This is a genomic window from Methylorubrum populi, from assembly GCF_002355515.1.
Lineage (GTDB): Bacteria > Pseudomonadota > Alphaproteobacteria > Rhizobiales > Beijerinckiaceae > Methylobacterium > Methylobacterium populi_A.
The window spans coordinates 1,793,307-1,850,318 of sequence record NZ_AP014809.1 but is presented as its reverse complement, the minus strand read 5'-3'; the positions used below and the strand labels follow the sequence as shown (position 1 = coordinate 1,850,318).

50 protein-coding genes and 1 tRNA gene (2 of these 51 running past the window's edge) are annotated in these 57,012 nt (G+C 69.8%); 31 read left to right on the top strand and 20 right to left on the bottom strand.

The window, feature by feature from the left end; genetic code table 11:
* Together pheT and MPPM_RS08500 are read left to right on the top strand one after the other, a co-directional pair.
* Window positions 1–960, top strand: partial view of a phenylalanine--tRNA ligase subunit beta gene (gene pheT / locus MPPM_RS08505; RefSeq protein ID WP_096484677.1) — the 3' end only. The gene continues 1,464 nt to the left of window position 1, outside the view; 960 of the gene's 2,424 nt are visible here — the last part of the coding sequence; the start codon falls outside the window, past its left edge; the stop codon is at window positions 958–960.
* A gap of 17 nt (window positions 961–977) precedes the next feature.
* Window positions 978–1,853 (top strand): DUF1186 domain-containing protein, encoded by an 876-nt coding sequence (locus MPPM_RS08500; RefSeq protein WP_096484676.1) that lies wholly within the window; start codon window positions 978–980, stop codon window positions 1,851–1,853.
* Here the strand turns inward: MPPM_RS08500 and MPPM_RS08495 are convergent.
* On the bottom strand, window positions 1,801–2,625 hold the full coding sequence (locus tag MPPM_RS08495) for a HesA/MoeB/ThiF family protein (protein ID WP_157914310.1): 825 nt from the start codon (window positions 2,623–2,625) through the stop codon (window positions 1,801–1,803). The genes MPPM_RS08500 and MPPM_RS08495 overlap by 53 nt on opposite strands.
* Before the next feature lie 284 nt (window positions 2,626–2,909).
* Here MPPM_RS08495 and dapE point away from each other — a divergent pair, with 284 nt between their 5' ends.
* The gene (gene dapE, locus MPPM_RS08490) at window positions 2,910–4,073 is read left to right on the top strand and encodes a succinyl-diaminopimelate desuccinylase (RefSeq protein ID WP_173807895.1); all 1,164 of its coding nucleotides are present in this window, start codon (window positions 2,910–2,912) and stop codon (window positions 4,071–4,073) included.
* On the opposite strand, the gene truA is transcribed toward dapE, so the two are convergent.
* The 7 genes from truA to recR all read right to left on the bottom strand — a co-directional run bounded on the left by truA (window position 4,058) and on the right by recR (window position 10,722).
* Complete coding sequence (truA, locus tag MPPM_RS08485; RefSeq protein WP_096484673.1) at window positions 4,058–4,816, bottom strand: tRNA pseudouridine(38-40) synthase TruA; 759 nt, start codon at window positions 4,814–4,816, stop codon at window positions 4,058–4,060. The two genes, dapE and truA, sit on opposite strands and share 16 nt — an antisense overlap.
* A gap of 160 nt (window positions 4,817–4,976) precedes the next feature.
* Window positions 4,977–5,906, bottom strand: coding sequence for a methionyl-tRNA formyltransferase (fmt, locus tag MPPM_RS08480; RefSeq protein ID WP_096484672.1), 930 nt, complete (start codon window positions 5,904–5,906; stop codon window positions 4,977–4,979).
* A gap of 10 nt (window positions 5,907–5,916) precedes the next feature.
* On the bottom strand, window positions 5,917–6,432 hold the full coding sequence (locus MPPM_RS08475) for a peptide deformylase (RefSeq protein ID WP_096484671.1): 516 nt from the start codon (window positions 6,430–6,432) through the stop codon (window positions 5,917–5,919).
* A gap of 114 nt (window positions 6,433–6,546) precedes the next feature.
* Window positions 6,547–7,284: an SDR family oxidoreductase gene (locus tag MPPM_RS08470; protein WP_096484670.1), complete on the bottom strand. Its 738-nt coding sequence runs from the start codon at window positions 7,282–7,284 to the stop codon at window positions 6,547–6,549.
* The gene (locus MPPM_RS08465; RefSeq protein ID WP_096484669.1) at window positions 7,284–8,657 is read right to left on the bottom strand and encodes an FAD-binding oxidoreductase; all 1,374 of its coding nucleotides are present in this window, start codon (window positions 8,655–8,657) and stop codon (window positions 7,284–7,286) included. The genes MPPM_RS08470 and MPPM_RS08465 overlap by 1 nt, the downstream gene beginning before the upstream one ends.
* 9 nt (window positions 8,658–8,666) lie before the next feature.
* Window positions 8,667–10,025: a glycosyltransferase family 87 protein gene (locus MPPM_RS08460; RefSeq protein ID WP_244573519.1), complete on the bottom strand. Its 1,359-nt coding sequence runs from the start codon at window positions 10,023–10,025 to the stop codon at window positions 8,667–8,669.
* A 91-nt stretch (window positions 10,026–10,116) separates the two neighbouring features.
* A complete protein-coding gene (gene recR, locus MPPM_RS08455) occupies window positions 10,117–10,722 on the bottom strand; it encodes a recombination mediator RecR (protein ID WP_017485069.1) in 606 nt (201 codons plus the stop codon).
* A gap of 312 nt (window positions 10,723–11,034) precedes the next feature.
* On the opposite strand from recR, the gene MPPM_RS08450 reads away from it, so the two are divergent.
* A complete protein-coding gene (locus MPPM_RS08450) occupies window positions 11,035–12,654 on the top strand; it encodes a phosphoenolpyruvate carboxykinase (RefSeq protein WP_096484668.1) in 1,620 nt (539 codons plus the stop codon).
* Window positions 12,655–12,699: 45 nt separating this feature from the next.
* Here the strand turns inward: MPPM_RS08450 and rlmN are convergent, their stop codons facing one another.
* Window positions 12,700–13,977 carry a dual-specificity RNA methyltransferase RlmN gene (rlmN, locus tag MPPM_RS08445; RefSeq protein ID WP_096484667.1) on the bottom strand — a complete coding sequence of 426 codons (1,278 nt, stop codon included), beginning with the start codon at window positions 13,975–13,977 and terminating at the stop codon, window positions 12,700–12,702.
* Between the two features lie 103 nt (window positions 13,978–14,080).
* Window positions 14,081–15,820, bottom strand: coding sequence for a 3-dehydroquinate synthase (gene aroB, locus MPPM_RS08440; protein WP_096484666.1), 1,740 nt, complete (start codon window positions 15,818–15,820; stop codon window positions 14,081–14,083).
* Window positions 15,821–16,083: 263 nt separating this feature from the next.
* On the opposite strand from aroB, the gene MPPM_RS08435 reads away from it, so the two are divergent.
* The 9 genes from MPPM_RS08435 to MPPM_RS08395 all read left to right on the top strand — a co-directional run bounded on the left by MPPM_RS08435 (window position 16,084) and on the right by MPPM_RS08395 (window position 29,501).
* Entirely contained in the window at window positions 16,084–16,815 is a 732-nt protein-coding gene (locus MPPM_RS08435) for a TetR family transcriptional regulator (protein ID WP_096484665.1), read from the top strand.
* A 352-nt stretch (window positions 16,816–17,167) separates the two neighbouring features.
* Window positions 17,168–18,130: a malate dehydrogenase gene (mdh, locus tag MPPM_RS08430; RefSeq protein WP_017485065.1), complete on the top strand. Its 963-nt coding sequence runs from the start codon at window positions 17,168–17,170 to the stop codon at window positions 18,128–18,130.
* 110 nt (window positions 18,131–18,240) lie between these two features.
* Window positions 18,241–19,437: an ADP-forming succinate--CoA ligase subunit beta gene (gene sucC, locus MPPM_RS08425; protein WP_096484664.1), complete on the top strand. Its 1,197-nt coding sequence runs from the start codon at window positions 18,241–18,243 to the stop codon at window positions 19,435–19,437.
* 8 nt (window positions 19,438–19,445) lie between these two features.
* Entirely contained in the window at window positions 19,446–20,330 is an 885-nt protein-coding gene (sucD, locus tag MPPM_RS08420; protein ID WP_096484663.1) for a succinate--CoA ligase subunit alpha, read from the top strand.
* Window positions 20,331–20,542: 212 nt separating this feature from the next.
* On the top strand, window positions 20,543–23,533 hold the full coding sequence (locus MPPM_RS08415; protein WP_096484662.1) for a 2-oxoglutarate dehydrogenase E1 component: 2,991 nt from the start codon (window positions 20,543–20,545) through the stop codon (window positions 23,531–23,533).
* 83 nt (window positions 23,534–23,616) lie between these two features.
* Entirely contained in the window at window positions 23,617–24,957 is a 1,341-nt protein-coding gene (gene odhB, locus MPPM_RS08410) for a 2-oxoglutarate dehydrogenase complex dihydrolipoyllysine-residue succinyltransferase (protein ID WP_096484661.1), read from the top strand.
* A 91-nt stretch (window positions 24,958–25,048) separates the two neighbouring features.
* Window positions 25,049–26,233, top strand: a complete 1,185-nt coding sequence (locus tag MPPM_RS08405) for a DUF4241 domain-containing protein (protein WP_244573518.1) — start codon at window positions 25,049–25,051, stop codon at window positions 26,231–26,233.
* On the top strand, window positions 26,230–27,633 hold the full coding sequence (gene lpdA / locus MPPM_RS08400; protein WP_096484659.1) for a dihydrolipoyl dehydrogenase: 1,404 nt from the start codon (window positions 26,230–26,232) through the stop codon (window positions 27,631–27,633). The genes MPPM_RS08405 and lpdA overlap by 4 nt, the downstream gene beginning before the upstream one ends.
* Before the next feature lie 233 nt (window positions 27,634–27,866).
* Complete coding sequence (locus MPPM_RS08395) at window positions 27,867–29,501, top strand: hybrid sensor histidine kinase/response regulator (protein WP_096484658.1); 1,635 nt, start codon at window positions 27,867–27,869, stop codon at window positions 29,499–29,501.
* Window positions 29,502–29,589: 88 nt separating this feature from the next.
* On the opposite strand, the gene MPPM_RS08390 is transcribed toward MPPM_RS08395, so the two are convergent.
* The 4 genes from MPPM_RS08390 to MPPM_RS08375 all read right to left on the bottom strand — a co-directional run bounded on the left by MPPM_RS08390 (window position 29,590) and on the right by MPPM_RS08375 (window position 34,879).
* The gene (locus MPPM_RS08390; RefSeq protein WP_096484657.1) at window positions 29,590–30,225 is read right to left on the bottom strand and encodes a sarcosine oxidase subunit gamma; all 636 of its coding nucleotides are present in this window, start codon (window positions 30,223–30,225) and stop codon (window positions 29,590–29,592) included.
* Window positions 30,218–33,247: a sarcosine oxidase subunit alpha family protein gene (locus MPPM_RS08385; RefSeq protein WP_096484656.1), complete on the bottom strand. Its 3,030-nt coding sequence runs from the start codon at window positions 33,245–33,247 to the stop codon at window positions 30,218–30,220. The genes MPPM_RS08390 and MPPM_RS08385 overlap by 8 nt, the downstream gene beginning before the upstream one ends.
* Window positions 33,244–33,531, bottom strand: a complete 288-nt coding sequence (locus MPPM_RS08380) for a sarcosine oxidase subunit delta (RefSeq protein WP_096484655.1) — start codon at window positions 33,529–33,531, stop codon at window positions 33,244–33,246. The genes MPPM_RS08385 and MPPM_RS08380 overlap by 4 nt, the downstream gene beginning before the upstream one ends.
* A 97-nt stretch (window positions 33,532–33,628) precedes the next feature.
* Window positions 33,629–34,879, bottom strand: a complete 1,251-nt coding sequence (locus MPPM_RS08375; RefSeq protein ID WP_096484654.1) for a sarcosine oxidase subunit beta family protein — start codon at window positions 34,877–34,879, stop codon at window positions 33,629–33,631.
* Window positions 34,880–34,988: 109 nt separating this feature from the next.
* Here MPPM_RS08375 and MPPM_RS08370 point away from each other — a divergent pair, with 109 nt between their 5' ends.
* The 9 genes from MPPM_RS08370 to MPPM_RS08325 all read left to right on the top strand — a co-directional run bounded on the left by MPPM_RS08370 (window position 34,989) and on the right by MPPM_RS08325 (window position 44,083).
* Window positions 34,989–35,981 (top strand): GlxA family transcriptional regulator, encoded by a 993-nt coding sequence (locus MPPM_RS08370; RefSeq protein WP_017485053.1) that lies wholly within the window; start codon window positions 34,989–34,991, stop codon window positions 35,979–35,981.
* A 221-nt stretch (window positions 35,982–36,202) separates the two neighbouring features.
* Window positions 36,203–37,123, top strand: coding sequence for a class II glutamine amidotransferase (locus MPPM_RS08365; RefSeq protein ID WP_096484653.1), 921 nt, complete (start codon window positions 36,203–36,205; stop codon window positions 37,121–37,123).
* Window positions 37,123–37,812 carry a GltB/FmdC/FwdC-like GXGXG domain-containing protein gene (locus tag MPPM_RS08360; protein ID WP_096484652.1) on the top strand — a complete coding sequence of 230 codons (690 nt, stop codon included), beginning with the start codon at window positions 37,123–37,125 and terminating at the stop codon, window positions 37,810–37,812. The genes MPPM_RS08365 and MPPM_RS08360 overlap by 1 nt, the downstream gene beginning before the upstream one ends.
* Window positions 37,812–39,146, top strand: a complete 1,335-nt coding sequence (locus MPPM_RS08355; RefSeq protein ID WP_096484651.1) for an FMN-binding glutamate synthase family protein — start codon at window positions 37,812–37,814, stop codon at window positions 39,144–39,146. Before MPPM_RS08360 ends, MPPM_RS08355 begins: the two co-directional genes overlap by 1 nt.
* Before the next feature lie 89 nt (window positions 39,147–39,235).
* Window positions 39,236–40,534 carry a type III glutamate--ammonia ligase gene (glnT, locus tag MPPM_RS08350; protein ID WP_096484650.1) on the top strand — a complete coding sequence of 433 codons (1,299 nt, stop codon included), beginning with the start codon at window positions 39,236–39,238 and terminating at the stop codon, window positions 40,532–40,534.
* A 102-nt stretch (window positions 40,535–40,636) separates the two neighbouring features.
* The gene (locus MPPM_RS08345; protein WP_096487782.1) at window positions 40,637–41,146 is read left to right on the top strand and encodes a hypothetical protein; all 510 of its coding nucleotides are present in this window, start codon (window positions 40,637–40,639) and stop codon (window positions 41,144–41,146) included.
* Window positions 41,147–41,257: 111 nt separating this feature from the next.
* Window positions 41,258–41,332 (top strand) — tRNA-Gly (locus MPPM_RS08340).
* A 461-nt stretch (window positions 41,333–41,793) separates the two neighbouring features.
* Complete coding sequence (locus tag MPPM_RS08335) at window positions 41,794–42,342, top strand: PAS domain-containing protein (RefSeq protein ID WP_096484649.1); 549 nt, start codon at window positions 41,794–41,796, stop codon at window positions 42,340–42,342.
* 799 nt (window positions 42,343–43,141) lie between these two features.
* Window positions 43,142–44,083, top strand: a complete 942-nt coding sequence (locus MPPM_RS08325; protein ID WP_244573517.1) for a LysR family transcriptional regulator — start codon at window positions 43,142–43,144, stop codon at window positions 44,081–44,083.
* 94 nt (window positions 44,084–44,177) lie between these two features.
* Here the strand turns inward: MPPM_RS08325 and MPPM_RS08320 are convergent, their stop codons facing one another.
* Window positions 44,178–44,465: a hypothetical protein gene (locus tag MPPM_RS08320; protein WP_244573516.1), complete on the bottom strand. Its 288-nt coding sequence runs from the start codon at window positions 44,463–44,465 to the stop codon at window positions 44,178–44,180.
* Window positions 44,466–44,501: 36 nt separating this feature from the next.
* Here MPPM_RS08320 and MPPM_RS08315 point away from each other — a divergent pair, with 36 nt between their 5' ends.
* From MPPM_RS08315 to MPPM_RS08305, 3 genes are all read left to right on the top strand, one after another.
* Window positions 44,502–44,732: a hypothetical protein gene (locus tag MPPM_RS08315; protein WP_096484646.1), complete on the top strand. Its 231-nt coding sequence runs from the start codon at window positions 44,502–44,504 to the stop codon at window positions 44,730–44,732.
* Window positions 44,733–45,069: 337 nt separating this feature from the next.
* On the top strand, window positions 45,070–45,555 hold the full coding sequence (locus tag MPPM_RS28860; RefSeq protein ID WP_244573515.1) for a hypothetical protein: 486 nt from the start codon (window positions 45,070–45,072) through the stop codon (window positions 45,553–45,555).
* A gap of 465 nt (window positions 45,556–46,020) precedes the next feature.
* Complete coding sequence (locus MPPM_RS08305) at window positions 46,021–47,421, top strand: nucleobase:cation symporter-2 family protein (RefSeq protein ID WP_096484645.1); 1,401 nt, start codon at window positions 46,021–46,023, stop codon at window positions 47,419–47,421.
* Window positions 47,422–47,479: 58 nt separating this feature from the next.
* Here the strand turns inward: MPPM_RS08305 and hpxZ are convergent, their stop codons facing one another.
* From hpxZ to MPPM_RS08285, 4 genes are all read right to left on the bottom strand, one after another.
* Window positions 47,480–47,875 (bottom strand): oxalurate catabolism protein HpxZ, encoded by a 396-nt coding sequence (hpxZ, locus tag MPPM_RS08300; protein ID WP_096484644.1) that lies wholly within the window; start codon window positions 47,873–47,875, stop codon window positions 47,480–47,482.
* An 11-nt stretch (window positions 47,876–47,886) separates the two neighbouring features.
* Window positions 47,887–49,332, bottom strand: a complete 1,446-nt coding sequence (locus tag MPPM_RS08295) for an AtzE family amidohydrolase (protein ID WP_096484643.1) — start codon at window positions 49,330–49,332, stop codon at window positions 47,887–47,889.
* Window positions 49,329–49,532 carry a DUF4089 domain-containing protein gene (locus tag MPPM_RS08290; RefSeq protein ID WP_017485033.1) on the bottom strand — a complete coding sequence of 68 codons (204 nt, stop codon included), beginning with the start codon at window positions 49,530–49,532 and terminating at the stop codon, window positions 49,329–49,331. Before MPPM_RS08290 ends, MPPM_RS08295 begins: the two co-directional genes overlap by 4 nt.
* Window positions 49,533–49,819: 287 nt before the next feature.
* A complete protein-coding gene (locus MPPM_RS08285) occupies window positions 49,820–50,101 on the bottom strand; it encodes a hypothetical protein (protein WP_096484642.1) in 282 nt (93 codons plus the stop codon).
* A gap of 20 nt (window positions 50,102–50,121) precedes the next feature.
* Here MPPM_RS08285 and MPPM_RS08280 point away from each other — a divergent pair, with 20 nt between their 5' ends.
* On the top strand, window positions 50,122–50,322 hold the full coding sequence (locus MPPM_RS08280) for an autotransporter outer membrane beta-barrel domain-containing protein (protein WP_157914146.1): 201 nt from the start codon (window positions 50,122–50,124) through the stop codon (window positions 50,320–50,322).
* A 30-nt stretch (window positions 50,323–50,352) separates the two neighbouring features.
* On the opposite strand, the gene MPPM_RS08275 is transcribed toward MPPM_RS08280, so the two are convergent.
* Window positions 50,353–51,033: a cysteine hydrolase family protein gene (locus MPPM_RS08275; protein ID WP_096484640.1), complete on the bottom strand. Its 681-nt coding sequence runs from the start codon at window positions 51,031–51,033 to the stop codon at window positions 50,353–50,355.
* A gap of 517 nt (window positions 51,034–51,550) precedes the next feature.
* Here MPPM_RS08275 and MPPM_RS08270 point away from each other — a divergent pair.
* From MPPM_RS08270 to MPPM_RS08250, 5 genes are all read left to right on the top strand, one after another.
* Window positions 51,551–52,546 carry a hypothetical protein gene (locus tag MPPM_RS08270; RefSeq protein ID WP_017485029.1) on the top strand — a complete coding sequence of 332 codons (996 nt, stop codon included), beginning with the start codon at window positions 51,551–51,553 and terminating at the stop codon, window positions 52,544–52,546.
* 24 nt (window positions 52,547–52,570) lie between these two features.
* The gene (locus MPPM_RS08265) at window positions 52,571–53,935 is read left to right on the top strand and encodes an 8-oxoguanine deaminase (protein WP_096484639.1); all 1,365 of its coding nucleotides are present in this window, start codon (window positions 52,571–52,573) and stop codon (window positions 53,933–53,935) included.
* Complete coding sequence (locus MPPM_RS08260) at window positions 53,935–55,539, top strand: ABC transporter ATP-binding protein (RefSeq protein WP_096487780.1); 1,605 nt, start codon at window positions 53,935–53,937, stop codon at window positions 55,537–55,539. Before MPPM_RS08265 ends, MPPM_RS08260 begins: the two co-directional genes overlap by 1 nt.
* Before the next feature lie 64 nt (window positions 55,540–55,603).
* Complete coding sequence (locus tag MPPM_RS08255) at window positions 55,604–56,695, top strand: ABC transporter permease (protein WP_096484638.1); 1,092 nt, start codon at window positions 55,604–55,606, stop codon at window positions 56,693–56,695.
* Window positions 56,692–57,012, top strand: the 5' end (the start) of a protein-coding gene (locus MPPM_RS08250; RefSeq protein ID WP_096484637.1) for an ABC transporter permease. The gene runs 621 nt beyond the window's last position; only the first 321 of its 942 coding nucleotides appear in the window; the start codon lies at window positions 56,692–56,694; the stop codon falls past the right edge of the window. Before MPPM_RS08255 ends, MPPM_RS08250 begins: the two co-directional genes overlap by 4 nt.

The window sequence follows — 57,012 nt, the reverse complement described above, 5'->3', positions numbered from 1 at the left end:
GTCGAGCCGATGCTGACCGTGCTGCAGCGGCGCGGGCGCCTCGCCAAGCGGGCGCTGGCGGGCCGCGGCATGCTGGAGGCGGTGACCTACTCCTTCATCCCGCACGAGGATGCGCGGCTGTTCGGCGGCGGCAAGCCGGATCTGGCGCTTGCCAACCCCATCGCCGCCGACCTCTCCGACATGCGCCCGAGCCTCGTGCCCGGCCTGCTGCGGGCGGCGCAGCGCAACGCCGACCGCGGCTTCCCCGACACCGCGCTGTTCGAGGTCGGCCAGTGCTTCGCCAGCGACGAGCCGGAGGGCCAGTCCCTGCGCGCCACCGGCCTGCGCCGCGGCACGGCGCGGCATGCCGGCGCCGGACGCCACTGGAGCGGCGCGGCGGAGACCGTCGATGCGTTCGAGGCCAAGGCCGACGCGCTGGCGCTGCTCGCGGCCCTCGGCGTGCCGACCGGCGGGCTCCAGATCGTGGCCGGCGGCCCCGACTGGCTGCATCCCGGCCGCTCGGGCACGCTGCAGTTCGGGCCGAAGAACGTGGTCGGGCATTTCGGCGAGCTGCATCCGCGGCTGCTGAAGGCGATGGACCTCAAGGGTACGCTGGTGGCCTTCGAGATCACCCTCGACGCCCTGCCGCTGCCGCGCCACCGGCCGACCAAGGCGAAGCCGGCGCTCGCGCTCTCCGACCTCCAGGCGATCTCCCGCGACTTCGCCTTCGTCGTCCCCCGCGACGTGCCCGCCGCCGACATCCTGAAGGCGGCCCAGGGCGCCGAGCGCAAGATGATCACCGGCATCGAGGTGTTCGACCTCTACGAGGGCGCCGGCATTCCGGAGGGCTCGAAGTCGGTCGCGGTCGCGGTGCGGCTGCAGCCCTCCGAGCGCACGCTCACCGATGCCGAAATCGAGGCGGTGAGCGCCAAGATCGTCGCCGAGGTGGGCAAGAAGACCGGGGCAACGCTCCGTTCGTGATCGCGGGAGGCAGGGCCATGGACGCGGATCTCGTCGCCGTTCTGAGGGAAGAGAATCATCTTCCGGCCGAGGCGCTGAGGCGCGCCGCCCGGGATCCCGAGGCGGTCGCCGAGCCGGTGCTCGCGCTTCTCGAGCGGGCGGCGGAGGATGCCGATGCGGTCGAGGACGAGGAGACCAACCTGCTGTTCTGGGGTCTGCACGCCCTGGCGGCGGCCCGCGACACCCGCATCTTCCCGCTCCTGATGCGCCTGATGCGCCAGGACGGCGAGGCGGTCGACGGCCTTCTCGGCGACGCGGCGACCGAGACCCTGCCGGCGGTGATCGCCTCGACCTTCGACGGCGACACCGCTTCGCTCGCCCGGCTGATCCTCGACAGCACCGCCGACGACTTCCTGCGCAATTCGGCCTTCAATGCGCTGGGGATCCTGACGCGCCAGGGGCGAATTCCGCTCGCCGAGGCAGAGGCGCTGCTGGTGCGCTTCGACGAGGCCCGCGCGGCGGTGGAGGAGGCGCCGGCCTGGATGGGCTGGGAGGAGGCGATCGCCTATCTCGGGCTGACCGGCCTCGCCCCGCGGGTGGAGGCGGCCCGGCGGGACGGGCGCATCACCGACGAGTTCAGCGACCTGCCGTGGTTCCGCAAGGCGCTCAGGCAGGCCAGCGCCGTGCCGCCGGATCTCGGCGCCTTCGACGCCCACCGCTACAGCTATCTCGACGACCCGGTGACCGCGCTGGCCTGGACCGCGGAATCCTACGGCCAGCCGATCACGAACCCGTTCAAGGATGTCGGCCGCAACGATCCCTGCCCCTGCGGCTCGGGCAAGAAGTACAAGAAGTGCTGCCTCAACGCAGCCGAGGCGGGAGCCCCGCCGGCACGGCTTCCGGGTCTGTCCTGACCCTGGCGCCGTTCAGCGGATTCTCCGGATCCCAGGCATAGGCCAGGGTCTCGAAGCGCATCGAGCGGGCATCGACCATCAGCAGGCGCCCGACCAGGGGCTCGCCGAAATCGGCCAGCGCCCGGATCACCTCCATCGCCATCAGCGAGCCCATGACGCCGGCCAGCGCCCCGAGCACCCCGGCCTCGGCGCAGGGGGCGACGCTGCCCGGCGGCGGCGGGCTCGGGAACAGGCAGCGATAGGTCGGGTTCGGCTCGCCCGTCGGGCCGGTCTCGTGGGCACGGATCGTCGTGAGCGAGCCGTCGAAGGCCCCGAGCGCGGCCGTCACCAGCGGCTTCTTCGCGTGGAAGCAGGCGTCCGAGACGGCGTAGCGGGTGGAGAAATTGTCGGAGCCGTCGGCGACGAGGTCGTAGCCCGCGAGGAGGGCCGGCGCGTTCTCCGGATTCAGCCGGAGGGCATGGGTCTCGACCCGCACATGCGGGTTGAGCCGACCGACGGCGTCCGCGGCGCTCTCGACCTTCGGCCGGCCGACATCCGGCGTGCCGTGGATGACCTGCCGCTGCAGGTTCGACAGCGAGACCGTGTCGTCGTCGACGATGCCGATCGTGCCGATGCCGGCGGCGGCGAGATACTGGATCAGCGGCGCTCCGAGCCCGCCCGCGCCGATGACAAGCACGCGCCCGGCCTTCAGCCGGGCCTGTCCCGGGCCGCCCACCTCGCGCAGGACGAGGTGGCGGGCGTAGCGTTCGATTTCTTCCGACGAGAGGGCCATGCCGGCCATGTAAGCGCCTCCGGCGGGCAGCGGAAGCGGTGACGGGTGTTGCTGCGCCGATGACGGGTGCGTGCTACGGCTCGCCCCTTCGACAATTGCGGCTGTTTCCAACCCTGCCCCTCATCCTGAGGGGCTGCGGAGCAGCCTCGAAGGATCCTCCAGAAGCCGCGCGGGCGCTGGAAGATCCTTCGAGGCCCGCTGACGCGGGCACCTCAGGATGAGGGTCAGGGTTGGGAGGAGCCGTCCTTTCCAGAGCCATCTTCCCCGGAGCTGTGGGACCACCCTTGTCCGATCATTCCCCCCTCGCCCTCGCCCAGGCCCTGATCCGCTGCCCCTCCGTCACCCCGGAGGAGGGCGGCGCCCTCGCATTTCTGGCGGATCGGCTGGCGCAGGCGGGCTTCTCCGTCGAGCGCCCGGTCTTTTCGGACGTCGGCACGCCGGACATCCAGAACCTCTATGCGCGGATCGGCACCGGTCATCCGGTCCTCGTCTTTGCCGGCCATACCGACGTGGTGCCGCCCGGCGAGGAAGCCGCCTGGACGCAGGGGCCGTTCTCCGGCGCGGTCGCCGACGGCTTCCTCTACGGCCGCGGCGCGGTGGACATGAAGGGCGGCATCGCCTGCATGCTCGCGGCGACGCTGGACTTCCTCGAAAGGCGTGGCCCGGATTTCGGCGGCTCGATCGCCTTCCTGATCACCGGCGACGAGGAGGGGCCGGCGGTCAACGGCACGGTCAAGCTGCTTCAATGGGCCAAGGATCGAGGCGAGCGCTTCGACCATTGCCTGCTCGGCGAGCCGACCAACCCCGACACGCTCGGCGAGATGATCAAGATCGGCCGGCGCGGCTCGCTCACGGGGCGCATCACCGTGCACGGGCGCCAGGGCCACGTCGCCTATCCGCACCGGGCCGAGAACCCGATCCCCGGCCTGCTGCGCCTCGCCTCCGCGCTGATCGCCGAACCGCTCGACGGCGGCACCGCGCATTTCGACGCCTCGAACCTCGAATTCACGACGATCGATGTCGGCAACCCCGCCACCAACGTGATCCCGGCCTCGGCCAAGGCCGTCTTCAACGTGCGCTTCAATGACGACTGGACCGCCGAGACGCTCGGCGCTGAAATTCAGAAGCGCCTGGCGGCGGCGGCCGGCAACGCCGTGCGCTTCAGCCTCGACCTCCAGCCCTCGAACTCGCCCGCCTTCCTGACGCAGCCCGACGCCTTCGTCGATCTCGTGGCGGAAGCGATTCAAGCCGAGACCGGGCGCCTCCCGGCGCTCTCCACCACGGGGGGCACCTCGGATGCCCGCTTCATCAAGGATGCCTGCCCGGTGATCGAGTTCGGCCTCGTCGGGCGGACCATGCACGAGACCGACGAGCGGGTGGCGGTGGCGGATCTCGACCGGCTCACCGCGATCTACGGGCGGGTGCTGGAGCGTTATTTCTCATCGTAATCGACGCCGACGAAGGTCAGCCCGCAGGCCGGCGCAAGCGGCCCGCAGCGGTGCTTGGCCCGTGTCGCCAGGATCTCCGCCACGTCATCGGCGGAGAGGCGCCCGCAGCCGGCGAGCATCAGCGTGCCGGCCATGGCCCGCACCTGATGGTGCAGGAAGGAGCGGGCCGAGGTCGCGATCACGATTTCTTCGAAGAGGCCCATCCGCTGGCGCGTCACGTCGAGCTGTTCCAGCGTCCGCACGGGACTGTTGGCCTGGCACTCGGCGGCGCGGAAGGCGGAAAAGTCGTGGCGGCCCAGCAGGCGCTGCGCGGCGGCGTGCATCAGATCGGCGTCGAGCGGCCAGGGCACGTGCCAGACATGGGCGCGGGTCAGCGCGGCGGGGCTGCGCCGGTTGAGGATGCGGTAGCGGTAGTGCCGCCGGATCGCCGAGTGCCGGGCGTCGAACTCCTGCCCGACGATCTCGGCCGAGAGGATCGAGACCGGTTGCGGGCGCAAATGCGCGTTCAGCGCGTCGCGCACGGTGTCGGTGCGCCAGTCCTTGGCGAGATCGAGATGGGCGACCTGATGGATCGCGTGCACGCCCGCATCCGTCCGGCCGGCGCAGGTCAGCCGCGCCGCCTCGCCGGAGAAGCGGGTGACGGCGGTCTCGATGGCCGCCTGCACGGTCGGGTCGTCGGCCTGCCGCTGCCAGCCGCAGAACGGTCCGCCGTCATACTCGATGACGAGCTTGTAGCGGGGCATCAGGATTCGGGGCCAGCAACCCTCACCCCTCGGCGGGGGAGGGTGCCTGCGGAGCAGGCGGGAGAGGGGGCGACGCTTCCGGAAAGGTCGCTCCCCTCACCCGACCCGGTTCGCGGGCCACCCTCTCCCGCAGAGGGGAGAGGGGGATACCGGAAGCCGGTCACGTGAACGAAGCCCCTGCCGCCAGCCGCGCCCCGCGCAGGAAATCTTCGCCCGAGGCAACCCCGCCCTTGCCGGCCCGGCGCAGTTCGAGCAGCCGCACCGCGCCGGTGCCGCAGGCCACGGTGCAGGCGGCGTCGAGCAGCGTGCCCGGCGCGCCGGAGCCGTCATGGGCAAGCGCCCGCAGCACCTTCACCCGCTCCGGTCCCTTGCCGAGATCGGCCTCGAAATAGGCGCCTGGAAACGGCGACAGCCCGTTGATGTGGCGCGCGACCGCCTCGGCCGGGCGCGACCAGTCGATCCGCGCCTCTTCGTTGGTGATCTTGTGGGCGTAGACCACGCCTTCCGCGGCCTGCGGCGTGAAGGTCAGGCCCTCCCGCTCCAGCGCACGGATCGCCCGCCCCATCAGGTCGGCCCCGAGCGGCATCAGCCTGTCGTGCAGCTCGCCCGCGGTCATCCCTTCGGGGATCGCGAGACGCGCCTCCATCGCCACCGGGCCGGTATCGAGCCCGGCCTCCATCCGCATCACGCCGACCCCGCTCTCGGCGTCGCCCGCCATCACCGCCCGCTGAATCGGCGCGGCGCCGCGCCAGCGCGGCAGCAGCGAGCCGTGCAGGTTGAGGCAGCCGAAGCGCGGCGTGTCGAGGATCCTTTGCGGGAGCAGCATGCCGTAGGCGACGACGACCGCGACGTCAGCCCCGTGCCCGGCGAAGGTCTCGGCCGCCTCCGGCGTCTTCAGGGTGGAGGGCGTCAGCACGGGGATGCCCAATGCCTCGGCGCGGGCATGAACCGGCGAGGGTTTCAGTGCCATGCCGCGGCCGGCCTTGGACGGGGCGCGGGTGTAGACGGCGGCGAGGCTGTGGCCGTCGGCGTGCAGACGGTCCAGGGTGGGCACCGCGAAATCCGGCGTGCCCATGAAGACGATGCGCATCGGACCTTCGTCAGGCGGCGTCGCGCTTGGCGGCCTTGGTGAACTTCTTCATCACCCGGTCGCGCTTGAGCTTCGACAGGTGGTCGATGAACAGCACGCCGTTGAGGTGGTCGATCTCGTGCTGGAGGCAGGTGGCGAGCAGGCCGTCGGCCTCCTGCTCCACCGTCTCGCCGTCGAGGGTCATGTAGCGCACCCGGACGCGGTCCGGCCGCTCGACCTCGCCGTAGAATTCAGGGATCGACAGGCAGCCCTCGTCGTAGACCCGCTTCTCTTCCGAAGACCAGACGATCTCCGGGTTGAGGTAGACGGTCGGGTTCTTCGCGTTCTCGTCCTTCGAGGTGTCGATGGTGACGACGCGCTTGGCCACCCCGATCTGGATCGCGGCGAGGCCGACGCCGGGGGCGTCGTACATGGTCTCGATCATGTCGCGGGCGAGCGTGCGGATCTCATCGGTGACCGTGCTCACCGGCTCGGAGATGAGGCGCAGCTGCGCATCGGGCAGGATGACGAGGGGGCGGACGGTCATGGCTTCCGGGCCGGAATGGGCGAGGGGGATACGAACGCGCGAAAACACGTTCCCTCATCCGGAGATAGGCGGCGGCGCGGGGGCGGTCAAATGCCCGGGCGGGGTGGCCCGCGGTCACAGACTCAGGCGCTTGAACACCGGTTCTGGGATCGCGCCGATCACCGTCATGACGAGGCGCCAGACCTTGCGCACGTAGACGACGTCGCCCCCGCTCCCTTCCGCAGCGGCGTAGACGGCCCGCCCGACCTCGGACGGCTCGGCGGTCAGGAGCGGGGGCAGGCGCATGCCGCGGGTCATCCGGGTGCGCACGAAGCCGGGCTTCACCGTCACCACCCGGACCCCGCGCTTAGTCAAACGGTTGCGCAGGCCGGAGAGGAAGGCGGTGAAGCCGGCCTTGCCGGCGCCGTAGACGTAGTTCGAGCCGCGCCCGCGGTCGCCCGCCACCGAACTGATGCCGACGATCGCGCCGCTGCCCCGGGCGGCGAAGCGCTCGGCGATGAGGCCGAGCAGCAGGGACGGCCCCAGGAAATTCGTCCGCATCACCCCCTCGGCATGGGCGAGGTCGCCCTCGGCCCGGCCCTGATCGCCGAGTTCGCCGACCGCGCAGACCACGGTGTCGGGCAGCGCCGGGAGCCCGTCGAGCCATCCGGCGAAGTCGTCCGTCGCCAGGATGTCGAGGCGCAGCAGCGCGACCTCCGCCCGGTAGCGGGCGGCGAGGTCGTCGACGTTGCGCTGCGCCCGCTCCGGGTCGCGCGCCGCCAGCAGGATGCGCCAGCCGGCCTCGGCGTAGCGCGCGGCCACGGCGTGGCCGATCTCGGAGGTGGCCCCGACGAGGAGCAGGGTTCCGGCCATCACATTCCCAGGCGCACGGAGAGGCGGGAGGCGAGCACTCCTTCGGCGCCGAGCTGCCGGCGGAGATCTCGGAAGGTGGGGAGGGCCGGGTAGCCCGCCTCGAAGGTCTCGCGGCTCTGCCGGGCATCCTTGGCGAGGTAGAGCCGTCCACCTGCGGCGACGACGCTCCGGTCGAGTTCGTCGAGCAGGGCGAAGGTCGCGGCGTTCGCCGGCAGGTCAAGGGCCAGGGTGTAGCCGTCGATCGGGAAGGACAGCCCGCCGCCGCCGGGACCGAGCCGCTTGAGCACCGCCAGCGGCGAGGCGGTGCCGAGCCGGGCGACCCGGTCGAGCATCCCGGACAGCACGGCTTCGACACCGCGCCGGGGCACGACGCACTGGTGCTGCACGAATCCGCGCGCCCCGTAGAGGCGGTTCCACGCCGCCAGCCCGTCGAGGGGGAAGAAGTAGCTGTGCCACGGCACGAGGCCCGAGGCGCCGGCCGCCGCCCCGCGCCGGAAGTACAGCGCGTTGAAGGCCGTGACCGAGGCGCGGTTCAGGGTCCAGGCCGGCAATCCCGGCGGCACCGTGAGCCGACCGTGGGCCGGGATCGGAAACGGATCGCGTCCGGCGGCGAGGCAGGCCTGCCGGCCGGCATGCTCGCCGCGATAGACGAGGCCGCGTCCGAGGGAGGCCCCGCGGGCGAGGCAGTCGATCCAGGCGACCGAGTAGGTCGCCGCGTCGTCCTCCTCCAGCGCCCGCAGCATCGCCGAAAGGTCGGCGGCGACGCGGGTCTGCTGGCAGATCCAGCCGCTCTCCACCGGCCGCAGGCGGAAGGTCGCGTCGAGGATCGTGCCGGTCAGCCCCATCCCGCCGAGCGTGAGGGCGAAGAGATCGGGGTTCTGGTCGCGCGAGCAGGGGCGCGGGACGCCGTCGGGCGTCAGCAGGGTCAGGGCCTCGACATGGGCGCCGAAGCCGCCCTCGCGGTGGTGGTTCTTGCCGTGGACGTCGGAGGCGATCATCCCGCCCAGCGTCACGAACTGCGTGCCGGGCACGACCGGCGGGAAGAAGCCCCGCGGCAGGAAGGTGCGGACGATGTCGGCCAGCGTCACCCCGGCCTCGGCCCGCAGCCGCCCGGTGGCGGGATCGAAGCCGCGCAGCCGGTCGAGGGCACCCGTCAGGACGGTGGTGCGCTGACCCACGGCCGCGTCGCCGTAGGCGCGCCCGGCGCCGCGGGCGATCACGCCGCGCCGGCCGCGCAGGAGTATAGGCAGGGTCCCGGGCGCGTCGGCCGCCAGGATCTCGCTGGCCGCGCGGGGATAGCGGCCCCAGCCGGAGAGCGTGCGCAGGCGTTGCGCCTCCGGGCCGGCTTCGGCGAGGGCAGGGGTCGCGAGCATGACCGACCCTCAGGCGGGGACCGGACCGGCCGGCCCGACCCCGGTCCCGATCGCAGCGGTCGCGGTCGTGGTCGCAGCCTGCTCCCGGCGCAGGATGCGCCAGATCAGCGCGAGCAGGAGAAGGAAGGGCGGGGCAGCCAGCGAGATTCCGACGGGGAATGTCAGGGCCGTTCCATCCAGCCCCCCATGCAGCGGCGTCGCCGCGAGGCCGTAGCCGCCCACGATCCAGCCGAGACCGAGCAGGACAAGCTCCTCCCCGCGGCGCGCCTGCCGGAGGAGGTCCGGCAGCAGCAGGGCGAGGGCGACGCCGTAGAGCGGCAGGTCGTAGTCGTAGGCGTAGGGGCTGACGAACAGGCTCGCCAGCACGGCGAGACCGACGACCTGCCGCCGCGGCATCCCCTTCCAGAGGGCGAACGGGATCAGGCCGAGAACCGCGACCGCGGTCGCGCCCTGTGCGGCGAGCGCCAGGGCGGCCGGCAGATCGAGGCTGCGCAGCCAGGCATAGACCGAGACCATCCGAAAGAGCGGGTAGGCGCCCGCGGCCAGAAACGCCTTGGCCTCGTCGACGCCGCCGAGGAAGGCCGGCCAGATCGCGGGGCCGAGCACGGCGGTGGAGAGGGCCAGGGCGAGCGCGGCCGTCGCGGCGGCCAGCGCGAGGCATCGCCAGCGGCGCAGCACGAGGGCGCCGACCGCGAGGCCGACCGCGAGATGCGGCTTGATCACCATCAGACCGAGCGGCAGGCCGGCCAGCGTCCGCCCGCCGAGGAGCCCCAGGCTGGCCAGCCCGATCAGCGTGCCCGTGAGAAAGCCGTTCTGGCCGCCGGCCACCGCGACGAACAGGGCCGGCGCCAGCGCGACGATGACCGTGGCGAAAAGCGGGCCGGCGATCCGGCGCAGGACGAGCAGGTAGGCCGCGAGGGTCGCGCCGGCGAAGACGAGGTAGGCGAGGCCGATCGGCAGGGGGGCGAGGGCCGCCACCACGAGGTTGAAGGGCGGCGGATAGGTCCAGGGCAGGAAGGCCTGATCGCCGGTGAGCGCCTGCTGCGCCTCCAGCAGGGCCGGGAGATGGTAGGCCTGGGCGATATCGCCCCGCCACACCATCCGGCCGGCGATGTGGAAGGCGTCGAAATCCGTCAGTTCCTGGGCGGGAAGAAGCCCGGCGTAGCGCAGCGCCTTGCTGAGCATGACCGCGGCGAGGCTCAGGAGGAGCATCCGCACCACGAAGGGCGTGGCCAGCCTCTCGTGAAGTCTCGGTGCGCGGCCCGGATCTTGTTCCGGTCGAAGATCCATCATGGTCGAGCCGAGGCGGTCGGTGCGGGAAAGACTGTCTTCGGCACAGCCGCGCCGGTCCGCGACCAGACTTGTCACGGCGCGATTTAAGAAGCCGTTACGGGTTCCTTCCGAGCCAAGAGCGCCCAGCCTTCAGGAAAGGCCGGCTTCGTTTGCGCGAAGACCGTCCTCAGAACGCCGTGCGGCTGCGGATCGCCGCCGTCAGCGTGCCCTCGTCGAGGTAATCGAGTTCGCCGCCGACCGGCACGCCGTGGGCGAGGCGCGTGATCGTCAATCCGAGAGGCTTGAGCGATTCGGTGACGTAGTGGGCCGTGGTCTGGCCATCGACGGTGGCGTTCAGCGCCAGGATGATCTCCTTCACTCCCGGCTCGCTCGCCCGCTCCACAAGACGGCCGATAGTGAGGTGCTCGGGCCGCACGCCGTCCAGCGCCGAGAGCACGCCGCCGAGCACATGGTAGCGCGCCTTGACCGCCCCTGAGCGCTCCAGCGCCCAGAGATCGGAGACGTCCTCGACCACGACGAGGGTGGTGGGATCGCGCGTCTCGTCCCGGCAGATCGTGCAGGGCTCGCTGGTATCGACGTTGCCGCAGGAGCGGCAGACGACGATGCGCTCGGCAGCGATCCGCATCGCGTCGGCCAGGGGGGCGAGCAGGGTCTCGCGCTTCTTGATGAGCTGGAGCGCGGCGCGGCGGGCGGAACGGGGCCCGAGGCCCGGCATCCGTCCCAGAAGCTGGATCAGGCGCTCGATCTCGGGGCCGGCGACGGCTTGGGGCATGCGGGGACGATACGGCTGTGGCTGAGGGAGGGCGGCGGGCGCACGCCCTCACATAAGCCTTCCGCCGGGATTTTGCCCGTTCAGGATCGCGACAGCTCGGCCGTCCCATGAAGAGCCGGCGTGCAAATTTTATTTGAACCCATACCAAGGATTAGTTGACGGCCAAGCCGGAGACCGATCCATTGAGGGCGGGGCGGTGAACCTGCGTGCGGCGGCCCTGACCGACCGCACGGACGCCCCGCCAGAACACGCGAAACAGCCGGACAGACCGGCGCGACGGCGCGATCAGGGGCCGTGAGGGAGGAAGTACCCGTGAAGACCATCGGCGAATTCAACGCGGCCCACGGTCCGGAGGCGATCGGCCTGACCGATCTCGCCGCCGTGCACTGGAACCTCGAAGCGCCCCGCCTCTTCGAGGAGGCCCTGCGCCGCGGCGAGGCGCAGCTCGCCCGCGGCGGTGCGCTGGTCGCGACCACCGGCAGCCATACCGGCCGCTCGCCCAAGGACAAGTACGTGGTGCGCGACGCCGGCACCGAGAACGAGATCTGGTGGGACAACAACGGCTCGATCACGCCGGAGCAGTTCGCGACCCTGCTCGAGGATTTCCGCGCTCATGCGCAGGGCAAGGAGCTGTTCGCCCAGGATCTCTACGGCGGCGCCGATCCGGCCCACCGGGTGCGGGCGCGGGTCTATACCGAGCTCGCCTGGCACTCCCTGTTCATCCGCAACCTGCTGATCCGCCCGGAGCGCGACGCGCTGAGCGGTTACGTGCCGGAACTGACGATCATCGACCTGCCGAGCTTCCAGGCCGACCCGGCCCGGCACGGCTGCCGCTCCAAGACCGTGATCGCCATCGATTTCTCGCAGAAGATCGTGCTGATCGGCGGCTCGGCCTATGCCGGCGAGATGAAGAAGTCGGTCTTCACTTACCTCAATTATGTGCTCCCCGGCGCGGGCGTGATGCCGATGCACTGCTCGGCCAATGCCAGCCTCGATGAGACCGGCGATTCGGCCCTGTTCTTCGGCCTGTCGGGCACCGGCAAGACCACGCTCTCCAACGATTCCTCGCGCCAGCTGATCGGCGACGACGAGCACGGCTGGAGCCGGGACGGCATCTTCAACTTCGAGGGCGGCTGCTACGCCAAGACCATCCGGCTCTCGCGCAACGCCGAGCCGGAGATCTACGCCACCACCGAGCGCTTCGGCACGGTGATGGAGAACGTCGTCATCGATCCGCTCACCCGCGTACCGGATTTCGACGACGCCTCGCTCACGGAAAACACCCGCTGCGCCTACCCGCTCGACTTCATCGCCAATGCCAGCGCCACCGGCCGGGCCGGGCATCCGAAGAACATCGTGATGCTGACCTGCGACGCCTTCGGCGTGATGCCGCCGATCGCCAAGCTGACGGGCGCCGAGGCGATGTACCACTTCCTCTCGGGCTACACCGCCAAGGTGGCCGGCACCGAGCGCGGCCTGACCGCGCCGGAGGCGACCTTCTCGACCTGCTTCGGCGCGCCGTTCATGCCGCGTCACCCGAGCGTCTACGGCAACCTGCTGCGGGAGCTGATGGCCGAGCACGGCGTCGATTGCTGGCTCGTCAATACCGGCTGGACCGGCGGCGGGGTCGGCACCGGCCGGCGCATGCCGATCCGCGTCACCCGCCGGCTGCTCTCGGCGGCACTCGATGGCTCGCTGGCGCAGACCGAATTCCGTCGTGACCCGTATTTCGGCTTCTCGGTGCCGGTCGAGGTGCCCGGCGTCGAGACGCAGGTGCTCGCGCCGGTCGAGACCTGGACCAACAAGGCGGCGTTCGCCGAGACCGCCACGCGCCTCGTCACGATGTTCCGCGAGAACTTCAAGCGCTTCGAGAACCACGTCGATGCCGACGTGCGCGCCGCCGAGCCGGTCACCGCGCCGATCGCGGCCTGAGCGATCACCGCCCCTCCCCGCGCGAGCGGGGAGGGAACGAGGGCTTCAATCGACCTGATCGGCGTAGACGGCCTCGGCGCCCATGCCCTCTTCGAGCATCATCCGGGCGCGGGCGCGCAGCTTCTCCGTCTCGCTCTTGAGCTGGCCGCAGGCCGCCAGGATGTCGCGCCCGCGCGGGGTGCGCACCGGCGAGGCGTAGCCGGCGTTGAACACGATCTCGGAGAACCGCTCGATCCGCTCCCAGTCCGAGCACTCGTATTTCGAGCCGGGCCAGGGGTTGAACGGGATCAGGTTGATCTTGGCCGGGATGCCCTTCAGGAGCCGCACCAGGGCGCGGGCATCGGCGTCCGAATCGTTGACGCCTTTCAGCATCACGTACTCGAAGGTGATGCGCCGGGCGTTGCTGAGGCCCGGATAGTTGCGGCAGGCGTCGAGCAGCTGCGCGATCGGATATTTGCGGTTCAGCGGCACCAGCTCGTCGCGCAGCTCGTCGCGCACCGCGTGCAGCGAGATCGCCAGCATGGCGTTGGCTTCGAGCCCCAGCCGCTCGATCTGCGGCACCACGCCGGAGGTCGAGACGGTGATGCGCCGCCGCGACAGGCCGAGGCCCTCCTGGTCCGACATCACCGCGATGGCGTCGATGACCGCGTCGAGATTGTAGAGCGGCTCGCCCATGCCCATGAACACGATGTTGGTGACGAGCCGGCCGGCCTCGCCGCCATCCTTGCCCGGCATCTGGCCCGTGAAGTCGCCGAGCGCGTCGCGGGCGACGACGAGCTGCGCGACGATCTCCGCGGTGGAGAGGTTGCGCACGAGACGCTGCGTTCCGGTGTGGCAGAACGAGCAGGTCAGCGTGCAGCCGACCTGGGACGAGACGCAGAGCGTGCCGCGGTCGTCGCCGGGGATGTAGACGCACTCGATCTCGGCGCCGCGATTGTGGTCGTGCGCGCCGGTGGGCGCCATGCGCAGCAGCCACTTGCGGGTGCCGTCGCGCGAGACCTGCTCGGTGACGACCTCCGGCCGCTCCAGGGTGAAGTGCTCCGCGAGCTGCGCCTTCAGCCCCTTGCCGACATTGGTCATCTCGGAGAAGTCGCGGGCACCGCGCACGTAGAGCCAGTGCCAGATCTGGCTCACCCGCATCCGCGTCTCGCGCTCGGGCACCCCGATGCCGATGAGCGCCTGCTTCAGACCCTCGCGGGTGAGGCCGACGAGGGAGGCCTTGCGGCCGGGCAGGGTCGAGAGGGCGGTGACCTCGGGGGCCTTCTCGATTGCGGGGAGGGCGCGCGATGCGCCCGGGGCGGAGTCGAACGACGCCGTCGCCATGGCTCAGGACCTTAGGAAGCTGGAACGGCTCCCATATAGGCGCATTCGGGCGGGAACGCGACTGCGCCCGCTCCAAACCTCCCGTGCATGGGGCTGGGGAGGTTCAGCCCCTCAGCTCCGCCTCCAGGAAGCCGCGCACCTCGGCCGCCTCGATCCCCGGCGCGATGAAGCTCTGGCCGATGCCGCGGGCGAGGATGAAGGTGAGTTGCCCGTCGCGGACCTTCTTGTCCTGGGCCATGGCGTCGAGGAGCGCGTCGGGGTCGCCGCAGCCGCCGGGCACCTGCTGCAGGCGCGTCGGCAGGCCGACCAGCGCGAGGTGGTTGGCGACCCGCCCCGCATCCTGGCCGGGGCAGAGGCCGAGGCGCGCCGAGAAGCGGAAGGCCAGCGCCAGCCCGATCGCGACGCCCTCGCCGTGGACGAGGCGGGCGGCGTCGTAGCCGGTCAGCCGCTCCAGGGCGTGGCCGAAGGTGTGGCCGAGATTGAGCAGGGCACGCTCGCCGTCCTCCCGCTCGTCGCGGGTCACGACCCCGGCCTTGGCGCGGCAGCAGGCGGCGACCGCCTCGTCGCGCTCCGGACCGCCGGAGAAGATGCCGGCCCAGTTCGCCTCGCACCACTCGAAGAACTCGGCATCGCCGATCAGGCCGTACTTGGCGACCTCGGCGTAGCCCGCCCGCATCTCGCGCTCCGAGAGCGTGTCGAGGGTCGCCGTATCGGCGAGAACGAGGCGCGGCTGGTGGAAGGCCCCGATCAGGTTCTTTCCGAGCGGCGAGTTGATTCCCGTCTTGCCGCCGACGGAAGAATCAACCTGAGCGAGCAGGGTCGTGGGCACTTGGACGAAGCGGACGCCGCGGCGCAGGGAGGCTGCCGCGAAGCCGGCGAGATCGCCGACCACGCCGCCGCCGAGCGCCACCACGAGGTCGCCGCGCTCGATCCTCGCGGCCAACAAACCGTCGCAGACGCGGGCAAACTCCGAATAACTCTTCGAGGCCTCCCCCGGCGGTACCGTGATGATCCCGCAGCGCAGACCGGCGGCCTCGAGGCTCGCCCGCACGCGCGCGCCGTAGAGCCCGGCGACCGTCTCGTCGGTGACGATGCCGGCGGCGCGGGCGCCGAGATCCCGCGCCTCCGCCCCCACCGCGTCGATGAGGCCGCGTCCGATGCGGATATCGTATTCGCGCCCGCCCGAGAGGGGAACGTTCACGCGCGAGGGTTGTTGTTTCATGGAAAATGTCAAATGTTGTTTTTGGGACACGCTAGACGGGTTGATGTGGATGTCGAGAGCTTCCATCACGTCCTCCACCACCCGGTCGTGGGACACCTCGCGCGACAGGACCGTGACATCGGCCTGGGCATAGACCGGATGCCGCACCTCCATCAGTGCGCGCATGGTCGCCTCGGGGTCCTCGGTCTGGAGCAGGGGGCGGGTGTTGCGCTTGCGGACGCGGCGCATCAGGACGTCGAGATCGGCCTTCAGCCAGACCGAGATGCCGCCCTCGGCGATCCGCGCCCGGGTCGCCTCGCGCATGAAGGCGCCGCCGCCGGTCGCCAACACCATCGGCCCCTCGCGCAGCAGGCGGGCGATCACGCGCTCCTCGCCCTCGCGAAAGCTCGCCTCCCCGTAGATCGCGAAGATGTCGGCGATGGTGAGCTTGGCCGCCGCCTCGATCTCGTGATCGGCATCCTTGAACATCAGCCCGAGACGGCTGGCGAGGCGGCGTCCGACGGTGCTCTTGCCCGCCCCCATCAAACCAACGAGCACGATCGACCGGGCTCCAAGGCCGCGGCGCAGGCGTGCTTCGATCGGTTCGCCGGGCGGCGGCGCCGGCGGCAGGGGTGCGGTCATCGGGCGGTCATAGACGGTTTTGCGGATGCGGCGAAGGGTCGGGTATCGCCGTCCACGCCCGGTCGGAAGCCCCTTGATCGCGTCCTGCGTGCATTCCGAACGGGATCCGCACAAAAACTCGGACCGGGAGGGGTTGCAAAGTGCCGCGTGGGCAGGAAGGCTCGTACGCGAGCGCGTGGGACGGCACCGCTCTCGACCCGGCATGCCTGACGGTTTGTCGGATCGAGTGCCCCCACGCTTGATGTCTCTGTGCCAGGAAAGTCATGTTGCCGTACGGATCCGTTTCCCTTCCCGTCACCCTGACCGACAGCGAGAGGGAGGCGAGCGATCCAGTCTCCGATCCGCGCATCGGCCCGCCCCGCTCCCAGCGCCTCAGCGGCCCGGCCGCCCGCGCCAGACCCACACCGGTCTCGACGGATGCGCGGCTTCTCGCCATCGCCACGGAGCACCTGACCCGGTTGGGCCCAAAACGGGTGACCGTGGTGGCGGTCGCGGCGGAGGCCGGCATGACCCATGCTAACGTCTACCGCTACTTCCCCTCGAAGGACGCCCTGCTCGACGCCGTGGCCGGGCGCTGGCTGCGCGACCTCGAGACCGAACTCGCCGGCATTGCCGACGCGCCCGATCCGGCCGACGACAAGATCGAGCGCTTCATCAGCGCGCTCGCCGGCGCCCAGAGCGAGATGCTGTCCAGCGAGCCGAACCTGTTCGCCGTGCATCTCGACGCCACCGTTGCCTCCCGCCCGATCGCCCGCCGCCACCGCGTGCGGCTCCGCGCCCTGGTCGAGCGCGTGGTGGAGGAAGGCATCGGCACAGGGGTCTTCGCCGCTCGCGATCGCGAGCGCGCCATCGCCGTCATCTTCGATGCCAGCTACCGCTTCACCCATCCGGTGGCGATCCAGCACGACGCGGACGTGCCCCGCGACCTGCTCGATGCCCGACTCAGCGCCGTCATCCAGTCGATCCAGCGTGCCCTGCGGACCGGGACTTTCTGAATACCGAATATGCCTCCGGCGCTGCATCGCGGCGTGGCCGGACCCGCGCGCAATGACAGATTGGGAATCCTGTCACCAAGCCCTTGCCGACTGTCCTTCTTCCTTCGCCGTGAGCGCAAACATCTGAATTTTAAAGATATTCCTGAAAGATCCGCGCGCCGAAACACTCGTTGGCCCCGATCCAGCCCCGCCCACCCGGACCTTCGTCGGGTTGAAGCCCTGTGGCTTTTCCGCCAAACACCGCCCCCATCAGAATCGATCTGCGAAGGTTCGGCCGCAGCGCACCATCCGCGACATCGCCGACATGTTTTTTTCGAACCGTCGCGAATTCCGACCGGAGGCTAGACCATCCATGGCACGCAGCAAGATCGCGCTCATCGGAGCCGGGCAGATCGGCGGCACGCTCGCCCACCTCGCAGGTCTCAAGGAACTCGGTGACGTGGTGCTGTTCGACATCGTCGACGGCGTGCCGCAGGGCAAGGCGCTCGACATCGCCGAATCCGCCCCGGTCGACGGCTTCGATGCCAAGTATTCGGGCGCCAGCGACTATTCGGCGATCGCCGGCGCCGACGTGGTGATCGTCACCGCGGGCGTACCGCGCAAGCCCGGCATGAGCCGCGACGATTTGATCGGTATCAACCTGAAGGTGATGGAGGCGGTCGGCGCCGGCATCAAGGAGCACGCTCCGAACGCCTTCGTGATCTGCATCACCAACCCGCTCGACGCGATGGTGTGGGCGCTGCAGAAGTTCTCCGGGCTTCCGACCAACAAGGTCGTCGGCATGGCCGGCGTGCTCGATTCCGCCCGCTTCCGCCACTTCCTCGCCGAGGAGTTCGGGGTGTCGGTCGAGGACGTCACCGCCTTCGTGCTCGGCGGCCACGGCGACGACATGGTGCCGCTGACCCGCTACTCGACGGTGGCCGGCGTGCCGCTGACCGATCTGGTCAAGCTCGGCTGGACGACCCAGGAGCGGCTCGACGCCATGGTCGAGCGGACCCGCAAGGGCGGCGGCGAGATCGTCAACCTGCTCAAGACCGGCTCGGCCTTCTACGCGCCGGCGGCCTCCGCCATCGCCATGGCCGAGAGCTATCTGCGCGACAAGAAGCGGGTGCTGCCCTGCGCCGCCTATCTCGACGGCCAGTACGGCATCGACGGCCTCTATGTCGGCGTGCCGGTGGTGATCGGCGAGAACGGCGTCGAGCGGGTCCTCGAAGTGACGTTCGACGAAGCCGAGAAGGCGATGTTCGAGAAGTCGGTCAACTCCGTGAAGGGCTTGATCGCGGCCTGCCAAGGCATCAACGACAAGCTCGCCTGATCAGAGCGGATGGCGCATGACCGGGAGCGAAGGGGAGGCCGCGGCGGCCTCTGCCCGCTCCGCGGATCCATTCGCCAGGCGCCACTCACTACTCGCTTCGAGGGGTTTCGATGAACATCCACGAATACCAGGCCAAGGCTGTCCTCAAGGAGTTCGGCCTGCCGGTCTCCCGCGGTGTGGCGATCTTCAAGCCGGAGGAGGCGGCCGCCGCGGCCGACGAGCTCGGCGGCCCGGTCTGGGTGGTGAAGTCGCAGATCCACGCGGGCGGGCGCGGCAAGGGCACCTTCAAGGGCGCGCCCGCGGGCGCCAAGGGCGGCGTGCGCGTCACCAAGTCCAAGGATGAGGTGGTGCAGTTCGCGTCCGAGATGCTCGGTGCGACCCTGGTGACGGTGCAGACCGGCGAGGCCGGCAAGCAGGTCAACCGCCTCTACATCGAGGAAGGCGCCTCGATCGCCGCCGAATTCTACCTGTCGATGCTGGTGGACCGCGAGACCGGCCGCGTCGCCTTCGTCGTCTCGACGGAAGGCGGCATGGATATCGAGCAGGTCGCCCACGACACCCCTGAGAAGATCGTCACCTTCTCGGTCGATCCGGCCACCGGCATCATGCCCCATCACGGCCGCGCGGTCGCCAAGGCGCTCGGTCTCTCCGGTCCCCAGGCCAAGGAAGCGGGCGCGCTCACCGAGAAGCTCTACGCCGCCTTCACGGCCAAGGACATGAGCATGCTGGAGATCAACCCGCTGGTGCTCACCGGCGACGGTGGTCTCAAGTGCCTCGACGCCAAGATCTCCTTCGACTCGAATGCCCTCTACCGGCATCCGGACATCGTGGCCCTGCGCGACGAGACCGAGGAGGACGCCAAGGAGATTGAGGCCTCGAAATACGACCTCGCCTACATCGCGTTGGACGGCACGATCGGCTGCATGGTCAACGGCGCGGGGCTCGCCATGGCGACGCTCGACATCATCAAGCTCTACGGTGAAGAGCCGGCAAACTTCCTCGATGTCGGCGGCGGCGCCTCCGAGGAGAAGGTCACCGCGGCCTTCAAGATCATCACCGCCGACCCGCAGGTGAAGGGCATCCTCGTCAACATCTTCGGCGGGATCATGAAGTGCGACGTCATCGCCCGCGGCGTGATCGCGGCGGTGAAGGCGGTCGGCCTCGAAGTGCCGCTCGTCGTGCGCCTGGAGGGTACCAATGTCGAGGAGGGCAAGGAGATCATCCGGAACTCCGGCCTCAACGTCATCCCCGCGGACGATCTCGACGACGCCGCGCAGAAGATCGTCGCCGCGGTGAAGAAGGGCTGAGCTGACCGATGTCCATCCTGATCGACCAGAACACGAAGGTCATCTGCCAGGGCTTCACCGGCAAGAACGGCACCTTCCACTCCGAGCAGGCCATCGCCTACGGCACCAAGATGGTCGGCGGCACGAGCCCAGGTAAGGGCGGCTCGACCCATCTCGGCCTGCCGGTGTTCGACACCGTGGCCGAGGCCCGCGAGGCCACCGGCGCCGACGCCTCGGTTGTCTACGTGCCGCCGCCCGGCGCCGCGGACGCGATCTGCGAGGCGATCCAGGCCGAGATCCCGCTGATCGTCTGCATCACCGAGGGCATTCCGGTGCTCGACATGGTGCGGGTGAAGCGCGCGCTGGAGGGCTCGAAGTCGCGCCTGATCGGGCCGAACTGCCCCGGCGTCGTCACCGCGGGCGCCTCGAAGATCGGCATCATGCCGGCCAACATCTTCAAGCCGGGCTCGGTCGGCATCGTCTCGCGCTCCGGCACGCTGACCTACGAGGCGGTGTTCCAGACCTCGAATGCCGGGCTCGGGCAGACGACCGCCGTCGGCATCGGCGGCGACCCGGTCAAGGGCACCGAGTTCATCGACATGCTGGAGCTGTTCCTCGCCGACCCGAAGACCGAGTCGATCGTGATGATCGGCGAGATCGGCGGCTCGGCCGAGGAAGAGGCGGCGCAGTTCCTGGCCGACGAGGCCAAGCGCGGGCGCAAGAAGCCGATGGTCGGTTTCATTGCCGGCCGCACGGCGCCTCCCGGTCGCCGCATGGGCCATGCCGGTGCCATCATCTCCGGCGGCAAGGGCGGCGCCGAGGACAAGATCGCGGCGATGGAGGCGGCGGGCATCCGCGTGTCGCCCTCGCCGGCCCGTCTCGGCTCCACCCTCGTGGAAGTGCTGAAGGGTTGATGGGGTCTGTAACCGGGTCCTGCGCGGTTGTGTTGCACCGCACGCAAGCGCCTGCGACCCATATGAAAGACGATGTCGGGGCGCGCCCGCGCCCCGGCCGGATCCGGAGGCGCGACGCGGGGCGGTAGCCCCCCGCTCAGCCCTGCCACCGGATCGGACACGACGCGGCGGCCCGCTGGAACAGCGCCGCCCGAGCGGTAGGACAGGCAGCGATGGCACGCCAGGACGCGAACGAAGCCCTTCTCCAGACCTCCTTCCTCTACGGCGCCAACGCCGCCTGGATCGAGGAGCTGCAGGCGGCCTATGCCCGCGACCCGAACTCGGTCGATCCCGAGTGGCAGCAATTCTTCAGGGAGCTGGGCGAGGACGACGCCCTGGTGAAGAAGAACGCCGAGGGCGCGTCCTGGGCCAAGCCCAACTGGCCGGTGCCGCTCAACGGCGAGATCGTCTCGGCGCTGGACGGCAACTGGGGCGCCCTGGAAAAGGCGCTCGGCGAGAAGATCCAGGCCAAGGCCCAGCCCGGCAAGCCCGGCGACTCCGCCAAGGGCGCGGCGATCGTCGCCGCCACCGGCGTTTCGGTCGAGCAGGCCACCAAGGATTCCGTGCGCGCGATCATGCTGATCCGCGCCTACCGCATGCGCGGCCACCTGCACGCCAAGCTCGACCCGATCGGGCTCGCCCCGCGCGGCGACCACGAGGAACTGCACCCGCAGCATTACGGGTTCCAGGAGAGCGACTGGGACCGCAAGATCTTCCTCGACAACGTGCTCGGCATGGAATTCTCGACGATCCGCGAGATCGTCGCCATCCTGGAGCGCACCTACTGCCAGACGCTCGGCGTCGAGTTCATGCACATCTCCGATCCCGAGGAGAAGGCGTGGATCCAGGAGCGCATCGAGGGCAAGGACAAGGAGATCTCCTTCACTCCCGAAGGCCGTAGGGCGATCCTGAACAAATTGATCGAGGCCGAAGGTTTCGAAAAATTCCTCGATCTCAAGTATACCGGCACCAAGCGTTTCGGCCTCGACGGCAGCGAGTCGATGGTCCCGGCGCTGGAGCAGATCATCAAGCGCGGCGGCGCGCTCGGCGTCGAGGAGATCGTGCTCGGCATGGCCCATCGCGGCCGGCTGAACGTGCTCACCAACGTGATGGCCAAGCCCTTCCGCGCAGTGTTCCACGAGTTCAAGGGCGGCTCGGCCTCTCCCGCCGAGGTCGAGGGCTCGGGCGACGTGAAATACCATCTCGGCGCCTCCTCCGACCGCGCCTTCGACGACAACACCGTCCACCTCTCGCTCACCGCCAACCCGTCCCACCTCGAGATCGTCGATCCGGTGGTGCTCGGAAAGGTGCGGGCCAAGCAGGACCAGAAGGCCAAGCCGAACGTCGAGCGCCGCAAGGTGCTGCCGCTGCTGATCCACGGCGACGCGGCCTTCGCCGGCCAGGGCGTGGTGGCGGAATGCTTCGGCCTGTCGGGCCTGAAGGGCCACCGCACCGGCGGCTCGATCCACTTCATCATCAACAACCAGATCGGTTTCACCACCGACCCGCGTTTTTCGCGATCATCGCCCTACCCCTCGGACGTGGCGAAGATGGTGGAAGCCCCAATCTTCCACTGCAACGGCGACGACCCCGAGGCCGTGACCTTCGCCGCCAAGGTCGCGACCGAGTACCGCCAGAAGTTCGGCAAGCCGGTCGTGATCGACATGCTGTGCTACCGCCGCTTCGGCCATAACGAGGGCGACGAGCCGGCCTTTACCCAGCCGAAGATGTACCAGCGGATCCGCAAGCATCCGACCGCGCTGGAGACCTACGGCAAGAAGCTCGTCGAACAGGGCGACCTGACCCAGGAGCAGCTCGACGCCCGGAAGGCCGAGTTCCGCTCGATGCTGGAGAGCGAGCTCGACATCGCCGGCGGCTACAAGCCCAACAAGGCCGACTGGCTCGACGGGCGCTGGTCCGGCTTCAAGGCCGTGCGCGAAGACGTGGACGATCCGCGCCGCGGCCGCACCGGCGTGCCGACCGAGACCCTGCGCGACATCGCCACCCGGATCACCACGTCGCCGCCGGGCTTCCACCTGCACCGCACGATCCAGCGCTTCTTCGACAACCGCGCCAAGGCGGTCGAGACCGGCGTCGGCATCGACTGGGCGACCGCCGAGGCTCTGGCCTTCGGCTCGCTGCTGATCGAGGGCCATCGCGTCCGCCTCTCGGGCCAGGACGTCGAGCGCGGCACCTTCTCCCAGCGCCACGCCGTGGTGATCGATCAGGAGAACGAGCAGCGCTACACGCCGCTGAACTCCGTGCGCGAGGGGCAGGCGAGCCTGGAGGTCATCAACTCGATGCTCTCCGAGGAGGCGGTGCTCGGCTTCGAGTACGGCTACTCGCTCGCCGAGCCGAACTCCCTGGTGCTGTGGGAGGCGCAGTTCGGCGACTTCGCCAACGGCGCGCAGGTCGTCATCGACCAGTTCATCTCATCGGGCGAGCGCAAGTGGCTGCGCATGTCCGGCCTCGTGATGCTGCTGCCGCACGGCTACGAGGGCCAGGGACCGGAGCACTCCTCCGCCCGTCTGGAGCGCTATCTCCAGATGTGCGCCGAGGACAACATGCAGGTCGCCAACTGCTCGACGCCGTCGAACTACTTCCACATCCTGCGCCGTCAGCTGAAGCGCGACTTCCGCAAGCCGCTGATCCTGATGACGCCGAAATCGCTGCTGCGCCACAAGCGGGCGGTCTCGAAGATCGAGGACATCGCGGAGGGCTCGACCTTCCACCGCATCCTGTGGGACGACGCCGAGCACGACGAGAACGGCGTGAAGCTCGTGCGCGACGACAAGATCCGCCGCGTCGTGCTGTGCTCGGGCAAGGTCTATTACGACCTCTTCGAGGAGCGCGAGAAGCGCGGCGTCAACGACGTCTACCTGATGCGCGTCGAGCAGCTCTACCCGTTCCCGCTCAAGGCGCTGGCCAACGAGATGAGCCGCTTCCGCAACGCGGAGGTGGTGTGGTGCCAGGAAGAGCCCAAGAACATGGGCTCGTGGACCTTCGTCGAGCCCTATCTCGACTGGGTGCTGGGCCAGGCCGGCTCCGCCTCGAAGCGGCCGCGCTACGTCGGCCGCCCGGCCTCGGCCTCGACCGCGGTCGGCCTGATGTCGAAGCACCTCGCCCAGCTCCAGGCCTTCCTCAACGAGGCGCTGGCGGTCTGAGGCCGCCGGCCCCCTCTCGATTGATCCACCAACCGGGGCCGCGCCGCCCGAGGCGCGCCCCGAAACTCCGGTGAACACAGATTATGGCGACCGACATCCTCGTCCCCACGCTCGGCGAATCCGTCAGTGAGGCCACGATCGGCCGCTGGTTCAAGAAGCCCGGCGACACCGTGGCCGCCGACGAGCCCCTGGTGGAGCTCGAGACCGACAAGGTCACCCTCGAGGTGAACGCGCCGGCCGCGGGCCAGCTCGGCGAGATCCTGGTCAAGGACGGCGAGACGGTGGAGCCCGGCGCGGTGCTCGGCTCGATCGTCGAGGGCGGCAAAGGGGCTGACAAGGGGCCCGACAAGGGCGCGGGCAAGTCGGAGGTGAAGCCGGCCGCGAAGAGCGCCGAGCCGGCCGAGACCAAGACGGAGGCCCGCGCGGAGAAGGGCGACGGCAAGCCGGCCAAGGACGAGCCGGCCAAGGAATCCTCCGCCTCCTACGGCAGCCACGGCGATGCCCCGCCGGCCGGGGGCCGCGGCGCCGACGAGAGCGGCCCGGCGGTGGCCAAGCTCGCCCGCGAATCCGGCATCGATCCGGCCAGCCTCAACGGCAGCGGCAAGGACGGCCGCGTGACCAAGGGCGACATGCTCGCCGCGATCGACAAGGGCGTCGCGAAGGCGCCGGCTCAGGAGGCCAAGGCTCCGGCCCCGCCGCGGGCGCCCTCCGCACCGGACGACGCCGCGCGCGAGGAGCGCGTGCGGATGACGAAGCTCCGTCAGACCATCGCGAAGCGCCTCAAGAGCGCCCAGGACACGGCGGCGATGCTGACCACGTTCAACGACGTGGACATGGGCGCGGTGATGGCGCTCCGCTCGCAGTACAAGGACATCTTCGAGAAGAAGCACGGCACGAAGCTCGGCTTCATGGGCTTCTTCACCAAGGCGGTGATCGGCGCCCTCAAGGACGTGCCGGCGGTCAATGCCGAGATCGACGGGCAGGACCTCGTCTACAAGAACTACTACCACATCGGTATCGCCGTCGGCACCGATAAGGGCCTCGTCGTACCGGTGGTGCGCGACGCCGACGACCTGTCGATCGCCGGCATCGAGAAGAAGATCGCCGGCTTCGGCAAGAAGGCGCGCGAGGGCAAGCTCTCCATCGACGAGATGCAGGGCGGGACCTTCACCATCACCAATGGCGGCATCTACGGCTCGCTGATGTCGACCCCGATCCTCAACGCACCGCAATCGGGCATCCTCGGCATGCACCGCATCGAGGAGCGGCCGGTGGTGCGGAACGGTAAGATCGAGGCGCGGCCGATGATGTATCTGGCCCTCTCCTACGATCACCGCATCGTCGACGGGAAGGAGGCCGTGACCTTCCTCGTCCGCGTCAAGGAGGCCCTGGAGGATCCGGCGCGCCTCGTCCTCGACCTCTGATCCGAAGCGGCCGCATCGCTCCCCCTGCTGCCCCGCCGGTCCCGGCCGGAAGCAGGGGTTAAGCGCGGCCGACCGTGTGACCATGCCTCGATTGTCCGACCTGAGCCGGCGCACCGTCCTCGGTCTCGCCGCGGCGGCGGTCGGGGCGGGACTCGCGGCCTCGCTCGCCAAGCTCTTCCCGTGGCAGCGGGCGGGCCGCGATGGAGACCAGCCGGTGGCGGACGCGCCCTACGACGCCCGAGCGAACGACGCCAACCTGTCTGTGACCGGACTGACGGACGATGCGCTGCTGGCGCGCGGCATCACGCGCATGGCCCTCGGCGCGCTGCCCCTGCCGGGCGGGGCGGTGATCGCCGCCGATCCGCTGGTACAGCCCGACCGCCAGCCCTTCACCCGCAGGGTCGCGCCGGGCGACTATCCCGTCACGCTCTACCGCGCGCAGCACCGCGTCGCCCTGGCCGAGCTTCGCTTCGCCGACGGCACGCCGGCGCGCTGGGAACTCGCCCTCGTGCCGGGCCAGGACGTCGCCACCCTGAAGGCGGGCGAGATCTTCGGCTATCCCGTCGATGCCGGTCTCGGCTGCTTCATGGACCCGGCCGCGCGCGCCGCGATGGAGCGCCGCGACGCGCAGGAGCAGAAGCGGAGCGGCTACAGCAACTACTACGACGACGTGCTCGCGGACGACTTGAAGGACTCGAACCTGAATTGGGTCATGCACCGGCCGCTGCCGGATGATCCGGCGCGGATCGCGGTCTTCTCCAGCGGCTGGGGCGACGGCGTCTACGCCTCGTACTGGGGTCTCGACGTGGCCGGGCGGCCGCTGCGGCTCGTCACGGATTTCGGCATCATCGAGAACGGCGATGGGCGCGATCCGCGGCACATCGCGGTCGCCGCGGCCCTGGCCGCGCTGAGCCCGGAGCAGCGCCGCGACAGCGAGCGGGGCTACGCGGCGCTGAAGGCCGACGATCTCGCCACCGTCTCGGCGCTGCTCGACGCGGGCCGGATCGTCCCCGAGACGCCGATCGAAGAGGCGGAAGGCACCTTCACCTTCGAGGCGATCCGCCTCGACAAGCCGGAGGCGCTCGAACGCCTCGTCCGGCACGGCGCACCGACCCTGATGCCGCCCTACCTGCAGATCGGCGACGAGCGGAAGACCTATCCCGCCTACGCCCGCGACCTCACCGCACCCCGGTCGCCGCAACTCCTCGCCGTCATCGCGGCCTGGGAGCGCACCGGCTCACCCGACACGCCATCACGAGGACAGACCCAACCATGAGCTACGATCTCATCGTCATCGGCACCGGCCCCGGCGGCTATGTCTGCGCCATCCGGGCGGCCCAGCTCGGGCTGAAGACCGCCGTGGTCGAGAAGCGGGCGACCCACGGCGGCACCTGCCTCAATGTCGGCTGCATCCCCTCGAAAGCGCTGCTGCACGCCTCGGAAGCCTTCGAAGAGGCCAACAAGCACTTTTCGGAATTGGGCATCGACGTCGGCACGCCCAAGCTCGACCTGAAGAAGATGCAGGCGTTCAAGCAGGGCGGCGTTGACGGCAACACCAAGGGCGTCGAGTTCCTGCTCAAGAAGAACAAGGTCGATACCTATCACGGCCGCGGCCGCATCGCGGGCGCCGGCCGCGTCGAGGTGATCTCGGACGACGGCGGCAACCAGATGCTGGAGACCAAGAACATCGTCATCGCCACCGGCTCCGACGTCACGCGGCTGCCCGGCGTCGAGATCGACGAGAAGACGGTGGTCTCCTCCACCGGCGCCCTCGAACTCGCTGAGGTGCCGAAGCGGCTCGTGGTGATCGGCGCGGGCGTGATCGGGCTCGAACTCGGCTCGGTCTGGCGCCGGCTCGGCGCCGAGGTGACGGTGATCGAGTATCTCGACCGGGTGCTGCCGGGCATGGACGGCGAGGTCGGCAAGCAGTTCCAGCGCATCCTGGCCAAGCAGGGCATGGTCTTCAAGCTCTCGACCAAGGTCACCGGCGTCGAGGTCAACAAGAAGGGCGGCGCGACCGTCACCGTCGAGCCGGCCCAGGGCGGCGAGCCGGAAAAGATCGAGGCCGACGTCGTGCTCGTGGCCATCGGCCGGGTGCCCTACACGGAGGGGCTCGGGCTGGAGACGGTGGGCATCGCCACCGACAACAAGGGTCGCATCGAGACCGACAGCCACTACGCCACCAACGTCACCGGCATCTACGCCATCGGCGACGTGATCGCCGGGCCGATGCTGGCCCACAAGGCGGAGGACGAGGGCGTGGCCGTCGCCGAGATCCTGGCCGGGCAGGCGGGTCACGTGAATTACGGCGTGATCCCGAACGTCGTCTACACCTTCCCGGAGGTCGCCTCGGTCGGCAAGACCGAGGAGGAGCTGAAGAAGGACGGCATCGCCTACAATGTCGGCAAGTTCCCCTTCACCGCCAACGGCCGGGCCAAGGCCAACGGCACCACCGACGGCTTCGTGAAGATCCTGGCGGATGCGCAGACGGATCGGGTGCTCGGCGTGCACATCGTCGGCGCGGATGCCGGCAACCTCATCGCCGAGGTCGCCGTGGCGATGGAGTTCGCGGCGTCTTCCGAGGACATCGCCCGCACCTGCCACGCCCACCCGACGCTGACGGAGGCGGTCAAGGAAGCCGCGCTCGCCGTCGACAAGCGCGCGATCCACGTCTGAACCTGCCTTGCGGGCCCGGCGCTGCCGGGTCCGCCTCGGCCTCGGGCGCGTCCGACCGCCTCGCAAGACGGCATGGCAGGACCGAATGGCAAGACAGAATTGACCGCCGATCTGCGACCTTGTGTCGTTCACGAAGTGTTCAACCCGCCGCGTCCGCTATGGAACGGTGACGCATAACATCGGATTGTTAGGCGCAATCCGGCCCAGTGGGTCGTACCCGCTGGGAAGTTTTGATGCCCTCGTCACCCGAGAAGCCGAGCGCTCCCGGCTCGAATACCCCTGTCAGCGGCAGCGGTGCTGCGGGCGTCATCGATCAACACCACGACATCTTCTTTGCGGCCGTCGAGCGGACCCGCATGCCGATGATCGTTACTGATCCGCGCCAGCCGGACAACCCGATCATCTTCGCCAACCGCGCCTTCATCCGTATGACCGGCTACTCGGTCGATGAACTGATCGGGAACAATTGCCGCTTCCTGCAGGGACCGGAGACCGACTGCGACACCATCGCCGAGGTGCGCGACGCGATCCGGGAACACCGGGAATTCGCCACCGAGGTGCTGAACTACCGCAAGGACGGCTCCTCGTTCTGGAACGCGCTGTTCGTCAGCCCGGTCTTCAACCGCTCCGGTGACCTCGTCTACTTCTTCGGCTCGCAGCTCGACGTGTCGCGCCGCCGCGACGCCGAGGAATCACTGCACCAAGCCCAGAAGATGGAGAGCCTCGGGCAGCTCACCGGCGGCATCGCCCACGACTTCAACAACCTGCTGCAGGTCGTCTCGGGCCATAACGAGGTGATGCTGGCGCTGCTCGACCACCCCACCCTCGACGTGTCGCGGATGCGCCGGGCCGGCGAGGCGGTGCGGGCGGCGACCGACCGGGCCGCCAAGCTCACCCACCAGCTCCTCGCCTTCTCGCGCAAGCAGCGGCTGGAGGGCCGGATCCTCAACCTCAACGGCCTCGTCGAGAGCATGGGCGAGATGGCCGGGCGGACGCTCGGCGACGACATCGTCCTGAAATCCGTCCTCGCGCCGGATCTCCGGACCACCCGCATCGACCCGACCCAAGCCGAAGTCGCCCTGCTCAACGTCCTGATCAACGCCCGCGACGCGATGCCGGCGGGCGGCTCGGTGACGGTGCGGACCGAGAATCTGCTGATCGAGGACGAGGACACCGCCCTCTACAAGACGGTGCCGCCTGGCGCCTACGTCGTGATCTCGGTCACCGATACCGGCCTCGGCATGCCGCCGGAGATCCTGGCCCGCGTCATGGAGCCGTTCTTTACCACCAAGGAAGAGGGCAAGGGCACGGGGCTCGGGCTCGCCATGGTCTACGGCTTCGCCAAGCAATCCGGCGGCTCGGTAAAGATCTATTCCGAAGTCGGGCACGGCACGACGGTCCGGCTCCTGTTCCCCGCCTCCGATCAGAAGGCCGAAAAGTCCGAGGACGAGCAGAAGCCGTCGATCCGCGCCGCCGACCGGCACGGCACCGAGACGGTGCTCGTGGTGGACGACCGGCCCGACGTCGCGGCCACCGCCGGCATCATCCTGGAGGATTTCGGCTACAAGGTCACCGTGGTCGACGGCTCCAAGGCGGCGCTCGACATCCTCGACGGCGAGGGGCGCATCGACCTGCTGTTCACCGACCTGATCATGCCCGGCGGCATGAACGGCGTGATGCTGGCCCGCGCCGCGCGGGAGCGGCAGCCCAAGATCAAGGTGCTGCTGACGACCGGCTACGCCGAAGCCTCGCTGGAGCGCACCGACGCGGGCGGCACCGAGTTCGAGATCATCAACAAGCCCTACAAGCGCATGGAGCTGGCCCGCCGGGTGCGGCGGGTGATCGACGGGCCGACGGGGGTGGGGTAGGGCGCCGCGTCCGGTTTGCCCGCCCCGCGGGAAGCGGGGTCCGATCGACCGGGCGGCACCGCGTCGTGCCGGCTTCGGTCCGCGCCGATCAGTGTCCCGACACGCCCTCGACCTCGGTGCCGAACTCGGCCGCGGCGTGCTCCAGCCAGTGCCAGAAACTGCCGGCGAAGCTGCGGGCTACGGCAATGTCGTAGGTCGGGCCCGCGTCGCGCTGCCAGAGCTGCACGCCGATATGGGCGATGCTCGTCACCGCCGCCCGGCACGGCCCGAAGGCGCGGGGATGGAGATCGACGGCGACGCCCTTGGCGAGCATGGCGCGCGCCTGCGGCCCGGAGACCCGCACCAGGGCGCGGCTGTCGCTTTGGTCGGTGACGGCGGCGATGCCGCGCAGGGCGTCCGGCAGCTCCCGAAGGTCGTGCGGCGACGGCGCCACCGCGAGCCACTGGCCGGGGGCGGACCAGATCAGGCCGCGCTCGCCCTCGAGATGCGCCGCGCCGGCCTCCGGCAGGGATAGGCCGAGGCACTTGGTCAGAGCCGCTTGTAAGTCGGCTTCCTTTCCTTCCGCCGCGATGAGGGTGGCGAGGCCGAAGCCATTGCGGGGCGTCAGACGGATGCCCGCCGGCCCCTGCGCCGTGCCGTGCCGTCCGGCGCGCACCGCGCCGCCCCAAGCACTACGCGGCTGCCACGGAGAGGCGGTCGCTCGGTTCGTTGCCGGCTCAGACACGCAGCTTCTCCTCCTTGGGATCGACGAAGACGGGCGAGCAGATCTCGACCTCGATATCGGCGCCGCGCACCGGATCGTAGGCGCGCACCCGCTCGCCGTGGCGCTCCGTCCCGCGCCGGATCAGGCCGATGCCGATCCAGCTCCGCAGGCTCGGCGAGTAGGCCACCGAGGTCATCACGCCCTCGTCGGCCTCCAGGCTCGGCTCCGCGTCGAGCGCCAGGAAATGCGCGCCCGCCCGCAACCGGTCGCTGGGATCGACCGGGCGAAAACCGGCCAGGATCGGCCGGTCCGGATCGGTGAGCGCGGGGCGCTCCTTCATCAGGCGGCCGATATAGTCCTTCTTCTTGGCGAGCATGCCGCCGAGGCCGAGGTCACGCGCCGTGGTCTGGCCGTTGATCTCGGCACCGGCCGCGTGGCCCTTCTCGATGCGCATCACCGAGAGCGCTTCCGAGCCGTAGGCGGTGATGCCGTAGGGCAGGCCCGCCTGCATGACCGCCCGCCACGCGGCGTCGCCATAGGCCGCCGGCACCGCCAGTTCGTAGGCGAGTTCGCCGGAGAACGAGATGCGGAACAGCCGGGCCGGGATGCCGCCGCCGACGGTGATCTCGGCGCTGGCCAGGAACGGGAAGGCTTCGTTTCCGATGTCGAAGCCGGGATCGACGATGCGGCGGAGCGTATCGCGGGCACGGGGGCCGGCGATGGCATATTGCGCCCATTGCTCGCTCACCGAGGCGAGCTGCACGTCGAGCTCCGGCCATAACCATTGCCGGCAAAATTCGAGATGCTGCATCACCCGCGCAGCGTTCGCCGTCGAGGCGGTCATGACGTAGTGCGTCTCGGCGAGCCGCGCGACGGTGCCGTCATCCATGACGAAGCCGTCCTCGCGCAGGAGCACGGCGTAGCGCGCCTTGCCGACGGGGAGCGTCGCGAAGGGGTTGGCGCAGACCCGCTCGATGAAGGCCAGCGCGTCGCGGCCCTGGATGTCGATCTTGCCGAGCGTGGTGACGTCGCAGATCCCGACGCGGGCGCGCACGGTCTCGACCTCGCGCACCACCGTGTCGAGCCAGTCGGTCTCGCCGGCGCGCGGGAAGTAGGCCGGGCGCAGCCACAGCCCGGTCTCGACGAAGACGCAGCCATTCTCCTCGGCCCAGGCATGGGACGGGACGTGGCGGGTGGCGCGGAACTCCTTGCCGCGGTGATGGTCGGCGAACGCACCGATGGCCACCGGCGTGAAGGGCGGGCGGAACACCGTGGTGCCGACGCTCGGGATGTCCTTGCCAGTGAGTTCGGCCATGATCGAGAGGCCGGCGAGGTTCGAGGTCTTGCCCTGGTCGGTCGCCATGCCGAGGGTGGTGTAGCGCTTCAGCAGCTCGACGGCGCGAAACCCCTCGCGGTGGGCGAGTTCCACGTCGGAGGCGGCCACGTCGTTCTGGAAATCGACGAAGGCTTTTCCACGGGGCTTCGGAGCGCGCCACAGCGGCGTGTGGGCCACGCTCTCCGGATCGGTGGTCGGGGCGGACTCGGCCGTGGCGCTGAAGCCGCAGGCGGTCGCGGCCTCGGCACCGGCCCGGGCGCCGGTCTCCAGGCATTCGGCCAGGGTGAAGCGCCCGGCGGCGGCGCCGGCGGCCTGCATGCCGGAGGGGAGGGCGCCCGGCACGAAGGCGTGGATCGCCTCGTCCCAGACCGGCCGGCGCGACAGGTGCGAGTCGAGGTGGACGACCGGATTCCAGCCATTGGCCATGGCGAGACCGTCGCAGGCGATCGTCTCCGTGCTGTGGTAGCCGTCCACGACCTGGATCGCGCTCAAGCCGAGATGGCCCTTGGTACCGGCGACGTACCCGCCGGTTACCACCCGCGCCCCGGCCGCCTCCGCCATCCGGCGCAGATGCGGCGGGACGGAGGTGCGGGTGTCGATCACCGCCGCGAGCCCGCCGCCGGCGGCGATCACGTCGGCGGCGGTGCGCCAGCCGTCGTCGCTCGACGTGAACACGGCGAGGCGCCGGCCCGGCAGCACGCCGTAGCGGTTGAGATAGGTCCGCACCGCGCCGGCCAGCATCACGCCGGGCCGGTCGTTGCCGCCGAACACGTGCGGGCGCTCGATGGCGCCGGCCGCGAGCACCGCCCGCCGGGCCACGATCCGCCACAGCCGCTGGCGCGGCGCGTGGGGAGCCGGCACCGCGAGATGGTCGGAGACGCGCTCCACCGCGCCGTAGGCACCGTGATCGTAGACGCCGAACAGGGTGGTGCGCGTCAGGATGCGCACCTCGGGCAGGCTCTCCAGTTCGGCGACCGCGCGGGCGGCCCACTCGGCCCCGCTCACGCCGCCGATCTCGCGCCGCTCGGCGAGCAGGCGCCCGCCTGTGGCGAAATCCTCGTCCACCAGGATCACCCGCGCCCCGGAGCGGCCGGCGGCGAGCGCCGCCGACAGGCCGGTCGGGCCGCCGCCGATGACGAGCACGTCGCAATGGGCGTGGGCGTGGTCGTAGGTGTCGGGATCGGGCGCGTCGGCGGCCCGGCCGAGGCCCGCCGCGCGCCGGATCATCGGCTCGTAGAGCTTCTCCCAGAAGGCCGCCGGCCACATGAAGGTCTTGTAGTAGAAGCCGGCCGCGAAGACCGGCGAGAGCAGCGCGTTGACCGAGAGCGCATCGACGGCCAGCGACGGCCAGCGGTTCTGGCTCGTCGCCTCCAGCCCCTCATAGAGTTCCGCCATGGTGGCGCGGGTGTTGGGCTCGCGTCGCGCCCCGGAGCGCAGCTCCACCAGGGCGTTCGGCTCCTCCGAGCCGGCCGAGAGGATGCCGCGGGGCCGGTGATACTTGAACGAGCGGCCGACGAGGCGCACGCCGTTGGCCAGCAGCGCCGAGGCCAGCGTGTCGCCGTGGAAGCCGGTGAGGCGCCGCCCGTCGAAGGTGAAGTCGCGCGGCCGGTTCCGGTCGATCAGGCCGCCGGTGGCGGTGCGGAACGGCTGATCGGCCGAGGTCGCGGAAACGGGCGCCTCCGCGCGCTGAAGGGCGAGCGTGGTCATGCGGCCTCTCCCGAGCGGCGGGCCCGCGCGACGTCGCGCGCCGGTTCGACCGCCTCGATGGCGTGGGTGCGGGTGTCGCGGGTCACGACCAGCCAGGAGCGGCATCCGGCGGCGTGGTACCAGAGTTCGCGGAGCGTCCCGGCGGGGTTGTCGCGCAGGTAGACGTAGTCGTGCATGGCTTGCGCCGAGGCCTCCATCCCGTCGGGGCGCCGGGGCGCGGCGTCGCCGAGATAGCTGAACTCCCCGTTGTCGCGCTCGCCGCAATAGGGGCACCGGATGCGCATGGCGTATCGTCCTCATTAAAGATCGGTGCCCGCTGGAGCAGGCGTCGCCGCCCGTGCGGCGGGTGGCGTCGGCGCAGCCGGCGCCACCAGGAGAGCCTCAATGCAGGTTGGGCTGGGCGCCCATGCCCTTCTCGTCGATGAGGTGGCCGGTGGCGAAGCGGTCGAGGCGGTAGGCGCTGGCATCCGCGTGCGGTTCGTCGCGGGCGATCAGGTGGGCGAAGCAGAAGCCGGCGGCCGGCGTCGCCTTGAAGCCGCCGTAGCACCAGCCGGCATTGAGGTAGAGGCCGCCGATGTCGGTGCGGTCGATGATGGGCGAGCCATCCATCGACATGTCCATGATGCCGCCCCAGTGGCGCAGCAGCCGCAGCCGCCCGAGCCCCGGCCAGAGCGCCATGCCGCCTTCCATCACGTCCTCGATGGTGTGGAGGTTGCCGCGGCTCGCATAGGAATTGTAGCCGTCGATGTCGCCGCCGAAGACGAGGCCGCCCTTGTCCGACTGGCTGACGTAGAAATGGCCGGCCCCAAAAGTCATGACGCAGTCGATCAGGGGCTTCACGCCCTCGCTGACGAAGGCCTGCAAGACGTGGCTCTCGATCGGCAGGCGCATGTCGACCATGCCGGCGAGCAGCGACGACGAGCCGGCCACCGACAGCGCCACCTTCCCCGCGCGGATGAAGCCGCGGCTGGTCTCGACCCCGGTGACGCGCCCGTTCTCGCGGCGGATGCCGGTGACGGCGCAGTTCTGGACGATGTCGACGCCGCGGTCACTCGCCGCGCGGGCATAGCCCCAGGCCACCGCGTCGTGGCGCACGGTGCCGCCGCGGTGCTGGATGAGGCCGCCCTTCACGGGGAAGCGCGCATTGTCGAAGTCGATGAACGGGACCATCGCCCGCACGCCCTCGCGGTCGAGCAGTTCGGCATCGATGCCGGCGAGCCGCATGGCGTTGCCGCGCCGCGCATAGGCGTCGCGCTGGGCGTCGGAATGGTACAGGTTCAGCACGCCGCGCTGACTGACCATGGCGTTGTAGTTGATGTCCTGCTCCAGCCCCTCCCAGAGCTTCATCGACCGCTCGTAGAACGGGATGTTGCCGGGCAGGCCGTAGTTGGAGCGCACGATGGTGGTGTTGCGCCCGACATTGCCGGAGCCGACGTGGCTCTTCTCCAGCACGGCGACGCGGGTGATCCCGTGTTCCTTGGCGAGGTAGTAGGCGGTGGCGAGCCCGTGCCCGCCGCCGCCGACGATCACCACGTCGTAGGCCTCCTGCGGGGCCGCGTCGCGCCATTGCGGCGTCCAATCGCGCTGGCCGCGCAAGGCCTGTCCGAGCACGCTGAAGAGGGAGTAGCGCATGCGGGAATCCGCTCATCGCCGGAGGATGTTCCGTATGTCCCAGGGTTAACCGAGATCGCGGGCACGCGGACTTGCGTTTTGCGACATGATTCCGGCAAATCGCGCAGAAATGCGAACCGAGCCCGAAGCCCGCGCCCGGCCGGGGCCGAAGCCGCCGCGGGTGGAACACCCCGCGACCCTGACGGTCGGCTTCGTGCTGGTGCCGGACTTTCCGCTGATGGCCTACACGGCGGCGGTCGAGCCGCTGCGGGCGGCCAACACCCTGTCGGGCTGCGAACTGTATCGCTGGTGGCACGCCGCGCCCGGCGGCGGCGTGGTGCAGGCCTCGAACGGGCTCGGCATCCTCACCGACGTCGCGGTCGGCTCAAGCGACATCGCCGCCGACCGCGTCTTCGTCTGCGCCGGCGGCAATCCGGCCGAGTTCGACGATCCCGCCCTCTTCGCGTGGCTGCGCGGGCTCGCCCGGCGCGGGGTGACGCTGGGGGGCATTTCCGGCGGCCCCTATCTGCTGGCCCGCGCCGGCCTGCTCTCGGGCCGGCGCTGCACGCTGCACTGGGAGCACGTGCCGGCCTTCGAGGAGCGCTATCCCGACATCGAGGTGGTCCGCTCGCTGTTCGAGATCCAGGGCGAGCGGATCACCTGCTCCGGCGGCATCGCCGCCCTCGACCTGATGCTCGACCTGATCGGCCGCGACCACGGCGCCGGGCTCGCGGCGGGGGTCAGCGACTGGTTCCTGCACAATCAGATCCGCGAGGGGTTGAGCCCGCAGCGGATGGACCTGCGCCAGCGCTTCGGCGTGCGCGACCCGCGCCTGCTGCGGGTGCTCGCGGCGATGGAGGCCAACCTCGAAGCGCCGCTCGCCCGCGAGGTCCTGGCCGGTCTCGCGCGCGTCTCGGTGCGGCAGCTGGAGCGGCTGTTTCGCGAAGGGCTCGGGCAGGGTCTCCACCGCCACTACCTCGACCTGCGCCTGGACCGGGCGCACCAGCTCGGCCGCGAGAGCGCGCTGAGCCGCGCCGAAATCGCCGCGGCGACGGGTTTCGCGAGCGCGGACGAGCTATCGCGGGCCGAGCGTCGGCGCCGGCGGCAGGGAGCGGAAATCTGAGAGGCCCGCCGGCCGATACCGTCCCTCCGTCATCGCGAGCGGCCGCGAAGCGATCCAGCGCCGCTCCCTCTCCGGATCGGGCGGCACACCGGATCGCCTCGAATCGCCTCGCATCGACGGGAAAGCGTTTCATGAGAGGAAATTTTCGTGCTTGAAAGTTGACGTAGCCGGCACACCGTGCGATCCCTTTCACCAGTGAACGAACGGACGGGGCGACGCCGATGTGCGGTATTGTCGGACTATTCCTCAAGAATCCGAAGCTTGAACCGCAGCTCGGCGCGATGCTGTCCAAGATGCTCGAGACGATGACCGATCGCGGCCCCGACAGCGCCGGCTTCGCGGTCTACGGCTCGGATGGCGTCTCGGATGCGGGCAGCGTCAAGCTGACCCTGCGCGGCCCCGGCCCGGAGGCGCTGCGCGGCGCGGTCACGGGGCTGGAGCAGGCACTGTCCCTCTCCGCCGAGGCGACCGAGCGCGACACCCACACCGTCCTCGCCGTCCCCGCCGAGCGCGAGGACGAGATCCGGGCCTGGCTCAAGGCCAACGCCCCCGGCATCGACGTGGTGAGCGCGGGCCGGCGCATGGAGATCTACAAGGAGGTCGGGCTGCCGGCCGCCGTGGCCGAGCGCTTCGCCCTGGAGAACATGTCCGGCACCCACGGCATCGGCCACACCCGCATGGCGACCGAGAGCGCGGTGACGACCAACGGCGCCCACCCGTTCTCCACCGGCACCGACGAGTGCCTCGTCCATAACGGCTCGCTGTCGAACCACAACGACCTGCGCCGCCGCCTCCGCCATGAGGGCCTGAGCTTCGCCACGCAGAACGACACCGAGGTCGCCGCCGGCTATCTCAGCTGGCGCATGCGCGAGGGCGCCTCGCTCAAGGAAGCGCTCGAATCGAGCCTGACCGATCTCGATGGCTTCTTCACCTTCGTGGTCGGCACCGAGACGGGCTTCGCCGTGGTGCGCGACCCCATCGCCTGCAAGCCCGCCGTGATGGCCGAGACCGACGACTATGTCGCCTTCGGCTCCGAGTACCGGGCGCTGGTCGGCCTGCCCGGCATCGATAAGGCCCGGGTGTTCGAGCCCGAGCCGGCCAAGGTCTACGCGTGGGAACGCGAATCCGGGGAGCGCCACTGATGCCGAGCTTCGACCTGCGGACCGCGCCGCTGCGCGAGCTGAACCGAACCCTGCACGCCCTGCGGCCCGACACCAACGAGACCCACTGGACCGTCACCGGTCCGGATGGACGCCACGCCATCGCCGCCGGGCTCGACGCGCCGATCAGCGTCGAGATCGAGGGCAATGTCGGCTATTACTGCGCCGGCATGAACAAGCTCGCCACCGTTCTCGTCAACGGCAATGCGGGCGTCGGTGTCGCCGAGAACATGATCTCCGGCCTCGTCCACGTGCGCGGCGATGCCAGCCAGTCGGCCGGCGCGACGGCGCATGGCGGCATGCTCATCATCGACGGCAATGCAGGCGCCCGCTGCGGCATCTCGATGAAGGGCGTCGACATCGTCGTGAAGGGCTCGATCGGCCACATGTCGGCCTTCATGGCCCAGGCCGGGACGCTGACCGTGCTGGGTGACGCCGGCGAGGCGCTGGGCGACTCGCTCTACGAGGCGAAGCTCTACGTACGCGGCTCGGTCAAGAGCCTGGGCGCCGACTGCATCGAGAAGCCCATGCGCGACGAGCACCTGCGGGAACTCGCCGACAAGCTCGCCGCCGCCGGGCTGGCCGGGGAAGTGAGCCCGAGCGAGTTCCGCCGCTACGGCTCGGCCCGCACCCTCTACCACTTCCACGTCGACAACGCCGGAGCCTACTGATGACCGATCATCGCCAGCCTCCGCGCACCAAGCCGCGCCTGTCGGCGACCTTCACCCCCGACGTGATGTCCGAGATCCGCCGCGCGGCGGCGACCGGCATCTACGACATCCGCGGCGCCGGGGCGAAGCGGGCGCTGCCCCATTTCGACGACCTGCTGTTCCTCGGCGCCTCGATCAGCCGTTACCCGCTCGAGGGCTACCGCGAGCGCTGCGGCACCGAGGTGGTGCTGGGCGCGCGCTTCGCCTCCAAGCCCATCCACCTGAAGACGCCGGTCACCATCGCCGGCATGAGCTTCGGCTCGCTCTCGGCCAACGCCAAGGAGGCGCTCGGGCGCGGCGCCACCATCGCCGGCACCTCGACCACCACCGGCGACGGCGGCATGACGCCGGAGGAGCGCGGACATTCCAAGACCCTGGTCTACCAGTACCTGCCGTCGCGCTACGGCATGAACCCGGACGACCTGCGCAAGGCCGACGCCATCGAGGTCGTGATCGGCCAGGGCGCCAAGCCCGGCGGCGGCGGCATGCTGCTCGGCCAGAAGATCACCGAGCGCGTCGCCGGCATGCGCTGCCTGCCGCCGGGCGTCGACCAGCGCTCCGCCTGCCGCCATCCGGACTGGACCGGGCCGGACGACCTCGCGATCAAGATCGAGGAACTGCGCGAGATCACCGACTGGGAGAAGCCGATCTACGTCAAGGTCGGCGCGAGCCGCCCCTATTACGATACGGCGCTGGCGGCCAAGTCCGGCGCCGACGTGGTGGTGCTCGACGGCATGCAGGGCGGCACCGCCGCGACGCAGGACGTGTTCATCGAGCATGTCGGCATTCCGACGCTCGCCGCGATCCGCCCCGCCGTGCAGGCGCTGCAGGATCTCGGCCTGCATCGCAAGGTGCAGCTCGTTGTCTCCGGCGGCATCCGCTCCGGCGCGGATGTGGCGAAGGTGCTGGCGCTCGGCGCCGATGCGGTCGCCATCGGCACCGCCGCCCTGATCGCGCTGGGCGACAACGATCCCCGCTGGCAGGCGGAGTACGAGGCGCTCGGCACCACGGCCGGCGCCTACGACGACTGGCACGAGGGGCGCGACCCCGCCGGCATCACCACGCAGGATCCGGAACTCGCCAAGCGCCTCGATCCGGAACTCGCCGGCCGCCGGCTCGCCAACTACCTCGCGGTGATGACGCTGGAGGCCCAGACCATCGCCCGCGCCTGCGGCAAGAGCCACCTGCACAACCTCGAACCCGAGGATCTGGTGGCGCTCACCATCGAGGCCGCGGCGATGGCGCAGGTGCCGCTCGCCGGCACCGGCTGGATTCCCGGCAAGACCGGCATGTGATCTGCGAGGGCCGCTCCCGAGGCTTCGAGGGCGGCCCTCTTTCTTTTGTGGCGATGGGGCCGAACCACCAAGCCGGGAGGATTCTTGCAATGACGCACGAACTCGAAGCCGCCGCCCGGGAACGCGGCATCAAGTACTTCCTCGTTTCCTATACCGATCTGTTCGGCACCCAGCGCGCCAAGCTGGTGCCGGCCGCCGCGATCGCCAGCACCTGCCGCAACGGCGCGGGGTTTGCCGGCTTCGCCACCTGGCTCGACATGAGCCCGGCCGATGCCGACCTGCTGGCCATGCCCGACCCCGAGGGGCTGATCCAGCTGCCGTGGAAGCCGGAAGTCGGCTGGCTGCCCGCCGACCTCGTGATGGACGGCAAGGCGGTGGAGCAGGGCCCGCGCAACATCCTCAAGCGCCTGATCAAGGAAGCGGCCCGCGAGGGGCTGCAGATGAAGAGCGGCGTCGAGTGCGAGTTCTTCCTGATCACGCCCTGTGGCTCGGAGCCCGCCGACACCGCCGACAAGCAGACCAAGCCCTGCTACGACCAGTCGGCCCTGATGCGCCGCTACGAGGTGATCACCGAGATCTGCGACGCGATGCTGAGCCTCGGCTGGAAGCCCTACCAGAACGACCACGAGGATGCGAACGGCCAGTTCGAGATGAACTGGGACTACGACGACGCGCTGATCACCGCCGACCGGCACGCCTTCTTCAAGTACATGACCCGCTCGATCGCCGAGAAGCACGGCTTCCGCGCGACCTTCATGCCCAAACCCTTCATGGACCTGACGGGCTCCGGCTGCCACGCCCACGTCTCGCTCTGGCGCGACGGCCAGAACGTCTTCTCCGACCGCTCGGACGAGATCGGCCTGTCGCAGCTCGGCTACCACTTCATCGGCGGCCTGATCCACTCCGCCGACGCGCTGGCCGCGCTCACCAATCCCTGCGTGAATTCCTACAAGCGCATCAACGCGCCCCGCACGACCTCCGGCGCGACCTGGGCGCCCAACACCGTGACCTACACGGGCAACAACCGCACCCACATGATCCGCATTCCCGATGGCGGGCGCTTCGAGTTCCGCCTCGCGGACGGGGCGGCCAACCCCTACCTGCTCCAGGCCGGCATCCTCGCCGCCGGCCTCGACGGCATCCGTCAGCAGCGCGATCCGGGCCAGCGCCTCGACATCAACATGTACACCGACGGGCACACGGTCGAGGGCGTGAAGCGCCTGCCGCTCAACCTGCTCGACGCGCTGCGCGCCCTCGAGGCGAGCCCGGTCCTCAACGAGGCGCTCGGCGCCTTCGTGCCGAGCTACCTCAAGCTCAAGCGCCAGGAATGGGACGATTACTGCCGCCATCTGACGCAATGGGAGCGCGACACCACGCTCGATTGCTGAGCCGCCCCGGCGCCGATCCGTGAGGCCGGTTGCCCGTCCTCGCCCCAAGAGCTTATCGGTTTTTCGGCCGTCCCCGACGGAGCGCGAGGAGCTGATATGCCGATGATGGGGCTGGGACGCGTCCTCCTGGCCGTCTTCGCCCTGATCCTGGCGATCCCGGCCGGCGCCCTGGCGCTCACGGCCGGGGTGCTGCTCGATCCGACCTTCCGCGAGACACTGGGCGAGCTCGGCCTCGTCGGTCTCTTCGCCGGCCTGTCGGATCTCGCGCAGGGCGTTCCGCCGGATGTCGCCGTGATGGCCGTCATCCTCTTCGCCCAGGCGCTCGGCCTGCTGCTGATCCTGCCACCGACGCTGGTCGCGCTTCTCGGCGAGACGCTCGGGCTGCGCTCCCCGTTCTGGTACGGCGGCGCGACGGGAGCGCTCACGGCGCTCCTGCCCTGGCTCGCCCGCGGCGGCCCGCCTCCCGCCGCCGGCTCGGCGGCGGCGGGCGCGGAAGCACGGCTCGCCGCGATCCTGCTGATGGCCGGCAGCGTGTCCGGGCTGGTCTACTGGCTGATCGCCGGCCGCAGCGTCGGCGCACGGACGTCGCGACGGGGCGCGGACGCATTTTAGGGGTGGACAGGCGCCCGCCATCGCTTATGAAAATGAGGTGCTTCCCAGGCCTTGCCGCCCGGAAGCACCCTCCGGCTCAAGGCAGCCACAGCGCTCCATGAGCGGCCGGATGCGGGCGTAGTTCAGTGGTAGAACGTCAGCTTCCCAAGCTGAATGTCGTCGGTTCGATCCCGATCGCCCGCTCCACCTAAATCGCTGAAGCGTTGACTTATCCAACGATCTGCCGCCGACCTCGCGTTCCGGCAGGCCTGCAGACCCGATTCCTCACGCCTCGATGGGCGATGCGCGGCCTCGCCGCGCGTGGCGCGCCGTCGTCGAAGCGTGTGTGCGGGCCGCCGCAACCTTGACATCGTCGAGGCGGTGGCCGGCACCATCCGTGTCATGCGCCCGTCGTCGCCCAGGTGAAACACGATCCGGCCTGCGGGCGCCCGCAGCCTTCACACCGACCTTTTGGCGCAGCCGAAGCGGATCACCGCCGAGAGCGGCAGCCGGTGCCCCGGGTAGAAGAACCGATGCTCGCACCGGATCGGCATGGCAGGGTATCTTAGGCTAATGGCTACGCTTCCGCGGAGGTGTCGAATGGAACATTGTCATGCGGGGGCAGTCTACTCTGGCGAACGATCAGTCCTGACGTACAAGACCGCTTCATGATCTGGGTTGCCGACCACAGGGGAAATCTTGCCTATATCTGCCAGGAGTGGCACCCACTCACGGGGCAGGAGGCAACGGCAGCACTCGGGATGGGCTGGGTCGATGCTCTCCATCCGGATGACAGAGCCCCCGTCGTTGCAGGCTTCGCCGAAGCCTGTCGGCGCCAAGTCGAGTTCATGCTGCGCTTCCGCCTGCGGCGCGCAGACGGCGGCAGCATCTGGGTGCTCGGCGCCGCCTCGCCCTCGTTCACGCCGCTAACCCACGACTTCGTTGGTTTCCTCGGGATCGTCAGCCGGTACGAGGACAACGTGCAGGGTCTGACCGCCAAGATCGAGATCGGCACGTTCAAGCCCGGTCGAGCCACGGGCGAGTTCGCTGCTCTCTCCAAGCTCGATATCGCTGCCGATCACCTGATCGCGGCGCGAGCGTTGACCGTGGAGTATGGCGGTGAGGTCGCGGGGGCGATCGACCACGCGCTCTACGCACTCAACCTGGCGCTCAGGCGCGAGCAGCTGGGAACGGGATCACCGAGCAAGGCCCATTGACCGACATGGCCTCGGACTCCTGACACCACGCCGCATAGGCACGCTCACGCACCTCGAAGGCCGTGCGAAGAAGCGTGTCCGGTTCACCGCGAGCCTCAGGCAGCAAGATGAGTCCGAGGTCGTTCGGCTCGCGATTGAGAACCTTTGCAGCTTCGCACCGCCACGTGGCATCGGCTGCGACGAAGAGGAGTTCGGACCCGGACATGTACATTTGGCTCAACAAACCTTGTATAGGGTAGTGGCACTTGCCACCTGCGCTTTACGATTGTGCGCAACGTCTGGGGACTTCAGCACATCCCGTGACAGCCGCATCTTGTCGAGTGCTTGGCGGCACATCACTCTGCATTCACAAAATTTTGTCTTCTAGATTTCCACTCTGATGAGTGATGAAGCATCATGACAAGCTGCGGCCTGGCCCAGCCGAGCGGTGCGTTCGTGATGGTTGGCACGCCGAGATTCCGCCGTTAACCGTCTTGTTTCAAAAAAAGTTTTGTTAGCCTCAAGCAGCCGATTAGATCTTCCGGCGCAAAACTTTTTTCCTTCAGCCCTGCGAAAATATCTCCTGATCGCATGGCGCAATGACTTTCTTCGATGTTCTTTCCTAGTTATTCGGGAGATCGAACCAGCGATCGTATCGTGATTGTCTCAGCCAACGATGCGTGCGCTGACAGCTGCGGAGACACGGCACTCCCCACCGCAGTGCGTGCAAAAGTTGCCATGCTTGGCTTATGGGAGAGCGCGGAGCAGACGGTCAGGAGTGCGCGACGGACATATGCCCAATGCACAGATGTTACGTGACATGGCCCTCTTCGTCGAAGTGGCCAAACAGAAAAGCTTCAGCAAAGCCGCAACTGCTTTGGGGATGCCGATCTCGTCGCTCTCACGGCGGATTTCTCACTTCGAACAGGTGGTGGGCCTGCGGCTGCTCGACCGTACCACTCGGCGGCTTGTCCTGACCCCCTACGGTGAAGCCTACCTTGCTCAGGCAGGCCGCCTCGTCGATGAAGCGCAGCAGGCCCTCGACAATCTCGTGGCCGCGGCCAAGGGGCCGAGCGGCTTGCTCAAGATCGCCGCGCCGCCAGACTTCTGGGTGCTGCATCACCTCTCGCGGATCATCACGGAATTCTCCGCTGCGTACGAGCACATCCGCGTGCATGTCGATCTGAAGCCCAGCGCCATCGATCTCGTGGGCGACAACTACGATCTGGCCGTGACCATCGAGGAGCCGCGCGAGACCTCGCTGATCATGCGCAAGGTCGCCGAAATCGGAAACGGCCTCTTTGCTGCGCCGGCATACCTCAACGATCGCGGCTGGCCCAAAGACCCTCACGATCTCAAAAATCACAGTGCCATCGTCTCCAGCCATGGCATGAGCACGACGTGGTCGCTCAACCGCGGTGACGAAACTGTTCCGGTCCCGGTGAACGGGCCGCTCTCCTGCAACTCACCGAACCTTGCTCGCAAGTTCGCGCTGGCAGGCCAGGGCATCATCAGCACGCACCGCCTCAGCGTCGAGCGCGATGTGGCCAATGGCCGACTGGAGCAGGTGCTGCCGGAGTGGGACCTGCCGCCGACGCCGGTCTACATCGTCACGACCTCACGCTTGCTGCCGGCGAAGACACGTAGCTTCATCGAGCTCGCCATGAAGAAGCTCCCGGTCATGCTGGCTGCGGGAACCGGTGGTGAGGCATGGAGCAAGTTGAGGACGGACCATACGGGTGTCAGGCTCATTTCACCCTGAGAGGTGAGCGAAACAATTCCGAAAGGCAGAAGGGGTTAGGCTCCCCAATTGTCTTCGATTGGCCTGCTGCCGGTTTGGTGGACACCGTCCTAAGCTAATTGGGCACGGTTTTCGAACTCGACAGGGCTGAGATGTAGAAGCGGTCTCCCGTCGCCGCCAAGCCGAAGAAGGATCCGGCGATGATGAGGCCGGAGAAGCCGATGGCGATCCGTGGCAGCACGGCGGCGCTCATCCCGGTCGCGATCAGGCCCGCACAGCTGGCGGCGATCAGCAGGCGCCCGTCCGGATCGGCTCCGACGAACAGCATGACCGGGATCGAGGCGAGCAGACCGCCATAGGCATAGGCGGCCAGGACGGCACGACGGATGAACGAGACGGCCACTTCGCGCGGCTTGGGGCGCGAACGCCAGAGCCAGCATTGCCGGAGGACAGCGACCGCCAGCGGCAGGATGGACGCCTCAAGCAGGCCCAAATCGGCGCGATTGGCAGGACTCTAAAAGAGATAGACGATGACTCGGACGACACTGAGACTGACGAGTACAGTGAAAGGAACCAGACGGAGAGCAACGTCGAACGGCTCTACACGGATGCGAGCGCTCAGGTTGGCGTCGAGAGGTTCGTTTCCACGATGAGCGCCGGCTGGGAATGAAATCAGCACCTCAGGTGACACACACACTTTATGGAGAGCTATTCGATGCAGATATCAATTTTCTAATATTTGAAAATACGCTCGGATCCGCCTCTGCATCACAGAAGGGGTCATTGGGCTTAGATTGCTGTAAACGTGACGTTTCGCATTTGATGCGATTGGATTGCTTAAATTGCAATCTTCGCGCCTCGTTTCGGACATGAATGGGCTGGTCGATCGGGGTGATCTTGCGACAGCAGCGATCCGGACGTCCGCTGGTGCGCCGCTGCGGAGGCGATTCCCGCCCGCGAGGCCGCCTCACGGCCGCGGGTCTGCATCGAGGTCTGCCGCCGGCGGGGTGGCGCCGGCCCCTGGAACGGCCGACCGGATCGACGCGATCCACCGGCAGGGGCTTGAACGGCGGGTCGACGACGACGTGCCAAACGGCACGTCGTTTCAAAGTGCCAGAACCCAATTCAGGGACACGCAACAAGTCACGGCCAGCCGCCTTTCGACGGAGACCGCGCAAGCCTTAGTGGGTTGTGCCATGAACACTCGTATCAAGACCACTCGTATCAATTCGACCATCGCCGCTGTCGTGCTGGGCATCGGTGCGATCTCTTCGCCTGCTCTTGCTCAGAACTTCTCGACGATCCGAGGGGAGAAGCCTTCGAGCTTCTTCACTGATCGCGCCGCTCCGAACGCCTACGACGACGTGACGACGGGTTCGATCGGCACGGTTCGGGGCCGCAGCATCGACCGCTCCGCCAAGGACGGCAACGCGGAACTCAACGACCGCTCCGTGCCGAACTACGGTGCGACCTCCGGCGGCCCGGCGGAATAACGGGGACATGACACGCCCGACGCGCGCGTATGCGGGTCGGGCGCTCCTCCATGGACGGTCGGCCCCAGCGCCCCCGTCTCAGGGAGATGCCGATCGCGATCCCGTCGCCTGAGCGGATGCGGCCACGAGGCAGGGACGGAGGTGACGCCGGATGTACGCGCACCTTCGCTCCGGCCGGCGTGGCCGCTCTCTGTTCGGCGCTTGCCTCGAAGGGAGCCGGCATCCGCGTCGGCGAAGACTGTTCCCGATCGGCGGCCGACCGCTGGGATCGCCTCGCATCGGTGCCGAGCGCGCGAGCGTGGAGGCCATCAAACCAGGACAGTCCCGATCGCGACAGCCCCGACGGCAGGCCGCGCCGCGCCCCCTCGATGGGAGGCCTTCGGCTCGTCGAGGGAAGCACGGGCCGTGATCGCTTCATTGGCATAACACCTGCGAGCGTGGCCGGACGTTCGGAGGATGTCTCCCATGGTGTCGATGGCGTCTTCCTCGCCGGCTTCCGCGGCCGAGATCGAGCGTCGGAATCCCCGTAAGCCCGAGGAACGGGTCCCCCGCGCGGCCCTCGGGCTTCTCGGCCTGCAGCACGTCCTCGTGATGTATGCGGGCGCCGTGGCAATCCCGCTCATCATCGGCCGGGCGCTGAAGCTGCCGCCCGAGCAGGTGGCCATGCTGGTCAGCGCCGACCTGTTCGCCTGCGGCATCGTCACGCTGATCCAGAGCTGGGGCCTACCCGGCATCGGCATCCGGATGCCGGTGATGATGGGCGTCACCTTCGCCGCCGTCGGCCCGATGCTCTCCATGGGGACGAACCCGGCGATAGGGCTGACCGGCATCTACGGCGCCGTCATCGCCTCCGGCCTGTTCGGCCTCGTCGCCGCCCCGCTGGTCGGGCGCCTCCTGCCGCTGTTCCCGCCGGTCGTGACCGGCACCATCATCCTGGTCATCGGCATCTCGCTGATGCGCGTCGGCGTGAACTGGGCGGCCGGGGGCGTCGGCAACCCGAATTACGGCGCACCGCTCTATCTCGGCATCGCGGCCTTCGTGCTCTGCGCGATCCTCGCCATCACCCGCTACGCCACGGGCTTCGTCGCCTCGGCCTCGGTGCTGATCGGGATCGCGCTCGGGATGATCCTGGCCGGCTTCGCCGGTCTGGTGGAGCTCGACCGCGTCGCCGCGGCGCCCTGGTTCGACGTGGTGCGCCCCTTCGCCTTCGGCTGGCCGAGCTTCGATCCGGTCTCGATCGTCACCCTGTGCCTCGTGATGATCGTCGTGATGATCGAGTCGACCGGCATGTTCCTGGCGCTGTCGCAGATCACCGCCGATCCGGTCGACGGGCGGCGGCTGACCCGGGGCCTGCGCGCGGACGGGCTCGGCACCGTCATCGGCGGCATCTTCAATACGTTTCCCTACACCTCGTTCTCGCAGAATATCGGGCTCGTCGGCGTCACCGGTATCCGCTCACGCTGGGTGACGGTGGCCGCGGGCTTCATCATGCTCGGCCTCGGACTGGTCCCGAAGCTCGCCGCCCTGGTCGAGGCCGTGCCGCAATGCGTGCTCGGCGGGGCCGGCCTCGTGATGTTCGGCATGGTCGGCGCCACCGGCACGCGCATCCTCGGCGGCGTCGATTTCGCGCGCAACCGCAACAACCTGTTCGTCGTCGCGGTCTCGGTCGGTTTCGGCATGATCCCGCTCGTCGCGCCGAACTTCTTCAAGCAGATGCCGCATGCACTGCATCCGCTGCTGGAATCGGGCATCCTGCTCGCCGCGATCTCGGCGGTGGGGCTGAACCTGTTCTTCAACGGATTCGGCGACAGGGCGGAATCCCGTGAGGCGGCGATCCGTCAGGCCGAGGTCGCGCAGGCCCACTGACGTCGCCCGCGGGCCCGTCGCCATCGATCACGCCCCCGGCCATCGCGTCAGGGGGCGCTCACGCCCCATCGGCCGCGTCGTCGATGACGCTGACATGGGCCGCCACCACCTTCCAGCCGTCGGGAAAGCGCAGCCAGGTCTGGCTCTGGCGCCCGACCCGGCCGGGTGCGGACCCGCGCCGGAACAGCGTCATCGCCACGGCGCAGTCGCGGCCGTAGGTGGTGATGACGGTGTCCGCGAGGTCGCGGGCGAGCCCTTGCGGGGGCCGCGCCCGGCGGAAGGCGCGGATCGCGTCCATGCCGTAGAGATTTTCCGCCGCGCCGTAGCGGATCGTGCGGGGATCGTCGTGGAACAGCCGTTCGAGCGTCGCGACGTCGTTGCTCACGAGCGCCGCCTCGTAGGCCGCGAAGACCCGCTCGACCTCGGCCTTCACCGCGGGATCGTCGATGATCACGGCGTGTCCTCCTAAGGCTTGGCCTCCGAAGGCTTGGTCTCCGGGGGCACCCCATCCAGGGCCGCGACCGGCGCCCGGACCGCGCCCGCGCGTTCGAGATGACGCGCCACCCGTAGGCAGAGCGCCTCGTTCCAGGGCGCGGCGATGATCTGCACGCCGAGGGGCAGCCCGCCGTCGAGCCAGACCGGCACCGCGACCACGGGCAGGCCGATGAAGGAGATCGGCTGTGTGAACACCCCGATATTGGGCCGCACCGGCACTTCGATGCCGCCGAGGACGAAGGTGGTCTGGCCGGAGCGCGGGGCGCGGCAGGGCGTGCTCGGCGCGAGAATCACGTCGACATCGCGGAACAGGTCCAGCACGGCGTCGCGATACCAGCGGCGGAACCGCTGCGCCCGCTCGAGGAAGGGCGCGGGCAGCATTGCCCCGGCGATCAGCCGGTCGCGCACCGCCGGATCGAAGTCGCCGGCCCGGCCGCGCAGCCGGTCGAGATGCAGCGCGGCGCCCTCGGCCGCGGTGATCAGGTAGGCCGCCGCCCGTGCGCGGGCCGCCTCCGGGATCGCGACGCCGCGGTTCGCGTCCAGCGCGCGGGCGACCTGCTCGACGGCGGCAAACGCCTCCGGGTCGCCCCCTTGCGCGAAATAGCCTCCGGCCACCGCGATGCGGAGGTCCGCGACGCCCCGGTCGAGATCCGGGGCCGCGGGCTCGGGCGGCCGGGACGCGGCGGCGGGATCCTCGGGATCGGGCCCCTGCAGGGCGTCGTAGGCCAGGGCGAGATCCCCGGTCGAGCGCGCCATCGGGCCGAGATGGTCGAGGCTGCCCACGAAGGGGAAGCTCCCGGCCCGGCTGAGCCGCCCGTAGGTGGGCTTGAGCCCGAAGCAGCCGCAGAAGGCGGAGGGCACGCGGATCGAGCCGTTGGTGTCGGAGGCCAGCGCGACCGGCACCAGGCCGGCGGCGACCGCCGCGCCCGATCCCCCCGAGGAGCCGCCGGACATGTGGTCGAGGGCGTGCGGGTTGCGTGTATTGCCGTCGTGGATGTTCTCGCCGGTGAAGTCGTAGGCGTATTCGCCCATGCCGAGGGTCCCGACCAGCACGGCGCCCGCCGCCTCCAGCCGCCGGATCAGGGCGGCGTCGCGGGGAGCCGGCGCCCGCTCGCGGTTGATCCGCGAGCCCGCCCGCGTCGGCAGACCGGCGACGTCGAAGAGGTTCTTGACCGCGAAGGGCACCCCGGCCAGGGGGCCGAGTCTGTCGCCCCTGGCCCGCGCGGCGTCGAGGGAAGCGGCGCGGGCGGTGGCGCGCTCGGACAGGCGGTCGGTGAAGCTGTTCACCGCCGGGTCGATGCGGGCGATGCGCGCGAGGGCGGCGGCGACCACGTCGCGGGCGCCGACCATCCCCGCCGACACCGCACGGGCGATGTCGCAGGCCGGGGCGAGGCTCCAATCCGTCGTCGCGCTCACGCCGTGTAGACCGGGGCCGCCTCGGCGGTGTCGGGCAACGGAAACAGGGCGACGAGCGCCGCGGCGGCGTGCAGCACCCGCAGGTTGGCGACGACCGCTTCGTGCCAGGCCGGATCGAGGGCGAGGCCCAGCACGGGCGCGGCGGCGGCGGCGTAGGCGTCGAGATCGGGCGGCGGCGGGGCCGCGGCGTGATCGGACATCGGTTTCCTCGAGGATCGGGCGCTTCGCGGCCGGTCCGGTGCAATGGCCGCGCCACGGCCACCGCGCCCGCATCGCAGATCGTGGCACGCTGCCCCCGATGTCCGCCGGTCCGCCGGTCCGCCGGGGTCGAGCCGCGGCCGGTCATCCGGGCGCCGGCTCATGCGCGAGCATGCCGGCCCGACCTGACGCAGAGGTCGGTGACCGATCTCGCCGGCATGCTGCAGCGTGGCGAGACCACATCACGCGAGATCGTGCTGCCGTACATGTCCAAGATCCGGAAGCCCGATCACGCGGGCTCGGCCCTGTGTTCGATGCAGCAGATCAATCCCGATTTCCCGGCGATCGCCGGGCGGATGGATGCCCAGAGGGTGCAGGCCCGGGCGAGCGGCCAGGCGCTTCCGACGCTGTTCGGCATCCCGATCCTGGTGAAGGACAACGTCGGCACCGGCGACGGCTTGCGCACCCTGGCTTCGTCGGCGACGCTGATCGGCTCGCTGGTCGGCGACAGCGCCGCGGCGCCCCTCGGCAATGGCCGCCTCACCGTCAACGCCGACGACAGCTCCACCACCTATGCCGGCCGCATCGTCGATGGCGCCACGCCCACCGGTTGGAGACGGGGCGAGCTTCATCGGGACCGGCCTGCCGATCGACCGGCACGCCCTGGTGGCCGAGGCCGGCCTGTCGGCGGAGGTGGCGCCGAACACGACCCTGGGCGTGTCCTATACCGGGCAGGTCGGCCCCCGCGCCCAGGATCACGCCGCCAGGGGCAGCCTCACCCTGCGCTTCTGACGACGGGCCTGCAGGCCGCCGACGTGCGCCTCACCCCCGGCCGAGGGCGGCGATCACCGCGGCGGATCGCGAGACCCAGCCGAAGATGCCGCCCTGGGCCTTGATCATGGCAAGGCCCGCCTCGTGGAAGGCCGGGATGTACGAGCCGCAGGCATCGGCGACGACGACGCAGCGGTAGCCGCGGTCGTTGGCCTCGCGCACGGTGGTGTGCACGCAGACTTCCGTCGTCACGCCGCAGACGATCAAGGTCTCGATGCCGCGCGCCTCCAGCAAGGCCGCGAGTCCGGTCGCGTAGAAGGCGCCCTTGCCCGGCTTGTCGATCACCGGCTCGCCGTCGAGGGGGGCCAGTTCGGGGACGATGTCGTGGCCGGGCTCGCCGCGGATCAGGATGCGGCCCATGGGGCCCGGCTCGCCGATGCGCGCCGTCGGCGCGCCGCGCTCCAGCTTGGCCGGCGGCGCATCCGAGAGATCGGGCGCGTGCCCCTCGCGGGTGTGGACGACGAGGAGGCCGGCCCCGCGCGCCGCGGCCAGCAGGGCACGGGTGGGGGGCACCGCGGCGGCGAGCAGCGAGACGTCGTTGCCGAGACTCTCGCCGAAGCCGCCGGGTTCGAGGAAGTCGCGCTGCATGTCGATGACGACGAGGGCCGTCCCGGCCGGATCGAACGGCAGAGGCGAGGGTTCGGCCTCAAGAAGGGGGCGCGGGTCGGGCATGGGCTACCTCGGAGCGGTCGCCGCGGGGCTGTGGCCCTGAGATCGTCCGGGCCGATGCGGTGACGGGTGACGATGATGCCGGTGCGCCTTCGAAAAATCGTGCCCGATCACGGTCGGCGATGCACGAAGTGTCGCCAGGCTGGCGCCGGCCTGTGCATCGGGCGGCGGCTCCGCCCCCGCTCCGCCCCGACACGGGCGGCCGTGCTCGCAAACTTCTCCCGCTGCGAGCCCCCATCGGCACCATGGCCATTCCCTGCGCAGGATGACCAGGCGGCGGGCGGATCCGAAAGATTTTCATGAATCACACCGCGGCGGCCGGGGTACGTCCTGCAGATACGACCGATCTCGACGCCGGCCCGACCCGGCCTTTCACTGACGTTCGCGACCGGGACCGGCCGGAAAGTGTTGCGGATTTACGACTTGTGCTGCCGCGCGGGCGTCCGGCACCAGAGCCTGCTTGATCTTGGCACCCCCGTTGCTGCCGCCCGACCACACGGAAGGTCGAGGAGAACGAAGAATGTCGGTCCGGGGGCTCGCGGCGGTTGCGCTGTCACTATTCACGGCCGGTTCGGCGATCGCGGCGGATCTCAAGGATAAGAGGGTCCCCGAGGAGGTGGCCCCGAAGGAAGTGCCGTTCTTCCTCTTCGCGGACACGCAGATCAGCTACCGCTACCAGTTTCCGACCGTCACCCCCGGCATCCAGATCCAGCGGCCCGACGGCAGCTTCCGCTCGCGCGAGGCGCCCAAGCACATCCTCAACATCTCGCACGCGGATGCCTGGGCCTACGGCACGAACTTCTTCTCGCTCGACATCCTGAAGTCCGGGTCGCAATTCCCGGCCGGCACGACCAACACGCCCGGCGGCGTGCCGGTGAGCTACGATTACGGCAACACCGAAGCCTACGGCCTCTACCGCGGCACGCTCAGCCTGAACGCGCTGACCGGCACCAAGGCCTTCGCCTTCCCGGGCATCGTCAAGGAGGTCTCGCTCTCCTTCGGCTTCGACGCCAACTCGCAGAACGACGCCTTCGGCTCGAAGAAGCGCGACATCGTCGGCGGCCTGAACTTCGCCTTCGACGTGCCGGCCGGCTTCCTGAACCTGTCGGTCCATGCCTACAAGGAATGGAACCGCAACGGCTTCAACACCCAGCCCGACCGCGACCAGAGCTTCAACACGGTCCCCGAATTCGAGATCGTCTACAGCCTGCCGCTGACCTTCACCGGTCTGCCGCTGACGCTGGCCGGCTTCAACAACATCGTCCTGCCCAAGGGCCGCGGCATCAGCGACAACCCGGCCGCCTACGCGTTCAACCCGCCGCGCGGGCTGGAATTCCTGTCGCGCACCAACCTCGTGCTCGATCTCGGCAAGCTGGTCTACGATCAGCCCAACAAGGTCGATGTCTTCATCGGCTTCCAGTACTGGCTGAACAAGTTCGGCAACCAGGAAACCGCGACCTTCAAGGGCACCGAGGAGAAGAGCTTCCTCGCCGGCGTGGCCTTCCACGTCTTCTGATCACCGACAGGAACGCGTAGCCGGATGATGGAATCGAGCGCCCGCCCCCGCCGCCTCTGGCTCCGTGATCCGCTGGCGATCCTGGCGGAGGGAGCCGGCGGCGGGCTCGTGGTGGAGGGCACCCGCATCGCCGAACGGGTGCCCGCCGGTGGCCGGCCCGCCGGCCCGGTCGACGCGACGTTCGACGCCGCGCGCCACGTCGTCATCCCCGGCCTCGTCAACACCCATCACCACGTCTTCCAGACACTCACCCGCGCCCACCCGATCGCGATCAACAAGCCGCTCTTCCCCTGGCTCAAGGCGCTCTACGGCATCTGGGGCCGGCTCACGCCGGAGGCGTTCCGCCTCGCCACCCGGCTCGCCTACACCGAACTGCTCCTCTCCGGCTGCACCACGGCGGGCGACCACCACTACCTGTTCCCGAGAGGGCTCGAGGCGGCCGTCGACATCCAGGTCGAGGAGGCGCGCGCCCTCGGCATCCGCGCCGTCGTCACCCGCGGCTCGATGAGCCTGTCGCAGGAGGATGGCGGCCTGCCGCCCGAGACGCTGGTGCAGGACGACGACACCATCCTGGCCGACAGCGAGCGGGTGCTGAGGCTGTTCCACGATCCCGCGCCCGGCGCGATGGTGCAGATCGGGCTCGCCCCCTGCTCGCCCTTCGCCGTCACCAAGCGGCTGATGCGCGAGAGCGCCGGGCTCGCCGAGCGCCACGATTGCCGCCTGCACACCCATCTCGGCGAGACGCGCGACGAGAACGCCTACTGCCTCGAAGCCTTCGGGCAGCGCCCGGTCGACTACCTGGAGGAGGTCGGCTGGATGACGCGCCGGGCCTGGCTCGCCCACGGCATCCACTTCAACGACGACGAGGTGAGGCGCCTCGGCGCGGCCGGGGTCGGGGTCTGCCACTGCCCGACCTCGAACATGGTGCTGGCCTCGGGCCATTGCCGGACCTGCGAGCTGGAGGCGGCGGGCTCGCCCGTCGGTCTCGGCGTCGACGGCTCGGCCTCGAACGACAGCTCGAACCTGATGGAGGGCGTGCGCCACGCCCTGATGATTAACCGGCTGACCTACGGCGCGGAGGCGGTGACCCATCTCGATGCCCTGCGCTGGGCGACGGAGGGCTCGGCCGCCTGCCTCGGGCGCGGCGATATCGGCCGGCTCGAGCCGGGCCGCGAGGCGGATCTGGCGCTGTTCACCCTGGACGAACTGCGCTTCTCCGGCGCCCACGATCCGCTCGCGGCGCTGGTTCTGTGCGGGGCCCACCGGGCGGACCGGGTGATGGTCGCGGGCACGTGGCGGGTGATCGACGGGGAGCCGCTCGGCATTGAGACCGGACGCCTGCGCGAGGAGCATTCGCGGCTTGCCCGGCACCTGTTCGGTACGGCGTGATGGCGGCCGCATCCGCTGCCCCGGCGCCGCGGGGAGGCCCGACCCCGCTCTTCGGAGCCTACGGCATCGTCAAACGTTTCGGCGCCTTCACCGCCAATGACGGCGTCGACCTGGAGATCCGCGCCGGGGAGATCCACGCCCTCCTCGGCGAGAACGGCGCCGGCAAGTCGACCCTGATGAAGATCCTCTACGGCCTCCTGGAGCCGACCGAGGGCGTCGTCACGCATCAGGGCGACATCGTGCGGCTGGCGAACCCCGAGGCCGCGCGGGCGCTCGGCATCGGCATGGTCTTCCAACACTTCTCGCTGTGCGAGAACCTGACGGTCGCCGAGAACATCGCCCTCGTCATGCCCGCCGCGCTGACGGGCCGGGCGCTCGCGGAGCGGATCGCCCGGCTCGGGGCGGATTACGGCCTACATCTCGATCCGGCGCGGCCGGTCTGGTCGCTCTCGGCCGGCGAGCGCCAGCGGATCGAGATCGTGCGCTGCCTGCTCCAGAACCCGAAGCTCGTGATCCTCGACGAGCCGACCTCGGTGCTGACGCCCGGCGAGGCAGAGGCGCTGTTCGCGGTGCTGGAGCGGCTGCGCGACGAGGGCCGGGCCCTGCTCTACATCTCCCACCGGCTCGACGAGGTGCGCCGCCTCTGCACCCGGGCCACGATCCTGCGGGGCGGCCGGGTCGTCGGCACGTGCGATCCGCGGGCGGAATCCGCCCGCTCGCTCGCCGCGATGATGGTCGGCACGGGGGTGAGCGAGGTGCGGCCGAAGTCGGTCGGCGGGTCCCGCGGGGAGCGCCTCGTGCTCGACCGCCTCACGCTGCCCGCGCCGGGCCTGCACGGGACGCCGCTGCGGGACATCGCGCTCCGCGTCGCGGGCGGCGAGATCCTCGGCATCGCCGGGATCGCCGGCAACGGGCAGGCGGAACTGTTCGACGCCCTTTCGGGCGAGAGCCGGGCCCCGGCGGCCGGGGCCGTGCGCTTCGACGGCCGGGCGGCGGGCCATCTCGGCATCAATGCCCGGCGCCGGCTCGGGGCCGCCTTCGTGCCCGAGGAGCGCAACGGCCACGCCGCCGTTCCGCCGATGAGCCTGTCGGAGAACGCGCTGCTCTCCCGCCACGCCACCGCGCCGCTCACCCGTTTCGGCCTGCTGCGGCTCGGCGCGGCCCGGGCCCTCGCCCGGCGGGTGGTCGATGCCTTCGACGTGCGCGGCGCCGGCCCGGACCCGGCGGCGGGCACGCTCTCGGGCGGCAACCTTCAGAAGTTCGTGGTCGGGCGCGAGATCCTGGCCGAACCGGGCATCCTCGTCATCAACCAGCCGACCTGGGGTGTCGATGCCGCCGCCGCCGCCCGGATCCGGCAGGCCGTGCTCGATCTCGCCGGTCGGGGGAGCGCGGTGGTCGTGATCAGCCAGGATCTCGACGAGCTGTTCGAGATCGCCGATTCCATCGCCGTCCTGCACGCCGGCGCGCTCTCGCGGCCCGTCCCGACCGGCGCGACCAGCCGCGCGGCTCTGGGGCTGCTGATGGGCGGGGTCGGCGAGCCGGAAACGCAGACCGGCGAGCCTCCGGCAGCGCCCGCGATCCGAACCGCCGCGCCGGTCCTTTGAGCCGCTGCCGGACCCGATCCGCCCATGCGCGTGAAGAGCCAGCCAGGAATGAACGGGATGCGCGATGCGCCTTGACCTCCTCCCCCGCGCGCGCCGGTCGCCCTGGCTCGACCTGCTCGCGCCCGCGCTGGCCTTCCTCGCCGCGGTCCTGATTGGCGGGATCGCGGTGGCGATCCTCGGCGTCCCGCCGGGGCAAGCCTTCCTCACCTACTTCGTCGCCCCCTTGAGCGAGGTCTGGTCGCTGCAGGAGGTCGCGCTGAAGGCCGCGCCGCTCGCGCTGATCGCGACCGGGCTCGCCTTCTGCTACCGCGCCAACCTCTGGAACATCGGGGCGGAGGGCCAGTACGTGGCCGGCGGCCTCGCGGGCGGCTGGGTCGCCGTCGCCGCGCACGGTTCGCAGGGGCCGACGGTCTGGATCCTGCCGGCGATGCTGCTCGCCGGCACCCTCGCCGGCATCGCCTACGCGATGATCCCGGCGCTGCTGCGGGTCAGGCTCGGCGTCTCGGAGATCCTGACCAGCCTGATGCTCGTCTACGTCGCGCAGCTGCTCCTCGACTACATGGTGCGCGGGCCCCTGCGCGATCCGCAGGGCTACAACTTCCCGCAGAGCGTCAGCTTCGAGGACGCCGCCCGGCTGCCCCTGCTGATGGAGGGCGAGTCGCTGCATGCGGGCGCGCTGATCAGCGGTCTCGCGATCGTGCTGGCGGCTCTCGTCCTGGCGCGGACCCTGTTCGGCTTCGAGGTGCGCGCGGTCGGCGCGAGCCCGCGGGCGGCGCGCTTCGCCGGCTTCTCGGACGCGCGCCTGACGCTCGCGGTCTTCGCGATTTCCGGCGGGGCGGCGGGCCTTGCCGGCATCTGCGAGGTGGCCGGACGGATCGGCCAGCTCCAGCCGGAGATCTCCCCGGGCTACGGCTTCACCGCGATCATCGTCGCCTTCCTCGGCCGCCTCAGCCCGCCGGGCATTCTGCTCGCGGCCCTCGTCATCGCCCTGACGACGATCGGCGGGGAGGGGGCCCAGATCGACCTGAAGCTGCCCCTCGACCTGACCCGCGCCTTTCAAGGATTGCTGCTCGGCCTCGTGCTCGGCGCCGACGTGCTCACGCGCTACCACGTCCGGATCGTGCCGGGCGGTGCGGGCGCCAAGGTGACCCCATGAGCCTCGACATCGCCAGCCTCGACATCGTCCAGATGGTGCTCGTCACGGTGCTGACGGCGGCGACACCGCTGATCCTGGCCGGCATCGGCGAACTCGTGGTCGAGCGCTCCGGCGTGCTCAATCTCGGCGTCGAGGGCATGATGGTGCTCGGCGCGGCCGCCGGGTTCGCCGTCGCCACCCAGACCGGATCGACCGGGCTCGGCGCCCTCGGCGGAGCCGGGGCGGGCCTGCTGCTCGCCGCCCTCTTCGGCGTCCTCACCGTGGGGCTGGCGGCCAACCAGGTCGCCTCGGGATTGGCGCTGACCATCCTCGGGCTG

Bases quoted from the DNA above. Each gene is read 5' to 3' on its own strand.
- MPPM_RS08260 (WP_096487780.1), top strand. From the start codon at position 53,935: ATGGCGGCCGCATCCGCTGCCCCGGCGCCGCGGGGAGGCCCGACCCCG.
- MPPM_RS08380 (WP_096484655.1), bottom strand. From the start codon at position 33,531: ATGCGCATCCGGTGCCCCTATTGCGGCGAGCGCGACAACGGGGAGTTC.
- sucC (WP_096484664.1), top strand. From the start codon at position 18,241: ATGAACATCCACGAATACCAGGCCAAGGCTGTCCTCAAGGAGTTCGGC.
- MPPM_RS08290 (WP_017485033.1), bottom strand. From the start codon at position 49,532: ATGTCCGATCACGCCGCGGCCCCGCCGCCGCCCGATCTCGACGCCTAC.
- MPPM_RS08325 (WP_244573517.1), top strand. From the start codon at position 43,142: ATGGCCCTCTTCGTCGAAGTGGCCAAACAGAAAAGCTTCAGCAAAGCC.
- MPPM_RS08270 (WP_017485029.1), top strand. From the start codon at position 51,551: ATGTCGGTCCGGGGGCTCGCGGCGGTTGCGCTGTCACTATTCACGGCC.
- MPPM_RS08385 (WP_096484656.1), bottom strand. From the start codon at position 33,247: ATGACCACGCTCGCCCTTCAGCGCGCGGAGGCGCCCGTTTCCGCGACC.
- MPPM_RS08305 (WP_096484645.1), top strand. From the start codon at position 46,021: ATGGTGTCGATGGCGTCTTCCTCGCCGGCTTCCGCGGCCGAGATCGAG.
- MPPM_RS08280 (WP_157914146.1), top strand. From the start codon at position 50,122: ATGGCGCCACGCCCACCGGTTGGAGACGGGGCGAGCTTCATCGGGACC.
- MPPM_RS08475 (WP_096484671.1), bottom strand. From the start codon at position 6,432: ATGACCGTCCGCCCCCTCGTCATCCTGCCCGATGCGCAGCTGCGCCTC.
- MPPM_RS08345 (WP_096487782.1), top strand. From the start codon at position 40,637: ATGATGGGGCTGGGACGCGTCCTCCTGGCCGTCTTCGCCCTGATCCTG.
- mdh (WP_017485065.1), top strand. From the start codon at position 17,168: ATGGCACGCAGCAAGATCGCGCTCATCGGAGCCGGGCAGATCGGCGGC.
- MPPM_RS08355 (WP_096484651.1), top strand. From the start codon at position 37,812: ATGACCGATCATCGCCAGCCTCCGCGCACCAAGCCGCGCCTGTCGGCG.
- MPPM_RS08335 (WP_096484649.1), top strand. From the start codon at position 41,794: ATGATCTGGGTTGCCGACCACAGGGGAAATCTTGCCTATATCTGCCAG.
- odhB (WP_096484661.1), top strand. From the start codon at position 23,617: ATGGCGACCGACATCCTCGTCCCCACGCTCGGCGAATCCGTCAGTGAG.
- aroB (WP_096484666.1), bottom strand. From the start codon at position 15,820: ATGACCGCACCCCTGCCGCCGGCGCCGCCGCCCGGCGAACCGATCGAA.
- MPPM_RS08255 (WP_096484638.1), top strand. From the start codon at position 55,604: ATGCGCCTTGACCTCCTCCCCCGCGCGCGCCGGTCGCCCTGGCTCGAC.
- MPPM_RS08275 (WP_096484640.1), bottom strand. From the start codon at position 51,033: ATGCCCGACCCGCGCCCCCTTCTTGAGGCCGAACCCTCGCCTCTGCCG.
- MPPM_RS08365 (WP_096484653.1), top strand. From the start codon at position 36,203: ATGTGCGGTATTGTCGGACTATTCCTCAAGAATCCGAAGCTTGAACCG.
- MPPM_RS08495 (WP_157914310.1), bottom strand. From the start codon at position 2,625: ATGGCCCTCTCGTCGGAAGAAATCGAACGCTACGCCCGCCACCTCGTC.
- MPPM_RS08415 (WP_096484662.1), top strand. From the start codon at position 20,543: ATGGCACGCCAGGACGCGAACGAAGCCCTTCTCCAGACCTCCTTCCTC.
- glnT (WP_096484650.1), top strand. From the start codon at position 39,236: ATGACGCACGAACTCGAAGCCGCCGCCCGGGAACGCGGCATCAAGTAC.
- MPPM_RS08375 (WP_096484654.1), bottom strand. From the start codon at position 34,879: ATGCGCTACTCCCTCTTCAGCGTGCTCGGACAGGCCTTGCGCGGCCAG.
- MPPM_RS08500 (WP_096484676.1), top strand. From the start codon at position 978: ATGGACGCGGATCTCGTCGCCGTTCTGAGGGAAGAGAATCATCTTCCG.
- MPPM_RS08360 (WP_096484652.1), top strand. From the start codon at position 37,123: ATGCCGAGCTTCGACCTGCGGACCGCGCCGCTGCGCGAGCTGAACCGA.
- truA (WP_096484673.1), bottom strand. From the start codon at position 4,816: ATGCCCCGCTACAAGCTCGTCATCGAGTATGACGGCGGACCGTTCTGC.
- recR (WP_017485069.1), bottom strand. From the start codon at position 10,722: ATGCCCCAAGCCGTCGCCGGCCCCGAGATCGAGCGCCTGATCCAGCTT.
- sucD (WP_096484663.1), top strand. From the start codon at position 19,446: ATGTCCATCCTGATCGACCAGAACACGAAGGTCATCTGCCAGGGCTTC.
- MPPM_RS08265 (WP_096484639.1), top strand. From the start codon at position 52,571: ATGATGGAATCGAGCGCCCGCCCCCGCCGCCTCTGGCTCCGTGATCCG.
- MPPM_RS08370 (WP_017485053.1), top strand. From the start codon at position 34,989: ATGCGAACCGAGCCCGAAGCCCGCGCCCGGCCGGGGCCGAAGCCGCCG.
- fmt (WP_096484672.1), bottom strand. From the start codon at position 5,906: ATGCGCATCGTCTTCATGGGCACGCCGGATTTCGCGGTGCCCACCCTG.
- MPPM_RS08470 (WP_096484670.1), bottom strand. From the start codon at position 7,284: ATGGCCGGAACCCTGCTCCTCGTCGGGGCCACCTCCGAGATCGGCCAC.
- lpdA (WP_096484659.1), top strand. From the start codon at position 26,230: ATGAGCTACGATCTCATCGTCATCGGCACCGGCCCCGGCGGCTATGTC.
- MPPM_RS08465 (WP_096484669.1), bottom strand. From the start codon at position 8,657: ATGCTCGCGACCCCTGCCCTCGCCGAAGCCGGCCCGGAGGCGCAACGC.
- rlmN (WP_096484667.1), bottom strand. From the start codon at position 13,977: ATGGCGACGGCGTCGTTCGACTCCGCCCCGGGCGCATCGCGCGCCCTC.
- MPPM_RS08435 (WP_096484665.1), top strand. From the start codon at position 16,084: ATGTTGCCGTACGGATCCGTTTCCCTTCCCGTCACCCTGACCGACAGC.
- MPPM_RS08395 (WP_096484658.1), top strand. From the start codon at position 27,867: ATGCCCTCGTCACCCGAGAAGCCGAGCGCTCCCGGCTCGAATACCCCT.